The organism is Saccharopolyspora sp. NPDC049357, from assembly GCF_040677225.1.
Taxonomy (GTDB): domain Bacteria; phylum Actinomycetota; class Actinomycetes; order Mycobacteriales; family Pseudonocardiaceae; genus Saccharopolyspora.
This window is the reverse complement of record NZ_JBFAQJ010000016.1, coordinates 1-56,286: the sequence shown is the minus strand read 5'-3', so window position 1 is coordinate 56,286 and position 56,286 is coordinate 1. Positions and strand designations below refer to the sequence as shown.

The window sequence follows — 56,286 nt, the reverse complement described above, 5'->3', positions numbered from 1 at the left end:
CGACGCGATCGACATCGGTTCCGCGGCGGACTCCCCGACCGTGTCGGCCATCGCCGGAGGCTCGCGGATCAAGGCGGTCGCCGCCTGGAACAACGGCGGCAAGGGCACGTTCATCCTGGTGCCGAAGGACAGCCCGATCCGCGACCTCGCCGACCTCAAGGGCAAGCGCATCTCCCCCAGCACCCGGGGCAGCGTCGCCCACTACCTGGTCCTGGGCGCCCTGCAGAAGGCCGGGCTCAGCCAATCCGACGCCACCCTCAACTACCTCGCCCCCACCGACGCGAGCTCGGCGTTCTCCACCGGGAGCATCGACGCCTGGGCCACGTGGGGCGTCTACGCGGCCCGCACCCGAGGCCAGCTGGGCGCACGCGTGCTCACCGACGGCGCGGGCATCAACAGCGGGCTGAGCGTCCTCAGCGCCACCGACGCGGCCGCGGGCGATCCCGCGAAGCGCGCGGCCATCGCCGACTTCGCCGACCGCGTGGACCGCAGCTACGAGTGGGCGAGGCAGAACCCGCAGGACTTCGACCGCTGGTACTCGAAGTTCGCCCGCCAACCCCTGGAGGTCGCCGCCCAGATCCGCCCGGAACAAACCGGCTACCGACGAATCCCCCTCGACGAGGCCTTCGCGGACCAACTCCAGACGACCTTCGACACCTGGACCCGAGCGGGAGTCCTCCAAGGCGAGAGGAACCTCCACGACTACGTGGACCCCACCGTCACCGCACCCTGATCCTCGGGTTTGCACGGCGATCCGCCGGCTCCTGCCCGATCAATCAGGTTGACTGGGTTTCCGCAGGTGGAGGCAGAAGCAGGCGCCTCCCCCGTCGTCGGGCTCGTACCAGGCGCTTCCGCCGTTGGCTTCCGCGAGGCTGCGGACGATCCACAGCCCGAGACCGGTTCCTTCGACGTCCCGCCCGGCGTTCGGCTCGCGGCTGAAGCGCTCGAAGAGGTGGGGCACGAACTCGGCCGGAACTCCCGGTCCGCTGTCGCGCACTCGGACCTCCACCCGGCCCGACTGCTCGGTGGCCCGAACCTCGATGGGTGGCCTTCCGTAGATGAAGGCGTTCTCCAGGTAGATGATGAGCATCTCGGCGAAGTCCTGGCGGTCCACGAACGCCACGAGATCCGGGCTGCACGAGACCTTCACGTCCTGGGCCTTGTCCCCGTAGTCGGCGATCCGTTCGAGGATGAGCGCGAGCACCGCGACGGGTCCGGGGAAGGAGCGGGACTCCTCCGCGTCGATCCGGGACGCGGTGAGCAGCTTGCGCAGGAGCGCCTGGAGGCCTTCCATGCGGTTGATCACCTGGTTGACCATCTCGACGCCGTGCTGGTCGCTGCTCGCGGAGAGGTGGTCCCGGAGGAGGTGCACGAGCAGCTTGATCTCGGCGACCGGTGTGCGGAGCTCGTGAGCGGCGACCGCGACGATCGTCGTCTGGCGTTCCAGGGCGCTTTCGAGGTCGTGCTCGACCTCCTTGCGGCGCGTGACGTCGCGCAGGGCCGCGACGTGGATGCGTTCGCCCTGCCAGGTCGTGGCTGTCACGCGCATCTCGGCCACCCGCGGTGGCCTGCCGGGTGCGAGCAGGTCGATCTCGCTGGTTTCCTGGGCGACCACCGGAAAGCCGAAGGGTGTTCCGACGAGCTCTCCCGCCGATCGGCCGAACATGACCTCGGCGGCCGGGTTGCACGAGCGGATGATCCCTCGGTGGTCGACCGCGACGATCCCGTCCGCCGAGGCCGTCACCAGGTGCTGGTCCCCACCCCTCTGGAACGGAGAGCCGGACGTCCGTCCTTCGGCTTCTCCGCTGGATCGAGGGTTCGACCGGTCGCTCATCCGATCACCGTTCCCCCGGCTAACGCGGCTCTGTCGGCCGTTGCGGCTGCTCGGGAACCAACGGCGTGGCGAACAGGGCGCGGGACACGCCGTGCAGGGGTTCGCCGATGTGCATGCCGAGACCGTCGATGTCCACCTGGCGGATGCGGTGGTCATGCGCTGTGCCCCGAGCCTGGACGACGGCGATGGCCCGCCGGACTTCGCCGCCGTGCTCGAAGTCGCGGAGCAGGATCGTGATGTCGGCGAGGCTGGCGATCTCCACGGCGAGGTCAGGGGTGAGCGACGGTGCGAGACGGGGGCCGGCCGCCGAGGTGAGCAGTGCGGTGATCTCGCGGGGCCGCAGCACGGCCCCCAGCGCGACGAGGAAGTCCAGCAGCGCCCGCGGGCTGGTGATCCGTTCGAGCGCGGAGAGCGTGTCGATCACCATGCGGCGGGGCGCGAACTCGGTGACGTTGCGCCGCAGCCGGATGAAGTGGTCCTCCATCGACGACTCCTCCGGGTACTCCGACACCACCCGCAGCAGCCCGGTCTCCTCCATCGCGTCCAGGTCCAGGCCCCAGCCCGCGGCGTTGCGCACGAGCTGCTCGCGGGTCTCGTCGAAGGTGTAGAAGAGGCATCGCTCCTGGGCGTCGAGCGCGGAGGCGGCGAAGTGCAGTCCGGCCAACGTCTTGCCCGCACCCGACGAGCCGCTGAGCAGAGCGATCGCGTCCCGGTAGAAGCCGCCACCGCACATCTCGTCCAGCTCGGCGTTGCCCGAGGACACGCGGGTCCGCGAGGCACGCGCCGGCTTCCCGAGGAACGCCAGGGGCATGACGACGATCCCCTCTTCCGGGTCGATGGCGAACAGCCACTCGCCGGTGCGGTGGGCGGCGCCGCGGAACTTGACGATCTCGATGGTCCGGCGGCGCTGTTCGTGGCTCAGGACGTTGCGGAGGATGATCACGTTGTTGAGCACGAACTCCTCGACGCCCAACCGCGACACGCCGTCGTGCTCCGCCGTTCGCTCAGCGGTCAGCACCGACGTGACGCCGATCCGCTCGAGAGCCGTAGCGATCCGGAACAACTCCTGGCGAATGTTTCCGGCATCGCTGAACCGGGTGAGGATCGCGCCGATCGAGTCGAGCGCGACGCGCGTCGCACCCGTGCGGCGGACCGCGTGTTCGATGCGGGCGACCAGCGCTGCGAAGTCGTAGTCGCCGACGGTGGCGGTCTCCTCGACGTCGTCCGAAGCGTCGACGAAGGTCCACCTCTCCTCGCGTTCCCACAGCTCGATGGGCTTGCCCATCGACCGGGCGTTGCGGCGGATGGCCGCGGCGGTCTCCTCGAACGTGACGAAGACCCCGGCCTGGTCGTGGGCGCGGATGCCGTGGGCGAGGAACTCGACGGCGAAGAGCGTCTTGCCGCTTCCGGTCGTCCCCGTCACCAGCGTGGACCGCCGGGCGGGCAGTCCGCCCAACGCGACCTGGTCGAAGCCGCTGATGCCGGTCGGAAGTCGTTCGATCGCATCGCTGCTGCTCACCGAGTCACCCTCCTTCCGAGAACAGCGCATCGGCATCGGGCAGGCCGAGGGCGGCCGTGATGCGGCGATGGTCCGAGAGGTCCCCGATCACCCGTCGCTGCGGCAACGGCGCGAGCCTGACCACCGTCGGCGTGGCCAGGATGCGCTGCTCCCCGGCCAGGTCGGGACGCTCGGCGACGTCGACGACCTCGATCTCGTAGCGGCCGGGAACCCGGTGTTCGCACACGGCACGCAGGTTGGTCTTCGCGGCCTGGGAGCGCTCCGTCTGCCCGACCACGAACAACCTGAACGTAAATTCAGCCACCTGAACACGCGCTCCCGCCCACAACGGAGCCGAACGGATGTGCGACCGCGCCTCGCGCCGCCGACCGGAACCCCATCGTCCCCCAACCCACCGGACACCGCCCTCCGCGAACCCCCGATCAGGAGACGCTGCCCCGAGGCCCACCAGGACGAAGGTCTGACGCTGCCCTGGCAACCCGACGTCCCCGGCGACGAGAACACCCTCACCGACCTCGGCTCCCGCCTCGCCAACGCCCTGAACTGACCTATCCGGTCAGAAGATCGACCAGCCGGTCAGGGTGGTGAAGTGGTCGAGGGCCGCCACGCCGGCCACCGAGTTGCCGCGCGCGTCCAGCCCCGGGCTCCAGACCGCGACCGCGCAGCGCCCCGGCACGATCGCGAGGATCCCGCCGCCGACACCGCTCTTGCCGGGAATCCCCACGCGGTAGGCGAAATCGCCTGCGGCGTCGTAGGTCCCGCAGGTGAGCATGATCGCGTTGACCCGCTTGGCCTGCCTGCGTGTGAGCAGCTCCGAACCGTCCCGGCGCACGCCGTGCGCGGCGAGGAACCGCCCGGCCAGCGCCAGGTCGCGGCAGCTCATCTCGATCGAGCACTGCCGGACGTACTGGTCGAGCACCGTCGCCACCGGATTGCGCATGTTGCCGTAGGACGCCATGAAGTGGGTCAGCGCCAGGTTGCGGTCTGCGTGGGCGGCCTCCGAGGCCGACACCTCCCCGTCGACCCGCAGGTCCGGGTTTCCGCTCTCGGCGCGCAGGAACGCCAGCAGCTCGCCGCTGGCGTCGCCGACCTGCGAGATCAGCTCGTCGGTGACCGTCAGCGCACCCGCGTTGATGAACGGGTTCCGCGGGATGCCCCGTTCGTGCTCCAGCTGGATCAGGGAGTTGAAGGCGTTGCCGGAGGGCTCCCGGCCGACGCGGCGCCACAGCGCCTCATCGCTGCCTGCCAGCACGAGCGCGAGGGTGAAGACCTTCGAGATGCTCTGCACAGAGAACGGCATCCGCCAATCGCCGACCCCGCGAACGCTCCCCTCGATGTCCGCGATCGCGATGCCGAAATGCGCGGGATCGACCCTCGCGAGCGCCGGGATGTAGTCCGCGACCACCCCGCTCCCGCGCAGCGGTGCGACCTCATCGACGATCCGCCCGAGCAACTGGTTCAGCTCCACGAGCGACCATCATGTCACCGGCGCTCGACGAGCCGCAGCCCGCGATCACGTCACTCGGAAATGGCGCGTGGCCGGGTGAGCTGTTCAGGTCGAAGCAGGGTGTCGAGCTGGGCCGGTGACATCAGATCGTTTTCGAGGACGAGCTCGGTGATCGTGCGGTTGCTGTTCAGCGCCTGCTGGGCGATCGCGGTCGCGTTGGCGTAGCCGAGGTAGGGCGTCAGGGCCGTGACCAGGCCGATGGAACCGCGAACCGTCTCGTCCAGGTGGTCCCGATTCGCGGTGATCCCCGAGATGCAGCGCGTGCTGAGCACCCCGCAAGCGGAAGTGAGGTGGGTCAGCGATTTCAAGACGCTGTGAACGATGATCGGTTCGAACGCGTTGAGCTGGAGCTGACCGGCCTCAGCGGCCAGAGTGACGGTGACGTCGTTGCCGATGACCTCGAAAGCGACCTGGTTGACGACTTCCGGGATGACCGGGTTGACCTTGCCCGGCATGATGCTCGACCCGGCCTGAACAGCGGGCAGGTTGATCTCGTTGAGCCCGGCTCGCGGTCCGGAGGAGGTCAGTCGGAGGTCGTTGCAGGTCTTCGACAGCTTGACAGCGACCCGCTTGAGCACGCCGGAGAGCTGGACGAGCGCACCGGCGTCCTGGGTGGCTTCGACGAGGTTGTCAGCTGTGCGCACGGGAACTCCGCTGATCTCAGCCAGGTGCGCGCATGCGCGTGCGGCGTAGTCGGGGTGGGTGTTGATCCCGGTTCCGATGGCGGTGCCCCCGAGGTTGATCTCCAACAGAAGGTCGGTGGCCTCGCCGAGCCGTTCACGGTCCTCCCCGAGCATGATCGCGTACGAGGCGAACTCCTGGCCCAGCGTCATCGGTACGGCGTCTTGCAACTGCGTTCGGCCCATCTTGAGCACATCAGCGAACTCCGCGGACTTGTGACCGAATGCCTCAGCGAGCTCGCCCATGACCGCGCGGAGCTCCCGCAAGCCCGACACCAGCGCGAGCTTGATGGCCGTCGGGTAGACGTCGTTGGTGCTCTGCCCGAGGTTGACGTGCTCCAGGGGGTGGAGGTGCTCGTAATCGCCCCGTGGACGTCCCAGCAGTTCCAACGCGCGGTTGGCGACGACCTCGTTGGCGTTCATGTTGGTCGAAGTGCCAGCGCCCCCCTGGATCACGTCGACCACGAACTGGTCGTGCAGCGCGCCGGCGCGGATCTCGGCGCACGCTCGTACGATGGCTCCCGCCCGATCTCCGTCGAGCAGCCCGAGGTCGCGGTTCGCGCTGGCGGCAGCCGCCTTGACCGAGGCGAGCGCGTCGATCAGATCTGGGTACGACGAGATCGCCGTTCCGCTGATGGGGAAGTTGTCCACCGCCCGCGCGGTGTGCACCCCGTAATAGGCCTCTCCGGGAACTTCCCGATTGCCGATGAGATCGTGCTCGGTTCGCGATGCCATGACGCCTCCCGGAGATCTTCCCCGTCCATAGTGGACAAACTGGGGTGATGCGACGTGGATGCTGCCTCCCGGGGCCGAGGCGGTCAACGGGCGCGGAGCCACATCAACACTGCGCGCACAACGGTTTTCCCTGCTCCTGAAACGGAATGGTCAGAAACCTCAAATCTTCCTCAATTCCGGGAAAGCTCAACTCTTGCTCAACTCCGGTGACCGGCGGCACACGCGGTGCTTACCGTCTCGCTCCAATGCGAAAGCCCACGCCGTGTTTGAGAGCGCGGTGGAATCCGGAGGAGGTGCAGCTGTGAGCACGAGCAGCGAGGCGGCCCCGCAGCGCGTGGACCAGGCGAACAACGGCGCTAGACGTCGGTGGTGGCGGTTGCCGATGGGCGTGCAGGCTCTGCTCGCCATGGTCATCGGCGGCACCATCGGATTCGTCGCGCCTGACGTGGGCGAGCACATGAAGATCCTCGGCGACGTGTTCATCCGACTCGTCGAGATGATCGTGTTGCCGCTGGTGTTCCCCCTCATCGTGCTGGGCATCACGCAGATGGACTCGGTGAAGCACCTCGGCAGGCTGGCCTGGCGAACGATCCTGTACTTCGAGGTCATCACGACTGTGATCCTGCTCGTCGCCATCGGCCTCGCGAAGTTCTTCGACATCGGCACCGGCATGGCGATCTCCGGTGGCGACACCAGCAAGCTGCCCGGTGACGGCAAACCGGCGGAGGTTGACTTCGCGCAGCTCCTCCTGCACGCCGTGCCCGACAACGTGTTCAAGGCCTTCGCGGAAGGCAACCTGCTCGCCGTGCTGGTGTTCGCGGTGTTCTTCGGTGTCGGCCTGGCCGCGGTCGGCCAGAAGGCGGCGCCCGTTCGCTCGGTCCTCGATGCCGTCAGCGAGGTCATGTTCAAGGTCGTCGGGTTCGTCATCCGGCTGGCCCCGCTGGGCATCCTCGGCTTTCTCGCCTACGACGTCGCGCACTACGGACTGGCGGGAATGACAGGGCTGCTGGGCTTCCTCGGAGTCGTCTACTTGGGACTCGCGGTCGTTCTGCTGGTCCTGTTCCCGATCGTGGCCGCGCTGTTCCGGGTCAGATACGTTCCGCTGGTGCGCGCGGTAGGAGGCCTGGCCGGTATCGCCTTCGTGACCCGTTCCTCGGAGTCCGTGCTGGCTCCGCTTCTGCGCAAGTTGGAGGAGCACGGGGTTCGGCGCAGCACTTCGTCATTCGTCGTGCCGCTCGGATACTCGTTCAACACCGACGGTTCCACGCTGTACCAGGCCGTCGCCCTGGTCTTCCTCGCCAACGCCTACGGGATGGACCTCAGCGCGGGTGCTCTGCTGACCATGGTGCTGGTGCTGGTCGTGCTGTCGAAGGGCATGGCGGGGGTCGCCTCGGCTTCCATCGTCGTGCTGATGGCCGCCGGCAAGAGCCTCGGTCTACCGGTTGAGGGCATCGCGCTCCTGATGGGTGTGGACTTCCTCGCCGACATGGCCCGCACCGCGGTCAACGTCTTCGGCAACTCGCTGGCTGCAGCCGTGCTCGACAAGACGGGTTCCCGGGACGAGTCCGAGACCACCCCGGAGCCCACCCGATGACAGATCCGCTCCGGGCACGGAGGATAGGGCCGTGCACGCAGGCAGGCTGAGCAGACGCGGGCTGCTGTCGCTGGCTGCAGCGACGGCGGCCTGCTCTGCGTCGGACTCGCACGACGGTGCCCCCGGCACGGCTGTCGCGGTCGCCACCGGCGAGACCACGGGGTTCTTCCACGCGTACGGTCGCGAGCTGGCGGCTGTCCTGGCAGACGGGCTGCCCGGAGCGCGGGTCTCAACCGTGACCACCAGCGGAACCGTGGACAACTTGAGCCAGGCCGCTGGTATCCCCGGCACCTTCGGCCTGGCAGCGCTTGACGCAGCGGCCGCAGCTCAGCACGGTCAGTCGCCCTTCGCCCTGCGCCGACCGCCGCAGGCCGTGGGCAGGCTGTTCGACGACTACATCCACCTGGTCGTGGCGGGTGAGTCGTCCCTGCGCCGGATCTCGGACCTGGCCGGGCGCAAGGTGTCGGTGGGGCCATCGGGTTCCGGGAGCGCGCTGGTCGCCGGGCGGTTGCTGCAAGTCAGCGGGCTGCTCGGTCGAGTGTCCGTGGAACGGCTCGACTTCGGTGAGGCCCTCTCCGCCCTGGACCGCGGGACGTTGGACGCCCTGTTCTGGCAAGGCGGGCTCCCCACCGGCAGCCTCGTGCGACTGGCCCGGCGACGTCCCATCCGCCTGCTCCCGCTCGGCGACCTGCTGGGGTGGATGCGGGTGCGGCACGGCCCGTACTACCGCGCGGCGAGCATCCCGCGCGGCGTGTACGGCAACGGCACCCTGATCGACACCATCGCCGTGCCGGACCTGCTGGTGACCAGCACTTCGACTGAGCCGGAACTGGTCCACGCCGTGCTGGAGCTGATCTTCGAGGACCGGGAGCGCATCGAACGCGCGGTCCCCACCGCGGCACAGCTCGACCGCCGCGCCGCCATCGCCACCAGCCCCGTGCCCCTGCACGAAGGCGCTCTGCGCTATTACCGCGAGGTCAAGCGCTGATCAGGAGGCACGGGAACGAACACCGAGACCGCTAGCCCCCGTTCGCGGTTGCGCACCTCCAGGTGCCCTCCGAAGGAGGCGAGCAGCGCCTTCGAGATGCTCACGCCGAGCCCGGAGCCCTCGATGTTCTGGTGACGCGGGCTCCGCCAGAACCGGTTCCCGATCCTGGCGAACTCGTCTGCGGTCAGTCCCGGCCCCTCGTCGAGGACGGTGATGATCGCCTCGTCACCAGCTCTGCCGACATCCACAGTCACCTGCGCGCCGTCCGGGCTGAACTTGATCGCGTTGTCGACGATCGCGTCCAAAGCGCTGCTCAGCGCGGTCGAGTCGGCGAAGCCTCGCACCTCCGCACCAGTGCGTTCGAGCTCGATGGCGCGCTCGTCCGCGTTCGACCGCCACGAGGCGAACCGCTCATCGACCAGCTCTCCGAGCCAGATCTCCGTCGGCGGCGACACGGACTCCTCGGCCGTGGCCAGCGCCAACAGCTCATCGAGGATGCGGGCCAGCCGACGAGCCTCCGCCTGCGCGTCCGCCCACTCCCCGCGCAGCTCCGACGGCAGGTCCATCCCCAGCGCCTGGTGTCGCAGGAGAAGCGCGCTCAGCGGGTTGCGCAACTGGTGCGAGGCGTCCGAGACGAACGACCGCTGGCGCTGCCAGGCGGTCTGCACCGCGTCAGCCATGGAGTTGAACGACGCAGTCAGGCGGCGCAGCTCCGGGGGCCCTGCCGTGCCGGTGACCCGGGCGTCAAAGCGCCCCTGCGCGATCTCGTGCGTGGTCGCGTCCAGATCGCGCACCGGGCGCAGCACCCAGCGCGCGAGGCGGTCGGTCACCCATGCGCACACCGCGACCGCGAGGAGCACCCCGCCCGCGACCAGACCCCACCACCAGGCGACCTGCTGCCGCAGCGAGGTGGTGGGCGAGATCGTCACCGCCGCTCCCACGACGTCGCCTGCGCGCAACACCGGTACCGCCACGACGAGCGGGCGGTGGTCCCAGGGAGCCACCAGCGGTGGTGGCTCGCCGCGCCGTCCGGACAAGGCCGCGTGCACGGAAGGGTCCGCCATGAGCGCCTGGTGGGACGGTGCCGCACCGGCACGCACCGCGCCATCGCGGTCGAGCGTGATGGCGCTGATGCCGTAGACCTGCTGGTAACGCGCCAGCTCGGAGTTGAGCCACGGCAAGTCCGCGTCGGTCGTCGCCTGCTCAGCCAGACCGGCGAACCGCTCGGCATCGTTGAGCCGGTCGGCGAACACGCCTTCCGTCGCGCGGGCCGCGATCGACCACGCCAGCGGCACGCTGAGCGCGAGCAGCAAGCACACGACGAGTCCGAGCAGGAGGACGTTGATTCGGCCGCGCACGGCTCAGGGCCTCAGCCGGTAGCCGACTCCCCGAACGGTCTGCACCACGTCGGAGAGGCCGAGCTTGGTCCGCAACGATGCCACGTGCACCTCCAGCGTGCGCTGGCTGCCCTGCCAGTGCGTACCCCACACCTCGCTGAGAATCTGCTCTCGACTGAAGACGACGCCGGGCTGGCGCGCCAACATCGCCAGCAAGTCGAACTCCTTCCGAGTCAGCCGCACGGGCCGTCCGTCGGCGGTGACCTCGCGGGCATCGACGTCAACGCTGATGGGGCCCGCAGTCCTCGAGGTGGCCGCACCTCCGGCGCTCAGCTCGCTGCGTTGTGCGCTGCGTCTTGCCACCGCGTGGATTCGGGCGATCAACTCACCGACATCGTAGGGCTTGACCACGTAGTCGTCGGCGCCCAAGTTGAGCCCGTGGATCCGAGCACTTCGATCGGTGCGAGCGGTGACCACCAGGATCGGTCGGTCGAACCGCTGCCGCATCCGCCGGCACAGGTCGAAGCCGTCGACGTCGGGCAACCCGAGGTCGAGCAAGACGAGATCGGGTTCGCGCGCCAACGCCTCCAGCGCCTGCCGGCCGGTGCGGGCTCGTACGATCTCGAAGCCGTGCTTCACGAGCACCGCCATCAGCGCGTGCGCGACGTGGTCGTCATCCTCGACGATGAGAAGAAGCACCGGTCCATTATCACCCGCCCTCGCGCGCACCCCGCTCCGGTAGGTGACGCAGTTCCAAGCCGAGGCCGACCACGGCTCCGCGGTGCCCTCCGTGACGACGCTCCTCGTCAAAGCGTCGACCGAACCTGGGTTGTAGAACTTCGGGTGCAACGCCGTCATTCAGCAGCGGGAGCGAACGACCACGACGTCACCGTCGCAGTCCACAGGAGACCCCTCACCGACGCGTGAAAGGCCGCACCTCGACTGCGAACTCGCACCGGGTCCTGCCGCTAGTGCTAGGCGTGGTCGTTCGAGCGGTGCCGGCGCGGTCGGGTCGTTGCAGTGCGCGCCAGCCGCGGCGGGTCAGCCCTCGCGGCTTGAACACCGAGAGCCCGATCGCGACGAGCAGCACCACGGCGGCGGCTCCGGCGTCGGCGAGGACCTGCACCTGCAGGGCGCCGGATTCGGCTCGTTCGGCCAGGTGGCTCACCGGCCGCATGTGCACGAGCAGAACGGCGGTGGCCAGCGCGGTGATCACGAACTTCACCAGAACCCAGTAGTGCCGGAACAAGCCCCACTGCGTGCCCAACGCCTGCACGACACCCGTGATCAGCGAGAGGAGGCTCAACGGCACGATGACGAACCAGCCGGTCAGCTCCATCGCGAGGTACGCGGCTCGGGCCGGTTCGGGATCACCGCTCGCCAGCCCGGCGACGGCGAGCGCGAGGAACGCGGCGACCGCGCCGAACCAACCGACGGAGGACGCCACGTGCGCGGTCAGCGCGACCTTGCGGACTCCCGGCGACATCACGGCAGGTGACCGCCCATGCCGCCGCCCGCTAGGTGCACGACCACGAACAGCACCAGCAGGGCCAGAGCGATGACCGCGAATACCTTCACCCAGCGCGGCGTCGCGGGGCCGGAGTCGCCCGCGCCGGGGGTCTCGGGAGGCTGGGGTGCGGCTGCCATGTCGTGTCCTCGTCACTCGCTCGCTTCGACATTTTTTACGATACATGTTGTCCATGGCATGACGTGATGTCTGCGGAGTGACGGTGCGTATAGTTCGCAGGGTGCCCAGGTTGTGGAACGAGACGGTGGAAGAGCACCGGCGCGAGGTCGGTGACGCGATCCTGAACGCCACCTCCGAGCTGGTGGCCGAGCAGGGCCTGCACGCGGTGACGATGTCGCGGATCGCCACGAAGGCCGGGATCGGGAGGGCGACGCTCTACAAGTACTTCCCGGACATCGAGGCGATCCTCTTCGCGTGGCACGAGCGGCAGGTCTCCGACCACCTCCAGCACCTCGCCAAGATCGGCCACGGCGCCGGCACCCCGGCGGAACGGCTCGAAGCCGTGCTGCGGGAGTTCGCGCAGATCTCCCACCAGAGGCACGGCGCGGAGATCGCCACGCTGCTGCACCGCGGCGAGCACGTCGCCCAAGCCCAGCAGCACCTGACCGGATTCCTCGGACACCTGATCGCCGAAGGCGTGCGGAACGGGGAGTTCCGCGATGACGTGGCGCCCGACGAGCTGGCGAACTTCTGCCTGCACTCGCTCACGGCCGCGGCCGGGCTGAGCTCCCAGGACGCCTTGAGAAGGCTCGTCACGGTCACGCTGGCGGGACTGCGCCCCGACTGACCGGCCTCAGAAGAGCCTGGCCCTGCCGTTCAGCCACGCAGCCTGATCCTCACGGTGTCAGAGGATTTCCAACGGGGTCGCCCGGTCCGGCGCAGGGAACTGCGCGTCGAGCTCGGCGAGATCGTCCGCCGACAACCGGATCTCCAGGGCTGCGTGGTTCTCCTCGACGTGGCCGCGAGTCGCGGCCTTCGGAATCGCGCAGAAGCCCTCACCGGCCAGGACCCAGGCGATGGCGATCTGCGCGGGCGTGACCCCGTGGCGCTCCGCGACCCGCCCCAACACCGGATCCCCGAGCACCCGGCCCTGCTCGATCGGTGAGTACGCCATCACCGGCAACTTCCGCTCCCGGCACCACGGCAGCAGGTCGAACTCGATCCCCCGCCGCGTGAGGTTGTAGAGCACCTGGTTGACCGCGCAACCGCTGCCACCCTCCTGCGCCCACAGCTCTCGCATGTCGTCGGAGTCGAAGTTGCTGACCCCGAAATGACCGATCTTGCCGCTGTCGCGCAGATCCTCGAACGCTTCGAGCGTCTCGGACAACGGCGTTCCGCCACGCCAGTGCAGCAGGTAGAGATCGAGATGATCGGTCCCCAGCCGACGCAGGCTGCGCTCGCACGCCTCGATCGCGTCCCGCCGGCCGGCGTTGTGCGGAAACACCTTGCTGACCAGGAAAACCTCGTCCCGCCGACCGCCGATCGCCTCGCCGACCACTTCCTCGGCACCACCACTGCCGTACATCTCAGCGGTGTCGATCAGACCCATGCCGAGGTCGAGTCCGCGTCGCAGCGCCGCGGCCTCCGCCGCGCGGTCCGAACCGCGCTCGCCCATGCCCCAGGTGCCCTGCCCCAACACGGGCAGTTCGCCGCCGGAAGGTAGCCGCAGGTGTCGCATCGTTCGCACTCCGTTTCGCGTTGTCGACGAACAGGCCGTGCCGGGCGCGGACCCAGTCTAAGGACCCGTCGCCCGCCCACGCGGCACCAGTTCGGTCCGGAACGTCGGTCTCCTCGCGACCGCCCACTGCGCCGGTTCCCCAGCGGCGGGGACACCGAATCGCGAACCCATCGCGCGAGACCTCGCGACTAGCGCTCTGCGGCGGCTCATCGCTGTCACGATGACGGGACTGAGCCCGGGGTGAGGGATCTGCGTCAGCGCTGTGGAACGGCGTTCTCAGGGGCGGCGTCTGGTGGCGCGGAGCGCGCGTGCGCGAGTCGTCGCGTCAGCCATCCCGCACCGACCAAGGCGGCCACGGCGAGTCCGAGCCAGATCGCGGGCATCCAACCGGCACCGGCGGCCAGGGCGTTGCCCGCGGTGATGTAGACGATGTTGGCAGGAAGCGTTCCCACAGCAGTTCCGGCGAGGAAGTGCAACATGCGCACCCGGGTCACACCGGCGCCGTAGTTGACAACGCCGTAGGGAAGGATCGGAAGCAACCGGCAGATCACAGTTGCCGTGAAGCCTCGCCTCGCGAACGCGGAGTCCAGAGCGTTCAAGCGGCCCCTTCGGAGCAGAGGCGCCAGCGCATCGCGCCCGAGCAGGCGTGCGACGCCGAACGCCAACCCCGCTCCCAGCACGGTGCCGGTCACCACCACGAGCACGGCGACCGGCGGGGCGAACAAGATTCCGGCGATGGTGGACAGCGCGGGCCTGGGCGCGAACACGAGTGCAGCCACCCCGAAGAACAGCACGAAGAGCATCGGTGTCCACCAGGTACTCGCTTCTCGCCAGGTTCGGATGTCCAGCAGCGGCGCATCGGGCCCGAGCCACACTCCGGCAACGATGGCAACGGCGAGCCCGATGCCGAGGACGGCGAGCCGCAGGTACGGCGAGCCGGCAACGGATGCGGCCTTGCTGATCGAAGACATCACCACTGCTCGCACCCAGCGCTTGAAGCTCGAAGGGTCGACGTTCGTCGACGGCCGCCCACTGTAGCCGTTGGTGTCGCCGCCTGGCCCTTTCCGCCTGACGAGCGGCGCGGGTCGCCCTCCGCCTGCGTGTAGATACCCGCCCCCGGTATGGTCGGGCGCATGCACGTGCGGTCCCGGGTCGCCCGGTGGGGGCTGTTGGTCGCCCTCGCGTTGGGCGTGGTGCTCATGCATCACGCGCCGGGGCCGCATGTCTCCGAGAGCCCGCCGGCGCACACCCTCGCGATGAGCGCGGCGCCGATCACGGCCACGGCCGACGACGGGTGCGAGTGTCGCCATGCCGGTGAGCACAGCGGCGCCCCGTTCTCGTCCGGCCACGATGTGTTGCACCTTTGCCTGGCGATCCTGATCGGATTCGCCGCGTTCGTTCTCATGGCGTTCCGGCGCGGTCCGGGCCCGACCGCAGCCGGCCCGGCGCGCAGCTCGACTCCGCCAGGCATGCGCGGGCGCCCTCCGATTCCTGTTGCTCGACGTCTCGCCGTGCTGTGCGTGATGCGGTGCTGATCAACGGCGTTTTCAGCCTTTGACCACGCATTTGCTTTTCGCATCCACCAGCAAGACGTGAGGAATCTTCATGATGAAGCGCACGCGTGTGCTCACCGCCGCAGCGGTCGTCGCCACGGCGGCGGCTGTGACCGCCGGATGTTCCGGCGGTGACGACATGGCGAACATGCCGGGGCATGGAACACCACCCAGCGCCGGCCAGCAGCAGGCACCTGGGCAGGCAGCCCACAACCAGGCGGACGTGACCTTCACCCAGGGCATGATCCCGCACCACCAGCAGGCCATCGAGATGTCACGCATGGCGGCCGACCGCGCGCAGTCTCCGGAGGTCAAGAAGCTGGCTGAGCAGATCCAGGCCGCGCAGGGGCCGGAGATCGAGAAGTTGACCGGGTGGCTGCAGAGCTGGGGCGCCGGAGCACCCTCCGGGATGCCGGGAATGGATCACGGCGGCCATGGCGGATCCGGCGGCGGGATGATGTCGCCGGAGGAGATGAACCAGCTCGGGCAGTCCTCGGGTCCGGAGTTCGACCAGGCCTTCCTGTCGATGATGATCAAGCATCACGAAGGGGCGATCGAGATGGCCCGGACCGAGCTCAGCGCTGGCCAGTTCCCCGAGGCCAAGCAGATGGCTCAGCAGATCATCGATACCCAGCAGGCCGAGATCGACACCATGAAGCAGCTGCTTCCCCCGGGCTGACCTCGCCCGGCCTGGCTCGGGGGACGAGAACACGCTCTTCCCCCGAGCCAGGTGCGCGCACTCTGAACGGGCACCGGTCTCGCGATGTCCGAATTATCTGCCCGCAGAGACCCGCTCGGCGCCATTCATTCGATCCACCACGAATAACCGCCCGGCCTCGTCCGATTCGAGCTTGCTATGCACCGATTCCCCAGCGCGGACATCAACTCCCGAATCCATCGTGTGAGAGATGACATACGGCTTCGCGGCCTCTGGACGACGTCTCTAGTGTGGTGCCCGTGAAGGAGTTAACGGCACGGCAACACGGCTCGGGGAAGTGGCTCGCACTTCCCCTGCTCGTGCTGGGCTTTCTCCTCGTTCCCCTCGTGCTCCTGCCCGCACACGCGCTTCCCGGACACGCAGCGATGATGTCGCTGACCAATTCGGCGAGTTCGCACCACGGTGAAGCGTCGGGGCACACCCACGACCACGACACCCACGTTCCCGCGGTCTCGGATGCCGCCGCCACCAGCCACGACGGCGATCACGGCCACCAGGCCCCGTATTGCGACGCGGGGCCCGATTACAGCGCCGTCGCACCTACCAGGCAGCTGAACACCCCCGCTGAACTGGGGTTCCTCCTCCTGGCACTGGCGTTCGCCGCGACGGCGGTCGCAGCGCTGTTCGCTGAGCCTGCGTGGGCACGGCGTCTTCGGCATTGGTTCTCCCGGCCACCGTGGAGACCATCTGGAACTGCTTTCCTCCACTTCGCGTGCATCGCACGAACCTGATTCCCGAATCGGATTCCCGTCCAGCTGAATCGCAAGCGAACTCTTGCTGAACACGCACTTTCTCCGTGTTCTTCCTCGCCTGCCTGAATTCGTTTCGCTGAACGGGATGTCCTCTTAGCGCGGCGGTGACGCAACCCCGCTGCAGCCGGTTTTTCGGCTCCTGCGTCGTCGCATGCGCATCGGTTCATGCTTTCCGCTTCTTCTCATCGCGGTGGCGCACCGAAGTGCGCCCCGAAGACCTGGAGGTTCGAAGTGATCCACGATTCGGTGATCGGTTGTGTCGGCTCAACCCCGATGGTGCGACTCAGCCGGTGTTTCCCCGAACCCGATGTGGAAGTGCTCGCCAAGCTGGAGATGCTCAACCCCGGCGGCAGCATGAAGGACCGCCCCGCGCGGTTCATCATCGAACAAGGCCTGGCCAACGGAACCCTTCGACCAGGGATGCGGCTGGTGGAGAGCACCTCCGGCAACCTCGGCATCGCCCTGGCCATGGCAGCCGGTTTGCACGGCCTGTCCTTCACCGCCGTGGTCGACCCCAAGACCTCGCCGACGAACCTGCGCCTGCTGGAACTGTTCGGTGCCGAGGTCGAAATGGTGACCGAACCGGACGCGGCAGGCGGATTCCTGCACTCCCGCGTTCAACGCGCCCGTGAGCTGGTGGATTCACTCCCGAACGCCACGCAGATCAACCAGTACGCCAACGAGCTCAACTGGCACGCCTACCACGAAACCGCAGGCGCGGAGATCCTCGACGCCGTCGACGGCCCCATCGACTACCTGGTGGCAGCGGTGTCCACCACCGGCTCGATCCAGGGCATTGCCCGACGTCTGCGCAAGGACCACCCGAACCTCAAGGTCGTCGCCGTGGACGCCGTCGGCTCGGTCATCTTCGGGGCCCCCGCCGGACCGCGGCAGATCCCCGGCTTCGGGGCCAGCCGCGTCCCGGAGATCTACGACCCGGCCGAGATCGACGACGTCCTGAACGTCGCCGACGCCGAGTCCGCCGCCGGATGCCGACGGCTGCTGGCCACCGAGAAGGTCTTCGCCGGCGGATCTTCGGGTGCGGTGATCGCCGGGGTCGAGCACCTCATCTCCAGGCTGGAGGACCCGGCCCGGATCGTGACGGTGCTGCCCGACCGCGGCGAGCGCTACCTCGACCTGGTCTACGACGACGAATGGGTCGCCAACCTGCCCGACCCGTGGCAGGAACCCCAGGCGGTGGCACCGTGACCCGAACACTGCGGACCCAGTCCCCGGGTAGCGCACCAGAGGATCACGCGGATTCGGCTCGCGGTCGCGGGCAGAACTTGGTCCTGCTGTGGGCTGGGCAGTTCATCAACACCGCCGGGCTGATGATGCTGGTGCCGATCATGCCGTTCTACCTGGAGCAGATCGGCACCACCGGCGTCGCCGAGACCCAGACCTGGGCCGGGGTGGCCATCGCCGCCCCGGCCCTGGCCCTCACCGTCACCACCCCGCTGTGGGGACGGCTGGGCGACCGCATCGGCCGCAAGTGGATGGTGGTGCGCGCGCTGCTGGGATTGGCGGTGGCCATGGTCGTCATGACCACCGCCGGCACTCCCCTGCTCCTCGTGGTCGGTCGCCTGCTGCAGGGCACGCTCGGCGGTGTCGTGGAGGCAGCGGCGGCGTTCGCGGGCTCGACCGGTACCGACGAAAAACGCGGTTCAGCACTCGGCAAATCCTTCAGCGCCACCGCAGCAGGAGCATTGGTCGGACCCATCGCCGGTGGTCTCGTCGTCGGTTCCGACGGCCTGCACCAGCTCATGCTGGCCATCGCCGCCGCCGCGACCGCCCTCGCCATCGCGTGCGCCGTGGGTCTGCGCGAGCCCGATCGAGCTCCAGCCGGAGCGGCGCGCGAGCGCACAACCGGCCAACCCCGTCGCCGCGGGTCGGTCATGCGGGTTCCTGGCGCAACATTGCTGGCGCTCGCGGCGATCGGAACGTACTTCGGCGTCTACGGCCTCATCCCCATCTACGCCGAACACATCCAAGGCATCGTCACCGAGGCGCGCGCGGCGAGCGTGTGGGTCGGCGTCCTGCACTCGGTGATGTGGGGTGCGACCCTGCTCGGCTCGTTCTGGTGGGGCAAGCACAACGACCTCACCGGACGGCCGCTGCGCACCTTCGCGGTCACCGCCGCCGGGTGCGCGGCGTCCATCGCCGTCGTCTCCCTGCCGCTGGACCCCTTCGCGATGATCCCGTTCCGGCTGGTGCAGGGCTTCTGCTTCGCCGCCCTCGCCCAGTCGTTGTTCCTGCACTTCAGCAGGCACGCGCCCGGTGAGCACAAGAGCGCGTTCGTCAGCACCGCCAACAGCTACTTGCTCATCGGACAATCAGCCGGGCCGCTGCTGGCCGGTCCGCTGGTCGGGTTCCTCTCCGCTCCCACTGCCGTGCTGGTCATGGCGGTCGTCTGCGGGATCGGGGCATTGCTGGCGCTCAAGCCCTGCCTGGCAGAAAGACCTGACCACGACCTCGACGGAGACGCGGACGATGCGGATCTCGTCGAAATCGAAGCAACCGGGCCGATCCCTGCCGTCACCTCGCCGCACAACGGCGTGGCCGTCGTCCCGTTTCGCGGCTGGCGCATCAGTTCGCGCCATCTCGATTCCCTCGCTGCCCGCTACGCCACGCCGTGGAGCCCCAGTCCGGCTTCAGCCGCCGTACCCGGCACCCTGAGCGCCTGGCAGCGCAGCGGCGTGGTCCTGCAGGATCGGCAGCCCTCCTTCTACGCCTACGAGCAGAGCGGACCACGTGGAACCATCCGCGGAGTGCTTGCCGCGGTGCACCTGGACAGCGGGCTGCGCACGCACGAGGAGATCATCCCCGAGCGCGCCGCGGACCTCACCCGGCTCATGAACCGCGGCCAGATGGACCTCGACCCCGCCTTGCTCGGCTTCTCCGGTGATGGCCGCACCACCCGACATCTCGCAGGCATGGCGCGTCAGGAACCCGTCGCCGATCTCCTGGCCGACGACGGTCGGTTTCATCGGCTCTGGCGCATCACCGACCACGCGACGCAGGACGACATCATCGCTGAACTGGACGCGCGCACGGCCTTCATCGCCGACGGCCACCACCGCTACTCCGCTGCCCGCCAGTACCGCCGCTCGGCCTACGCCGACGGCCACGGGCCTGGCCCGTGGGACTACTTCCCGGGCCTGCTGGTCGACGTCACCGCAACCCCGTTGCGACTCGCGCCCGTCCACCGGGTGCTGCCCCACCTCGACCCGCACCACGCACTCCGGACCGCGTCGTCCCAGTTCCGGATCCACCCGCTGCACGGACCACCGACCCACTGGCTCGCCGCGCTGAAACGCCACTCCCGCACCGGCCCGGCCTTCATCCTCGCCACCCCGCGTGGCGGCTTCCTGCTCACCGAACCGCATCCCCGATTTCTCAACGCCGCCCTCGACGGCACCCCGCCTCCCCTGCACTCGACGCACGTCGCGGTCCTGGACACCGCCCTGATCAGCCACCTGTGGCGAATCCCCGAGCATCCCGGTCACATTGAGTTCGAACCGAACGCAACCACGGCCATCGAAACGGCCCGACGCACCGGAGGAGTCGCAGTCCTGACGAATCCGCCGACCCAGCACGACCTCAAAACCGCCGCCGCTGCAGGAATCCGCCTCCCCCGCAAATCGACCTCGTTCGGTCCGAAACCGCACCCCGGACTGGTGTTCCGGACCCTCGACGACCAGTGAGGCGCCCGCTCACGTCGGCACGACCCGGGCCCTGCGCTCGAAATGGCTCACACAATAAGAGGGTGGCCGGGACGACGATCCCGGCCACCTTCGACACTGACGCACCCGCGATGGAGATGCGGAACCGCCGCAGCCGCCCCGGGCGGTCAGCTCGTCCTGGCTGTGGCGAGTGCGGGTTCGCGTCTCGCACTTCCTGCCGCCGGGTTGCTCGTGATGGAGGTGCGGAATCTCCGCAGCCTGAGGCTGTTGGCGACCACGAAAGCGCTGGAGAAGCCCATCGCCGCGCCGGCGATCATCGGGTTGAGCAGTCCGAGCGCCGCCAGCGGCAGCGCGGCCACGTTGTAGGCGAACGCCCAGAACAGGTTGCCCTTGATCGTGGCCAGCGTGCGCCGCGAGAGCCGGATGGCGTCCACCGCCGCCCGCAGGTCACCGCGCACGAGGGTGAGGTCGGAGGCCTCGATGGCGACATCGGTGCCGGTGCCCATCGACAACCCGAGGTCGGCTTGAGCCAGGGCCGCGGCATCGTTGATGCCGTCGCCGACCATCGCCACCACTCGCCCTTCCCGTTGCAGGCGCGTGATGACCTCGACCTTGTCCTGCGGCAGGACTTCGGCGATGACCTCGTCGATGCCGACCTCACCGGCCACGGTGCGGGCAACCGTCTCGTTGTCGCCGGTGAGCAGCACCGGCCTCAACCCGAGCTCGCCGAGTTGCGAGATCGCCTCAGCCGAGCCGTGTTTGACGGTGTCGGCGATCTCGAGCACGGCGCGCGCGGCACCGTCCCAGGACACCGCGACCGCCGTTCGGCCCGCGCGCTCGGCGGATTCTCGCGCGGTGACGAGCTCGTCCGGCAGCGGCTGGCTCCACTGCTCGAGCAGTGCGGGCCGTCCGACCAGGACGGCGTGGCCGTCGACCACGGCCTGCACGCCCAAGCCCTCGGTGTTGCTGAAGTCCTCGACCGCGGGCAGCTCCCCCGCTCGTTCGCGAGCGCCGTGGGCGATGGCCTGCGCGATGGGGTGTTCGGAGGCGTGCTCGGCGGCACCGGCCAAGCGCAGCACCTCGTCCTCGTCGGCGCCCTCAACAAGGTGGACGCCGACGAGGGACATCCGCCCGGTGGTGACGGTGCCGGTCTTGTCCAGCACGACGGTGTCGACGCGCCGGGTGGACTCCAGCACCTCCGGCCCCTTGATCAGGATTCCCAGCTGCGCGCCGCGCCCGGTCCCGACCAGCAACGCGGTGGGGGTGGCCAGTCCGAGCGCGCAGGGGCAGGCGATGATCAGCACCGCGACCGCGGCGGTGAAGGCCGCCGCGACGCCCCCGTCGGCGCCGAGCCAGAACCCGAGCGTGGCGATGGCCAGTGCGATCACGATCGGTACGAACACCGCCGAGATCCGATCGGCCAGCCGCTGCACCTCGGCCTTGCCGTTCTGGGCGTCCTCCACCAGTTTCGCCATCTGCGCCAACTGCGTGTCGGCGCCGACGCGCACCGCGCGCACGACCAAACGACCTCCGGCGTTCACGGTCGCGCCGGTCACCGCGTCTCCCGCGGTGACCTCCACGGGCACCGATTCGCCGGTGAGCATGCTGGCGTCGACCGCCGAGCTGCCCTCCTCGACGACGCCGTCGGTGGCGATCTTCTCGCCGGGACGCACGACGAAGTGATCGCCGACGGCCAGCTGGTCGATCGGGATGCGCTGCTCGCGTCCGTCGCGGAGCACGGCGACGTCCTTCGCGCCGAGTTCCAGCAGCGCGCGCAGCGCCGCCCCGGCGCGACGCTTGGACCGCGCTTCGAAGTACCGCCCGGCCAGGATGAAGGTCGTCACGCCCGCGGCGACTTCGAGGTAGATGGTGCTGTCGCCGGCCATGCGCTGGACGGTCAGCTCGAAGGGGTGCGTCATGCCCGGTGTTCCGGCCGTGCCGAGAACCAGCGCGTACAGCGACCACAGGAACGCCGCCAGGGTGCCCATCGAGATCAGCGTGTCCATGGTGGCCGCTCCGTGGCGCAGGTTCGTCCACGCGGCGCGGTGGAAAGGCCACGCGCCCCACACGACGACGGGGGCCGCCAGCGCGAGCGAGATCCACTGCCAGTAGGTGAACTGCAACACCGGCACCATCGCCAGCACGATCACCGGAACGGACAACGCCGCCGACACGACCAGTCGATCGCGCAGGGTCCGCACCGGATCGTCCGGTTCTCGATCCTGCTCAGCGCTCGCATCGGAAGTCGGCAGGGTCGCCGTGTAGCCGGCGGCCTCGACCTGCTCCACGAGCTGCTGCGGGTCCAGGCCGGGCGGCAGGGACACCTTGGCCTTCTCGGTGGCGTAGTTGACGGTGGCGGTGACGCCGTCGAGCTTGCCGAGGCGCTTCTCGACCCGCGCGGCGCATGAAGCGCAGGTCATGCCGCCGATCGCGAGTTCGATCTCCCGGCCCGTCAGGCTCGGGGACTCACTGACCTTGCTCATCGAGGTTCTCCTGTTCACCCGTGGCTTCCGTGGCCGTCACCGGACGGCGGCTGCGGCTGGCGGCTGTCCGCGGGTCCCGTGTCGACCGTGAACTCCGCCGTGCGGACTCGGCCCTCGTGCTGGAAGTCGAAGAAGAGCCGGTAGGTGCCCGCAGAAGGAACCTCGGCCCGGAACATGATCTCCGGCCCCGCCGGAGTGCGGCCATCGCCCGGGGCTCCCTCGGGATGCACGTGGAGGTAGGCGAGATCGCCCGTGCGCAGCGCGACCAGGTGCCCGTAGGCGGCCAGGTAGGGCTGCAGGTCCGTGACGGGTCGCCCGTCCTCGCTCACCGACAGCGTGAGCGGAGACGATCGCCCGGCCGAGAGCTGCCCGTCCAACCTGACCTGGTAGCCGTCGACCTCCGCGATGCGGGATGGCGCATGCGCAACCGGCTCGAAGACCCCCGGCGCGGAGACGTCCAGACCCAGCGTCTGATCCGCACCGCCGGTCGGGACGAAATCGGCGAAGAGCCGATAGGTACCCCCGAGGGGTAGCCGCATCGGCACGTTCCAGGTGCCGTCCGGGCTCATCTCCGGGTGCAGGTGCTCGTAACCGGCCGTGTCACGGCGAACGACGATCAGGTGCATCCGCTTGTCGTGCTCGGCGTCGAACCGCGTCACCGGGTTCCCGCCGGGGCCGATGATGCGGAAGGAGAAGTTCTCGGTGCTGCCCGGCGTGATCGTCGTCGTGGTGGACGTGAGGGTGTAACCGTCCCTGGTCGACGCGAGTCCCGCCGGAAGGTGCTCCTGCGTGGCTCCCGCGACGGTGCCGCTGTGGCTGTCCCCACCACCGGCGTGCCCAACGCCGGAGTGCCCACCCTGCGCCGCGACGCCGGTGGTGAAGGGACCGACAGCGGTTCCGGCCGCCCACGCCCCGCCGAAGGCGAGGGCGAGCACCGCACCGTAGGCGGAGAGCTTCGCTGCTGTGTTCATTTTTCAACCCCTTGCGAGTCCGGGCCCTTCAGCGGGCCCTTGCGGGCCGAGGCCCTAGTGGGATGCCAGCTCGTAGCCGGCCTCTTCGACGGCTTCGCGCACGACCACCTCGCTGAGCGCCGCGTCGCTGGTCACCGTCACCGCACCGGTCGGCAGGTCGACCGCCACGTCCGACACACCGGTGATCTTGCTGATCTCCTCGGTCACCGACGCGGCGCAGTGGCCGCAGGTCATTCCGCTGACCGCGTACGTCGTTTCCGCCATGGCAATTCCTCTCCGGCCTGACTCGAATTCCTCGTCACGTTCACCCGAAAATACCCCTAGGGGGTATAGGTGGTCAACGGCTCGAACGCCAGGAACAACCGAGTCGGCTGCGCCGCGCGGCGCAGCCCAGTCGCTCGGTCAGCCGGTGGGCTCGGCTTGGTATCCGGCCTCAGCGATCGCTGCGATGACGTCGGCGGTGCTGGACCTGGAGAGGTCCAGTTCCACGACGCTGCGGCCGGTCTTGACCGAGGTCGTCGTGCTGTGCACGCCGGGCAGGTCTTCGAGCGCATCGTCGATGAGCAGGCTGCAGCTGCCGCAGTGCATGCCGGTGACGCGGAAGGTGACAGCGGTGGTCGCCATGCAGTTCTCCTCTGCTCGGTCAGGCGGCGGTGAGGGTGCCGGTGTACATGCCCATGCCGCAGGAGTACGCCACCGGCCCCGGCGGCAGCGCACCGAGCTCGACGACGGTCGCCCCTCGAACCGGAAGGATCTTGTCGACGTTGCGGTCGGGGATGATGAACGAGCGCACACAGCCCTGCGCGTTGTCGGACTCGATGACGAGCGTGGTCGGCACACCTGCGCGGACCTGGACGTTGGCCGGACTGTAGGCGCCGGTGGTCGCTGTGATCGCCACGGTCTGATGGCCGTTCTGGACGGTCACGGTGCCCGCCGGCGGCGGCTCCTCAGCGGTGGCCGCTTGGGTGAGCCGACTGGCCGCCAGCGGGGATCCTGCGAGTTCGAGGCCTCCGTTGAGGGTGTAGAGGCCGGTGATCACGACGACGATGCCGGTGAGCACGGCAAGCCGACCGCGCCAGGCGGTAGCGGCTTTGCGAGCGAGGTAGCCGAGCAGGGCGAACAGCGGGCTGGTGCCGATCACGAAGACCGCCATGATGGCCGCTCCGGTCAGTGGAGAGCCGGAGGCCAAGGCCAGCGCCTCGACCGAGAGCGTCACGCCGCACGGGATGAGCACGCTGACCACCCCGAGCAGCGTCGGTGCCAGCGCCGACCGGGAGCGCGAGCGGTCGCGCACGATCCGCATCCACGACAGGGGCGGTTCGATGACGATGTTGCGAAAGCCCGGCACACCGACCTGCGCGAGACCGAAGGCGATGATCACCGCGCCGGCGAGCAGCTGAATCCACGTGCGCAGGCCGACCGACAGCTGCGCCACGCTGCCCAACGCACCCAGCAGGGCGCCGAGGATCGCGTGCGAGAAGAGCTTGCCGATCAGAAAACCTCCGACCGGCGCTAGATCGTCAGCGAGGCGACCCAGCGCTCCTCGGACTTGGAGGCGGGTGCCACCGAGGGCTGATTCCCGCTCGGTGACGCGGCGTTGGCGGGAGATCATCCCGGCCAGCAGGCCGCCTTGCACGGCCGCGCAGGACACCCCACCGGCCAACAATCCGGTGAGCAGAACAGCGATCAGATCCATGAAGAAGACTCCTACGAACGAAGCAAGAGAAGAGGAACCGCGCGCACGGGCGCGCTCAGTGACCGCACGAATGCGAAACGTGCGGCCCTGTGGACGGTTTTCTTCTACGTTCGCAGGATGCAGAGCTGAATCAGGCTCGGCCGCAACGGTGCACGCGGCCGAGCGCGAGCATCTGTCCGCCGCAGAATGCGCGTGCCGAGCGGGATCAGCGAGCGGCGCAGCAGCACCAGCGTTCCGAGCATGGTGACCAACAGCGCCAAGCAGGTCATCAGCAGAGACCCGCCCGTGGACTCATCGTCATTGCTGGTGTGGGTCATGTCTGCCGCTGCGCTGGGCATGACGGCGCTCGGATCGTGGCTGCCCGAGCCGTAGGGATGTCCCAGACCTGCCATGGCGCCCATTGCCTCGTCGGCGCTCGCCGCGAGGTGCGCCGGGGGCATCATGCCGTCGGCGCACTGCGGGGCGTGCATGAGTGCGAATCCCGCTACCACCGTGAGTACTGCGACGAGCCGCGCGAGGGGACCTCGCGCGGCTCGTACCCAACGATTCGGGTTCGCCATCGCCACGCAGGCTACCGGGTTCGCCCACGAGACGTCCGGGGACGGGATGCACAGTCACCGCGCACCGGTCGGACGCCATGGAGGAGCGGTCCAGACCACAGTGGAACAGCGACACCGCATCAGACCGGTCGGCACGCGACGATTTCGATGGCGGGGCTGTTGAACCTCCGCGGACGCAGGGTGACTTCAAGGCGGTCGAAACCAACCTGCGCGGCAATTTTTCGCAGCTCCTCGGGTTCCACATCGAGGACGTGCCGATGAACGCTGATCACCAAACGTCCACCAGGGCGCAGAACGCGGAACAACTCGGCGAAACCCTCCGGGCGCTCCCACAACATCACGTTGTTGACAGAGATCACCGCATCCGCAGACGCATCAGCACACCCCGTCCGCTCGGCGGTGCCATCGCGGATCTTCACCACCCCTCGCGCGATCTCCTCTCCGCATCTCGACGCAGCCATCTCCCGCATCGCCGCTGAGGGGTCCACTCCCAACGCGCTCCCTCGCGGCGAGACCGCCGCAGCGGCGAGCCGCAGGCCCACACCGGGCCCGTGCCCGACCACCACGACCGCGTCGCCGGAAACCAGCCCGGCCTGATCGACAGCCCGGATTTCCTGCTCGGCGTTGGCCTTCGCCATGAGCGCGCCGCCCAGCCGGCCCACCAACCCCGACGGATGACCGAAACCTCGGTCGAACAGCCGCATCATCAGTTTCGCCATACGGGGAGAACACCACCTGCGGGCCTCAGGCGCATCAGGGTCGAACCCCGGAACACCCACCATCCTGGTGCGCTCACCGTCGGCGGGCTCGGCGCTGACGCTCGTCGGGCATGATGCGTGGCGCGCTGCCCCGCTTCGGCCCATGTGGACGCAGCGCTGAGCACGGCTGACCCTGCGTCCAGGGCGTGGCTCGGTGATCTGATGCGCGTTCCCGTTCGCACAGTTCAGCGGTCGCTGACAGCGCACGCACGAGCGGGCCGCCTGCTGGTCGCAGACGGCCCGCTTCGAAGGAACCTCTCGGCAAGCCCGGACCTCAGCGCGCCAAGCGCTCGAGGCGAGCGAGACCTTCCTTGTACTGGTTGAGGTCCGTGTTGGTGTTGATGCCGGCAACCTTGCCCTTGCTGGTGTACTGCCAGAAGTCCCAGTCACCGAAGCCGTTGGGCACGGAGGGGCTGTCGACATCATAGGAAGCCAGCCACAGCGCGTGATTTCCGAATGCGTCGGTACTGCCCATGCACTCCCGCCAGAACGACGGGTTGGCGTAGATGATCGCGTCCTTGCCGGTGCGTTCCTTGACCTTCTCGTTGAACGTCTTGGTCCACTGCTGCATCTGGTCGACGCTCAACCCGTAGCAACCGCCCGCCTTCGGGTCGACTTCCAGGTCCAGGACCGGCGGGAGCGTCTTGCCGTCGGCCTGGTAATCAGCCGTGTCCAAGAATCGCTCGGCCTGCTCCTCGGCCGAGGACGAACCGGGCCTGGCGAAGTGGTAGGCGCCGGCGATCAGGCCGGCTTCCTTGGCTCCGCGGTACTGCTCGCCGTAACGCGGATTCGTGAAGCTGGTGCCGTCCGTTGCCAGCACGAAGGTGAACTTCTTGCCGTCGGCTGCGACCTGGCTCCAGTCGATCTCGCCGTTGTGGTTGGACACGTCGATTCCCTCGACCGGCGGGCCCGGCGGTGCTTCCGGCTCAGCCTGAGCGTCGGGCGCCGGTGGAGCGGCTGCCGCGCGTTGTTCAGGGGCGACGGGTGGAGCTGCCGACGACTCCGGCGTGACCGGGGCGGCTTGCTGTTGCGGGACCGAGGCGGATGGGATCGGAGCCTGCAGCGCGGCATCTTCCACCTTCGGCTCCGATTGGCCGGGGCTGCCGCAGCCGATCATCAGGCCGATCACACCGACAGCAGCAACCGCCACACCGGCCTGCGTGGCACGCCTCCGCGATGCGGGGAGCTTTTCGCGGAGAACGGTCAGGAACGGCGCGCCCCTCTCCCGGAAGCGCCGCGCCACCGGTGCTTGCCCGCCGGAATGATCGTTGTCTTCGGGGTTTCCAGTTTCGTTCGTATGTTCGGGGATCACGAGACCACACTTCAGTACACAGCGTGATCTCGCCTCGCGGTTTCTACGTATTCAGGTACCTAGATTAGCCCAATTCGGGCGAATGGTCCGGACAACAGGTCGACATAGAGTAATGCGACTGAAGAGTAGCGCAACGATCATGATGGCCGCGCCCGGAACAACGAAGGTGGTGGCATGGCCACCGACAGGGCTGCGCACTCCAACCGCTCGCGGAGTCAGCCTGCCTCAGGCGGCACGCCGGCTAGCAGGCAGCCCTGCAATTGCAAAAGACAACCCCGGACCCGTCGCATTGAAATGCCGAACACAGATGGGCTGAACACGGCATGCCAAGATCGACTGCCGTCAAATTGCTCCCAAAAAGGCGAAAGCCCCAACCAATGAAAAACATCAGTCGGGGCTCCCACCTGGGAACAACATTGGTGCGCGATACTGGGATTGAACCAGTGACCTCTACCGTGTCAAGGTAGTGAGTTTCCCCTGGTCAACAGGGGTTTCGTACCCCACCGCAGGTCAGCGGTCCTTGTTCCTCCTCGTTCCGACGGGATGCGACGCGTTGTCGCGCGTTCCCGTCGCCAGAAAATCGCCATTTGATCTTGGCCAACGCGGAGGATAAGCACCTTGCCGCACCCTGTTTTCGGCTTACCTCATAGCCCTCATACGCGACGGTACGAGCCGCGTAGTGCCCTGGGAAGGCGCGACGGCCCGCGTCACGCGCACAGCCCAGCGGATCGGGGCAGGTGAACCCGAATGAGTGATCGCTTGCCTGCCCGCATCCGCGGCGATGTGTCGTTGCGCCTGCAATGCGCCTGCACACTGCTGGTCGCCATCGGGGCCGCCTACGTCTCATACCGCCACGGACACCAGTTCGCACTGCGATACGGCGCCGACGACACCACCGCAGCTCTCTGGCCACTGGTCGTCGACGGCCTCCTGCTGACCTCCACCATCGAACTCTGGAAAACCCACGACCACAGCGGCACAAGCCAGTGGAAAGCCTGGCTGTCATTCCTGCTCGGGATCGCGCTGTCGCTTTGCGCCAACATCGCGTCCGCACCCGATCTGAGCACCTTCGCCCTCGCCGTAGCCGCCTGCCCACCACTCGCACTCCTGCTGTCCGTCGAACTGCTCAACCAAGCCCTCAAACGCCACCACCAGTCCGCCACGGCGGCAGGACCCACCTCCGCTGAAACCCAACACACAGACATGCAACAAGATCAGGACGAACCGGTGGCAGCCACGAGCGAGGTGCCAGCACCGAGCATGGATACGAACAACATGCCTGGTCACAACGCCAGCGGGATGTTCGTGGGTGACCCGCTTCGCGACGAGGCATACCGGCTCGATGTCCAGCACCGACACCTGCACCAGCGGCCGATTTCAGCCGACAACCTCCGCCGACGGCTCGGCATCGGCTCACGCCGCGCCCGCGCACTCGCCCACCACCTCCGCCAGCACCACCAACCAGGCACCCCGCCAGCCACCCAGTAACCAGAGCCGCAACGCACGACCACGGGCGGAACAAGCCCGACAGTCCTCGACCGCATCAGGGCCGGATCGTGCGCTGCCGCCCTCCGAGCGACAGGGCACTGGGACATACGAGTGCAACTCGATCACCCGTCGGGAGTTCCACCATTCCCCGCCAACCCGGACCGGGCCAATCCTTGGTTGATTCATAGGGCCGCAAAGAGCGAGACGACTCATACAGCGGAAGGAACGCCTGATGGGGTATTCCAGATTGCGTCACAACAGGCAGGGCCACGCGCGCTACACCGCCTACTACTGGGACCTGCGCGGCCGGGCCCGCTCGGCGGGCAGTAGGCGGTGTCGTGGCCGATACCGACGGCGACGAACTTCCACGCAGGTTCCTGCGGCCATGAATTGACCCAGTACCCGATGCCGGTAACCCGCGTCGGCTCACGCCGCGCCCGCGCACTCGCCCACCACACCCGCCAACACCACCAACCGGGCACTCCCTCGGCCACCACCCAGTGATCAGGGCGACGGCGGAAGACGAAGCACGGAATAAGACCGGCAGTCCTCTTCCCTACCCACCAAATCGACCACCTCGTGAGTTCCCGAGCACCGGCCCGGTCACCAGCTGCACGGCAACGTCCGCGTCTGCCGCTGCCCAGCGTGGAACGTGAACAGTGCCTTGCCCGTGGGCACGCACCTTTGCGCATGCCACATTGGCAACCTGCGCCATGGTCATTCGGCGGGGTCTTTCAACGGTTTCGCCAGAACGACATCCTCGGTCTTTTGACCCCCCAGCCATGAGATGACGTCCGGGGCTAGATCGCCCACGCGGCCGTCCGCGTCGGGGATGCCCGTGAGCAGCACTGGGCCGATCTCGGGGCCGATGGTCATCGGATTGCACGACTGCAATATCAGTACGTCGGGCGCGAAGGTGCGGCGGTCCCGGTCTGTGGCACGCCACAGCAGCATCGGCACCGGATTGTTTCCCGCGTGCACCTCGACCGCGTGCACCTCGACCTCGCCGCCCACGGCCCGCTGAATGGCCGGAAGCCAGCCACTGCCTCCCGGCAGGTTCAATTGGATGATCGCGCCGTCAATGTCGATGACCACTGCTTGCATGGCGGCGCCCCTTTCAGGCCCGGCCGGTTGCACATTGGCAGTAGACCCCAGGCCAGCGCACTGTGAGCAGGTCGGAAGTCCTCACGTGGGGCGTGTAGCTCAAGCTGAGAGAGCACAGAGGGGCCGCGACCGGCCGCGGTGGCAGGGCGCCGTGGCTACCGGGTTTGAGTCCGGTCGTGCCCACGAAACGGGCGGTCGGTAGTACCGACGCGGGGCCCCTGGTTTGACGTGTTCCTTCCCCGGGCCGTCCGTTGCTCGTTCTCCCAACCCCGGCGCCAGGAATCCCGGGGAGAGAAGGAGGGATCCCCCGCTGCTTGGCACACAGGCCGTCCCATCACCCGGCGCCGATCCCCAACCACCCGTCGAGGAGACGGCTCGACTTAGCGGAATGCCACCAAAGGATCAGCGCTCACGGCCCAACGACACGTCCAGTCGCAAGACCGAGTCCCGGCAGCTGGCCACCGACGTGTCGAACAACCATCTCGATCACGCCGAGATGTGCAGAGACACCGGGCCAGGCCTGCAGCGCCGCGCGGATGAGGAACCGCCCCCGCATCGGACCGGTTCGTCTGCCGTATGCGGGGGCGATCTCCTTTTCAGCGCCCGGCTCGTGGGGGGCGTTCGGCCAGGGCGCCAAGCCACGGAGAGGGGGTGTGGCGCCGGTGACCCTAACCGACCAGACCACTGAGCAGTCGCCAGAATGCGGACACGATCACAGTTTTTCTCCAGTGAAAGCGTGACGTAGACACTCCGCACCGCAGAATACTCACGTGGCACGCACCCTCTGATCTGCGATGACGAGGCACGTGTGACAGGCGGGACGTTGGGGTCCCCACCCACCGCGACTCAAGGACTCGCGAACTGCCCGCTCAACTCGAACACACCGAGAAACAACCACAAGTGCACGCCGGTAAGAAAGCGCCGAGAACAGGACCCCTCCACTGTTCGACCATCCTGGTTCGGTACCTGGCGGGAAGGGCCGGCGGCCAACAGGCCCCCACCGCGGCGCACTCTCGCCGCGGCGAGGCGCCCCGCACCGTAACTACCGGGCGGGGCGTCTCGCTGCGTTTGTTCCACCGTCCCCGACCCACGCGCGGGGCACGGATAGGAACAACCACAGGGCCCACCCCCCATCGAGCCCTGCCGTGCCCCTGGACGGGACGAAACGTTCAGGGGCATACCGCGAGGATGGAACGTCACTTGGAAATCCTCGCCCAAAGCAACTTAGACCTGGTAGGCATTTGACACACATTTGCGTTACCCACCATCGTGGTGGTAGAGGCTTGCTGAGCGATCAATCCGTAACCGAGCTGCTCACCCGAGCGGCCTACAGACAACGCGGCCCGCACACCAAGCGAGTGCGCGGGGCGCGCGTTCGGGGCACACCTATCGCACTAGAACACGGGTTCCCTCGGGGCGGATACGCATGTGTTTGACGTAGTCGACGTGCCTCGTGAAACTGACTAACCTGGCGACGGCGGGTGTCATCCAGGGTGTTCGTGTCGGCTCTGTGCCCGCTGGTGCGGTATTCGCTCGACCAGCGTCGAGGAGATGACACCAAGCCGATGACCGTTCAGAGCCGGAGCAGTGGCGCAGATGCGCCGCTGCTGCTGGCCGAGGCCTTCGCCGCGATCGTCGCGGCCGGAGAGCCCGATGCCCCGCTGCAGGTGTGCCAGGTTGCGGTGGATGCGTTGCCGTTCGACGGCGCATCCATCACGACCATGACCGATTCCCATCACCAAGAACCCGTCTGCGCCACCAACGAGGCGGCCCGCCGCATCACCGAGCTGCAATTCGAGCTCGGGGAGGGACCGGACCTGGACGCGCACAAATCCGGACGACCCGTGCACGTTCTGGACCTCGCCGAGTTAGGCGAGCACCACTGGCCCCTGTTCGGCCACGCGGTCGGCGGCGAGCTGGCACGAACACTGCACGCCCTCCCCCTCAACACCGACGGGCCCAGCCTCGGGACGCTGTGCTTCCACAGCACCACGCTGGAACACCTCGCGGTCCAGGACGTGGCCAACGCACGGCGCGCCGCGGACATAGCCACCTGGGCGGTGCTCGGCGTCATCGCACAAGAGACACCACAACAAGAGAACGACTCGCTGCAGGATCGCCTCCAGCTCTGGGCGATCCTCCACCAAGCGATCGGACTCATCTCGGCCCAGATGCAGGTGAAAACCGAGACGGCACTGACGTGCCTGCGGGCGCATGCATTCGCGTGCGACCGGCCGCTCAGCGACGTGGCGCGCGACGTGGCCATGGGAACCCTGCGATTCAACGACTACGGCCGCTGACCAGTACAGAAGCAAGAAGTGGGAGCAGGCTTCAGCCTCCTCGCATGTAATCGACCTACAACGCCAACCACGCCACGACGAAGACATGCCGACCACACAAAGGCGCTCGTCAGGACCAACGAATCCAGCGCGCCGGAGCCGATGGACCATGTGGAAGCTCTCCACCGCAACGGGCGCCGGCCTGACCGAGGACGCCGTGCAGCATCAGTGGTGTTCCAAGGCCCCGACGCAGCATCCTTCGATTCCGATGCCGCCGACCACGTCATCCAGATAACCGCGCCGCATGTCGCCGGGCACGGAGAAGGCCCCCAAGCGTGGTGCTGCGGAGAGCCTGAACTAAGACTGCCGCGTTGATGGTGGTGCATGGTCCACGATCACCGCACCAGTCCTTCGAGAAAAATCAGCTACGAGCGCCTCATGCACCCGACGTGCCCGCTCCTCGGTCACGCAGTGTCGAACTGGCCTTGCGATCTCTCCGCCAGGCCCCGTAATCGTCGTCTCGAACTCGGCGACCGGAGTCGAGTCCACACTAACGCGCTCAGTGTGGAACACCCACTTCAGTGACCCGACCGTCAATTCGGTACGCCACATACACGCAGGGTATCGCCAGCCCGGGACGAACTTCCACGATCGACTGAAAACTACGCCCGGCCCTCTACTCATCGCTTCGTACTTCCCACGTCCACGCTGGGTCTGCTGGGGTCGGTCATAGTCGGAGCCTGGCTTTGCCGGCGATTAGCGATACCGAATACCGTCCAATTCCGGCATCGTCAAACGATCTTCGCTGGTCCCGATGTCAGCGAATCCTGACATCGGTCACCGCCGCCATACACCCACGGACAACGCGCCGCATGCCGCGTGCCACTCGCGGCCCTGGACGTGAAACACGATGTGCGGGTCGGTGATACCAGCCAGCGGTGCCAAACCACAGCACCAACGCGAGCCGGTGGTGCTGCGACCACCCTCCGCAGGGGCCTCGTTGTACTGACCGGAAACGATCACCGGAGTCCCTTCCGGCACGCGAGCGCGGAAAACTCGAAGGCGGCCGCAGCGCGTGTCTGCGAGCCTTGTGATCCACAGTGCGATCGACTCCGACGCCGCTGCCGTGGCAGAGGTGCGGCTGCGTTCGTTCACAGCGGCACCTCCGAGCGTGCTCCGATCGCATACCGAAGAACAGGTCCGGTCCTGGTTCCGGGAGGTGGTCGTGCCCCGCCAGGAGACGTGGGTGGCGACTGTCGAAGACTCGGTTGTCGGAATGATGGTGCTGGACGACGAAGACCTGGATCAGCTCTATCTCGATCCTTCCTGGCGTGGCCGAGGCATCGGCGACCGTCTCGTGCATGTGGCAAATGCGGAGTCGCCCGGCCGGGTTGGTGCTGTGGACGTTCCAGATCAACGACCCGGCACGTCGCTTCTACGAGCGGCACGGCTTCGTCGCCGCGGAGTGCACCGACGGCCACCGCAACGAAGAGCGTGAGCCAGACATCCGGTACGTGTGGCGTCCGGAGAAACAAGAGCCCTGAGCAAGCCGGAGCACTCACGAGCTTGCCCTCGGCGCATGGAAGGCCAGTGTGTTCACGCAGACCAGCGTCGGCCACGGCATCCCGCGCCGCGTCCGCGTGCGGTGGGTGGGCAGTCGGCTACGCGAAGCGGTGGGCGGATCGCTACCTACGACAGTTGAGGCATCCCAGGCTCGCCCGGAGCAACTGTTGGGCTCCCGCAAGACGTTTGGAAAGGCGAGCTGTTAACGAGACCGATGCAGGGGCCGCAGCGCCGCGTGGAGGAGAAACCACCCTGCTTGAGGCCGGCTCGTCGGCGGATGCGAGGCGGTCCCTTTTCTGCGCCCGGCTTGTGGGGCTGCCAATGCCACGGTGGGGCGCTGTGGCGCCGCGACCCTAACCGACCTGAGCGCGCAACAGTCATCCTCAACCGGACACGATCACTGTTATTTCCCGATGCACGCTTGACGCAGCCACCCCGCGACACAGACTATGCACATCGCACATGCCTTCTGACCTGCAGCAACGGGGCATGTGTGACGGGGGGACATCGGGGTCCTGCCGAGTCGGGGCGGGGCGGGCGGAGTCGGGGGCCGCCCGCCCCACCACTTCGGTTCCGCTACAGGCCGCAGGCGCCGCGGTCGAGTTGGAAGTACCTGGCGTTGGACCAGCGGCACAGCCAGATACCGACCATGACACCGGCGATCGTGGCCAGGGCCGGGAGGTATCCGCTGGCGACCTGGATGATCGGGATCGCCGGGCAGCCACCCGAGATCGCCCAGCCGGTGCCGAACAGCACGGCACCCGGGACAACGCCGCCGTGGATGCGCGTCGGCACGCGGCGGACACCCACCACGGTAAAGACGACCACGATGATCCCCACGGCTCCCGCGAAGGCGTACAGCATGCGCGGGTCCTGGAAGGTGAACATGCGGTTCAGCTCGGCGTAGTCACCGAACCCGATGCTGGTGACGATGAAACCCAGGGCGAGCCCGGTGATGATGTTGGCGACGAGAACAGCGCCTCGGGTGTTCATCAGATCACCTTCCACAGCAGGAACGACACGCCAACGGCGGTGCCGAAGAAGACAGTGGTCGCCACGAGGCTGACCGGCCGCAACCGGCCGCATCCGCTGAGCCCGTGACCCGAGCTGCAGCCGCCGGCCAGCCGAGTGCCGAAGCCAACGAGGATCCCCCCGGCGAACAGCACGCCGATCATGACATTGGGATCGGCGGTGACGAGTCGGCTGAAGCCCTCGCCCATGTCGTAGCGGACTTCGAAACGGCCCATGCTGATCGCCGCGAGCCATCCACCGATGAAGATCGAGAGCAGCAAGGCGGCCTGGGTGACCAGGGGTGCCGGGCGCACGCGCTCGGCCATCGGCTCGATGTCGTGCGCGTCGTCGCTCATCGTCACAGTCGGGGAGGACGGAGCGGGGTGTGTGCCGAACTCCGCGGCGGTCGCTGCGGCGAAGGCCTCCTCGAGAGCGCGTCCGTCGGCGAACTCGGCTTCCTGCTTTTCGAAGCGACGTTCGGCGCGCCAGTGCAGGACGCGGTCCCACGCTGAGGACACACCGAAGGACCGATCGGTGATCAGCGTGTAGTTGATGGTGACGAGGGCGAGTCCGATCGCTCCCGCCCACCAGGGCCAGTAGGTGGTCATGAAGGACCTCGCATCCATTCGGCGAGTCGGGTCCACCAGCGGCGCTTGGAGCTCCGCGCCCGAGTGGACCGTGCTTTACGCCCCTTAGTCGGTGGAGTGTCGGGGACTCGGTTGACGTGTGCCCGTGCTGACTGCTCGTGCCGCTGAACCGGCGCCTCGACCGGCCTGGCGGATTCCGGTATCGGCGTAGGTTCGAACCACGCCTCGGATCCGGGCGCCCCGGAAATGAGGGGTGCCGGCGGTGTCGGTTCGGCGGCAGCGGACCGTTCGGCGGCGTTTCGGATGTGCCTCGCATCAGCTCCGTTGGGCAGCAGTGAGATCGGCACGAGCTGGCCTCTGGATGCCAGCTTGTACCGCGTGCATTCGCGCCAACGCGCCTCGCTGTCGCAATAGGACTCTCGCCAGCCGCGCAAACTTGCGTTCAGCAACGGGAAGAGAGGGCATGTTTTGGCATGGGAGCAGCCCATTTCTCTCCGATCTGACCAGCGACGCCACCGGCCGGGTAGGCGGCGTGGCGCGATCATGTCGTTGTGTCGTTGCAGAACCCGGCGAGTGATCGCATGGCGTCGCGATGCGCAACGCACCGTGACGCCATCCGTCATCTCTGAGCGTTAATCCCGCACGCCGCCCAGCGCGTTACTTCCCGCCGCCCCCTCAGCAAGAGGCGAGATTCGATCAGAACAGCACTATGACCAGCCGTTTTCCCAATCTATTGCAAGCATCAACCAAAAGTGGTCCCACATAGTTGCTCGACCGTGATACGAGCGTACTCGAATCGATTCCAGGAAATGTGGAATGGGTCATATTTTTGATCGCGCCCTCTCGCACGCGGGTGACTCACTACGTGGATCTCGAAAAGTTCTTTACTGTGGCGTAAACAATCGCTCGCACACACTCATCCCCGCAGGTCAAATGACGCTACCGGCAGGAATTGCGCAGGTTACTCACCAGTTGCCAAAGAGGAAGCGGAGTAATCGAGTTCAATTCGCGATGTTTCTGGCGAGGACGGGCACCGGATGCGCTGCGTTTCCATCATCCGCGCCGCTCTGTAGCGGCGTGGTTACCAAACGCCCAAGTTGAGCAGAGGATCCTGCGCACCAGTGCGCTGCACTACAACCGGACGTCCACCGACTCATATGTTGACCACGATGCACGATCTCAGGTCGAGCGGTGACCCGTAACGCTTCGCCCGTATGGCCGATAGGGCAAGTGGATCTCATGCGCTGCATTACAAACAGTAGCGCTACGAGCCCCCCGTGCGGCCACACGGGTGATCGTTGTTTCCGAAGCTAAGGAGTGCTGGTGGCTCGCCACGATGACACGGCCTTGACCTATATCTACGGACGGTTTTCGTTCGCCCGGAAGATGATGACCGACCCGGCATGCAGTCGTGAGAGTCGCCGGGATTGGGCGATGCGTGCCGAAGAGCTGCGGCAGTGCCTTCGGCGGCTGGAACTGTGGCGTTCCGAGAAAGTCGGCGCTCGCTACGAAGACGACGACGTGACTGCGACCGAGATCCTGCCACCGAGGGAATCGGCGAATACGTAGGTGCTCAGGGAAATTCGAAAGAATCCGACAGGTCGAGGTCCAGGCCACTCAAGGTTACGCAATGCCGCTGTCGGCATGGCGTGTTGCGGGTTTCCACTACTGATGATCTCGACAGCCTCTGGAGCGCACCGCGTCGCCTGGGAGAACCCGATGGGCGTTGACCCGAAGTACCGCATAGGCGGACCAGCCGAGGGGAAGGGCAACCGGTCCACCTATGCGGAGCAATCGGATCCAGCATGCTGACGGGCATCAGAACCGAAACAACCGGAAATGAGACCTACTACTTTGGATGGAGGCCTTCCGACTTCGCAAGCATCAGCGGCGGAGCGCCTTGATGATGAGTTTGCCGCCGACGGCCCAGACGAGGGCGGCGAGGGCGTAGTTGAGGACGACACCGAGGAGTTCGTCATCGGGCGTGAAGACGTCGCCGAGGCCGAGTACGAAGACCTGCGCCATCGTGTAAATGAAGGAAACGAATCCATTTCCTTGGTTCGCGTCGAAGACCACGAACAGCACGTGCAGCGTGAAGATCGCGATGACCACGCCCACAACGACGCGGACGATGTGAGCGATGGTCTCGCTGCTGTCGTCTCGGCGCCGGTCGCGCGGCTCGTCGTAGTATCCGCCCTGGTGAGGCGGCTGCTGTGGGTACGGGCCCGGCGGCTGCTGATAAGGGCCTGGCTGCTGCGGGTGGGGGTAGCCCTGCTGGGGCGGCGGGCCGTAGCGCGGGTCGTAGTTCATGGCTGCGGATTGTGTCCGGCTTGACCCGGCTGATACAACCCAGCCCTCATACGGGTGACACGAGAGAAGGTTCACCAGATCTCGCGACAAAGCTGAATCTGAGTCGCTTTGTCGCCGTATGCAGCTAAAATATCGAATTGCCTAATGCAACTAAATTGCATATTGCGCGGATGGTTATCGCCGTGTGATGACTCTGTGTTCAGACCGTAGGTCACCCGTGTGGGCTAGGCCCTACTTTCGTCGGTGTCGCTCTGCGATGCTTCGCGCCGTGCCGTCGGGGGGCGGATACGTATCCGGCGATTGTTTCGGAAGGCGATATGACCTACGCACAGCGACAGCATCCCTACGGACCGCAGCAGAACTACCGTCCGCGCCGTCGTCCGGGCCGCAAGATCCTGGCGGTTCTCGCGGTCTTCTTGCTGGTTCTGGTGGGGTTCCTGGTCTACGTGGACTTCTCGCTCAAGCGCGAGGACGCCATCCCGGCTGACGGCGAACGGCCGGCCGATGGGCCGGGGACGAACTGGCTGCTGGTGGGCTCGGACTCGCGCGAGGGCCTGGACTCCGAGCGGCAGGCCGAGCTTGGCACCGGTGACACCGCGGGGCGCCGTACCGACACGATGATGTTGGTGCACGTGCCCGCCGCGGGTGGCAAGCCGACGATGGTCAGCCTGCCGCGCGATTCCTACGTGTCGATCCCGGGGCAGGGCAAGGACAAGCTCAACTCCGCCTTCGCCCACGGCGGGTCGCAGTTGCTGGTCAAGACGATCGAGGCCAACACCGGCCTGCGCGTGGACCACTACGCCGAGGTCGGCCTCGGCGGGTTCGCCGACATGACCGACGCGGTCGGTGGCGTGGACCTGTGCGTGAAGGAACCGATGCAGGACCCCAAGGCCAACCTGGACCTGCAGCCGGGCTGCCAGACCCTGACCGGACCGCAAGCGCTGGGCTACGTGCGCACCCGCGCCACCGCGCGCGGTGACCTCGACCGCGTGGAACGGCAGCGCGAATTCCTCAGCGCGCTGTCGGAAAAGGCATCCAGCCCCGAGGTGTTCCTCAACCCGCTGCGGCTGTTCCCGCTGATCCTCAACACCTCCAGCACGTTCCTGGTCAACCGCGACGACCACGTGTGGCACCTGGGCAGCCTCGCCTTCGCGATGAACGGCATCGCCTCCGGCGACGGCATCACCACGACCGTGCCTTTCGGTGGTTTCGGCGAGACCGACGGCGGCGGTTCGGTGGTCAAGTGGGACAAGCAGAAGTCCCAGACCCTCTTCGAGGCGCTGGCGTCCGACTCCCCGGTTCCGCCCGAGGTCATCACCACCGCCGAGTCCATGGGCGGCTGAACGAAGGGGGCCGGTATGCGGGAAACGCGACTGGGCGGCATCGGAGACGACGTGGAAGAGGCGTTGTGCAGCTACGAGGCCGCGCTTCAAGCCCACTCCGGCGGACGCCACGCCGACCCCGAAGACCGCTCCCCGTACCTGGAGCAGCTGCGGATACAGGTGATCACACGAGCCGAGGCGCTGCCGAGCATCTGCTGGCCACGACCCAGATGCGAGCACTGCCAAGGGCGGCGCGAGGTCTCCGCGGTGCAAGTCCTCACCCAAGCCGGGCAAGCACCGCAGTTCGTCACCCGCAAGCGGCTGTGCCCGCGGTGCAGGGGCGCGGGCCTGACCATCGACCCTGGTCTCCAGCTGCCGCACGAGCCCCGAGAGCCCGAGTGAGGTCGGTCATTAGGGACCATCTTCACTAATCCGACCGGGCTACGTAGGATCGGCCGGGCCGACGCCCGCTCGCGGATGGCGGTCACACCCATCTCAGCGCGGGCGTCGGCGCCAGCCTTCATGCCCCGAACCGGCTGCCGCAGGCGCAGTTCGGGCAAACTCAAGCACGAAGGACGACGAGTGAGCGAGATCGGCACGCTGCTGGCCAGCCGATACCGTCTTGAACGGCAGCTGGGCAGCGGCGGCATGGGCGTGGTGTGGCTGGCCACCGACGAACTCCTGCACCGCCCCGTCGCGGTCAAACAACTCCACGCCACACACGGCATGGACCCTCGAGCGACCGATGAGGCGCGGCAACGCGCGATGCGAGAGGGACGCCTGGCCGCCCGGCTGCAGCACCCCAACGCCATCTCAGTGCACGACGTCACCGAGCACGACGGGCTTCCCGTGCTCGTCATGGAATACCTGCCCTCGCGCAGCCTCGCCGACGTCCTGGCCGAACAACACCGCATGGCCCCGGAAACCGTCGCCACCATCGGCGCACAAGCCGTCCAAGCACTCGGTGCTGCGCACCAGGCCGGCATCGTGCACCGCGACATCAAACCCGGCAACGTGCTGCTCGGTGACGACGGCACCGCCAAGATCACCGATTTCGGGATCTCGCACGCCGCCGACGACATCGCGGTCACCAAAACCGGAATCCTCTCCGGCACGCCCGCCTACCTCGCACCCGAGATCGCCCGAGGCAACGACCCCAGCCCCGGATCGGACATCTACTCCCTCGGCGCCACCCTCTACACCGCCGTGGAAGGCGTGCCGCCCTTCGGAGAAGACGGCGAGAACTCCCTGGCCCTGCTGCACCGCGTCGCCGCAGGCACGACCCGGCCACCCGAACAAGCCGGACCGCTCACACCCGTGCTCGAGCGCACTCTCGACACCAACCCGAACCAACGCCCCACACCGGAGCAGCTGCACGCGGCACTGCACGCCGTGGCCTCCGGCCAGCCCCTTCCCGTCGATCTCACGGGTTCTCCAGAGGATCGCACTCAGGTAATCGGCCGAATCCCCACGCACACCACGAGCGTCGTGCCACCCACGGCGGCCGGCCACCACGGCACACGCCTGGACAACACACCCGTCAAAGAATGGAGCCAACACCCCAGTTCACAACGCACCACTCGCCGCCCGCTGCTCCTCTCTGGGCTCGCGGCCATCGCGATCCTTCTGATCATTCTGGGGATCACGCAGTTCTCCGCGGAAGACCCGACACCCTCGGCCGAACCGCGCACGGCCCAGCCCGCCGAACTCGAACGCGTCGTCTCCGACTACTACGCCCTGCTACCCCAGCACCCCACCAATGCCTGGACCCGCCTGGGCCCAGCACTGCAAACCCAAGGTCAGACGAACTACCAGAGCACGTGGGCCCAGGTCACCGACGTCGCCGTCTTCTCCGCCCCGGTCACCACCGGCAACAACACCGTGCACGTCGGCATCGAACTGACCAAATCAGACGGCCGCCACATCAAGGAGTTCCACCAACTAGGGCTACTCGTCGCCGATGATGGCTCCCCTCGGATCAACACCGACACCGTCCTGCACGCCGAAACCACCACGCCGCCTCCACCGCAGCCCCCGCCAGCAAGAACCAAGGAACAGGAAGGAAATGACGAAGAGGGCAAGAAGGGCGAAGAAGACAAAAAGGGTGACGACAGCTGACATCCAGCACCGCGTAATCGGACGATGAAGCTCCAATTGATCGTCTGCGGTGACGCCGACACTTTCCCGCTGTCTCACCTCAGCTCATTGACAGTGCGATCACCAGATGGGCTTTCTAAAGCGAGGAGGAGCCCGATGGTCGGGCAGTCCCGTAATGCCGCAGAACTGGACGTAAACCGTCCCAATCCGGGGCGCATCTACGACTGGTTCCTAGGTGGAAATTCCAATTGGGCGATCGATCGCGTTTTCGGGGAACGGCTGCTCGGCATGTGGCCGCAGATCGCGGGTGTGGCACGGCAGAACCGGGCATTCATGCAGCGAGCGGTCGTGGACGCCCTCGATTCGGGAATCCGCCAGTTCCTCGACCTTGGCTCGGGCATTCCGACCATGGGCAATGTGCACGAAATCCTGCAACTGCGCACCAGCGACCCTGTCCGCGTGGTCTACGTCGACAACGAACCAGTCGCGGCGGCCCACACTCGGGTCAACCTGCAAGGAACTGACTGGGCTGGGATCGTCCAGACCGACCTGTTGAACTGGCGCGAGGTCTTCGCCGACGACACTACGCAGCACCTGCTCGACCTGGACCAGCCCGTGTGCCTACTCGCAGTCTCGGTGCTGCAGTTCATCGGCCCCGAAAGCGACATTCCAGGAGTGCTGCGGCGCTACAGCGAGAAACTCGCCCCCGGCTCCCGGATCGCCATGACCCACTTCGCCTCCGATGTGCCCGACCCCGAGGCACGCATGGCCATGGAGCGGTTCAGGACCGAATGCGACGTCACACCGAACCCGCTGTGGCTGCGCGACCGCGCCACCATCACCGACTGGTTCGACGGCCTCGGCGACCAGTGGAGCCTGCTCTCCCCCGGCGTCACCCAGCTCCCCGACTGGCGTCCCGACCTGATCACCGACCCCAAATCCGCAGCGGAAGCAGAAAAGATGCGGCCCTATGTGTGGTGCGGCATCGCCACACGCAGCAACTGAGCGACCAATTGTCGCGCCCTCATGGATAGTGGAACAGGCGACCAGGCGGCGGTCGCTCATGCGCAGTCAACGACCGCGCATGCAAGGCGGGACACGTTCATTACCGACATCCCACCGAAGTTAGCGGACTCCAGCGCCCCTGCGTTCCCATCGGCCCCGGAGACTGAACGCCAGGCATCACCCGCCTTGATCAGTGATCCGGGCATGGCGAGCTTGAGCGAGCCGGTGAACCTGCCGGAAACTGATCGCCCTTGACGCCTTCGCTGCCGCCAACCCGACCGGGATCGCCACCAGCCCGAAGCTTGCCTGGAGGCGTAGCAGGGTTGTTGCTGGTCAGGGCCTCGCCACGAAATGAGGTACGTCAGGCACTGGACGACAGGCTCACACCCTTCTCCGCGAAGTGGCTTCAGCCTGCAGGGTCAACGCTGTCCACGAACGGGACCCTGCCCTTGTCAGCCCTGAGTGACTGACGACGAACACAACAGTTCGATAATCGGGGGCCGATCACGCCACCCAGATCAAATGGGCATGCCCGAACCGCAAGTAGGCAATCGGCGACCACAACCGGTCCTAGAAACGTTCAACCAGGAGGTCAAGCAAAAAGCAAAGGCTCCATGGGGCACACCAGGGCCGCGGGAGACCCATGGAGCACCAAGAAGTTTACGCCACTGCTTCATCAAGCCCTGGCCGTGCCTCCATCTAGCATCTAATGGACTTAACACGCCCGCTGTCGGTCACACAGTGACGAACTCGCTTCGCAGCATGGAAAAGAGGTTCGGCGATGGCCGTCTCGTACTCTTCTTCGCCGGTCACCGGGGCTTGGCACCTTTGCTTCTCCCCGCGCGCAGCGCACACAACGACGAAGAGCAGCACCTGCGCTTACAAGAGCCGAAACTAGCCCACCAACAGCGCCTGTGGCGACCCAGGTGGACGCCGGTGCACGTGTACCCAGTGGGCCAGCAGCGCAGTTTCGTGGCGTCCCCAGAAATCGCTCGGTTTGACACGAGTCATGGGTCTCCTCGGCCTGGGTGAGCGTGTTGGAGCCGAGCTCGCGGCCTCGAACGTACGGTGCGCAGCGCGGTCTCCCGAGCGGTCTCGGCCTCGACTCCGGCAAGCATGGATTCCAACAGGATCAGCGAGCAGGTCACGCTGGCGGGCTGCGATGATTACGCGGATGTCGACGTCCACGGGTTCGCAAGTCTTCGGCGTCCTACCGGCGTTGCGGATACCGCCGACCGGTTCGAACGTTTAAGACCACCTGCACCGCCGCACACGCGGCCTGAGATCACTCGGCCCCGAGTTTCAACATGTCCGGTCAGCCCTCAGCCAACCGGGGATCACGGCTCGATGTCGGGTCAGCATGACCCATAAGAACTCTGATACGCCTTCGCAAATCTACTCTTTGTGTCCGTGCGAATACTCAGTGACAACCATCAGTTCACGCAATCGTTTGCTGTCTCCACCCAACGAAACCTACTGCCCTGACCGGGACTTCCGGCCCATGTAGCCGCGTACGCCAGCGCTGTTCACTGACGACACAGCACGATACGACTTTTGTGGATCTTTCGAACCAGGACTCGAGCGATGAAGGGTGCGTCATGAACACACCACGGGACCAGGCAGCTCAGCACCGGAGAAGTACAGGCTGGATTATGATCATGGCATACGCCCGTAACCCATGCCCTTCAGCTGCACCCGGCATGTTCGACGACCCTGTTCTCCGGGAGGCATCCCGTAACGCGGTCTTCTGGCTCGGGCTCAACCTGGCCTTGGGCAAGAGCGGCGCTGAAGCCTACGAGGATGCCTACGTTTCCGCACTTCGCTCAGCGCAGGACGGTGTGCTGCTCTCCGCCGCGGAGCTGTGAAACGGGTTGAGGAATGGCGGCCAAGGCCCGCCAAGGCGGCATGTGTCGCTGCGACATCGGCGTCGCGTGCTGGCTTTATCAGAAGACCACCAGTTTCCGCCGCAGGTGGCGGGCAGCAATGTCCGGTCGCTCAGGGGCCGGGAGGTTCCGACGCCAATGCGTCCGCCGCGCTGCTCGAGAAACAGTTCAGGACGTCGATATACAGCGTCGGGCGGCTTGCTCCGAGTAGCCGCGGGATCGAGGCGAACCTGGAGCATGGTCGTGGCCCACGAGCAAGCGCACCTGCAGGACAGGCACCACCTCTACGTGGCATGGGGATCGGTCCTGGCGGCCAGACGAGCTGCGATCGACCTGAGCACCCCCGGCGATCTGCCCCTGATCGCCGGCGGTCGGGTCAGCGCTCAGCGTCCGCCGCTGGACTGGCGTGGAAGGTGAACCGTGCCGTGCCGATCCAGATCTCGTCCCCCTCGGCCAGTTCCACGCACTCCACCGGTCGCCTGTTGACGAAGGTGCCGTTGAGCGAACCACCGTCGATCAGGACGCAACGGCCGTTCTGCACCTCTAACTCGGCGTGGTAGCGGGACGCCGTCACATCGTCGACCACGATGTCGCAATCGCGGTGCCGCCCGATCACGGTCAAGGGCAGCGAGAGCGTGAACTCAGCACCCTTGTCCGGTCCGCGGCTGACGACCAGCCGCATGCCCTCCGCCGCGGGGCGCGGCGACGGGATCAGCGCCGCCAACTGCGCGGTGGCGGCAGGCCCGCGCCCGGTCACCACGTTCTGCAACGTCGCCTCGCCGGACAGCCCGGCGATCTCTGCGCTCTGCGCCATCAGCATTCTCCTCGCTGTTCTGCCGCGGTGTGGGAGCGGTCCTCACCCCGAGGCCCAGCACAAGCATGCAGGCCACAACCGCCCACCAACCGGGCCTTTCGTCCCTTCTCGTCTCCGCTCCTCGGTAAGTACCGTGCGTCGACACCAAGTCCTCACTCGCCGACGCAACAGGAATGCCGTTATCGGCAGCCACGGGCCTCCCAACAGCCCCGGAGACGCCCACGACGAAGGCACCGACGATCACATTCGCCCGGACGAAGCCGCAATCCGATTACGGTCCCGCCAACTGCGGCTTCGACGTTTCCGCCGAGCGAGGACCCCTTCCTTCACTCGGAAACCACCCAAGGAACGAGTCTCTCGTTGATGTCGGCCGGTAGGATCTCAGAACGTTTCAGGCGTTGCTGAATGCGTCGACGATCGTCCGGCGGTTCTTGTGCCGGCGCTCGTAATTGACTCGGACGATCAAGCAGGCCAGCCTCGCCATGGCGGCGCCCTGTTGACCCATTTGCTGGCGCATTGACGGGAGATACCGATTTCGGCGGCGACGTGGGCGATCGGGCGGGTCCGGCACCGCTGCACGAGCCGGCGGCGGCCCTCAACAGACAGCGGAGCATTACCATGGTGCATGGACGGGCCTTTCTGGCCGGCGGACGAGTTGGTCGCACTTCCCATCCTGCCGCCGAAAGACCCGTCCCCATCCTCAGGCCCCGCCAGCCGACACCAACGTCACGACCCGCAACAACTAGCTGCTGGACCGCCTCGAGGTCGAGCAGGAGTACTGGGCGCGCCAGGAAAAGGGCGGGACCACCGACGCCAACCGAGCCAGGCGCGAGGCGTTCAGCCGGATCCTTCGCGCGGTGTGCGACCCAGCCGAGCTGGCCACCCCGGTGGGCCACACCGCGGCGTGACTGGCCGGTGAGGGCTCCACCGACACCTCGTACTGGGACCAGATGCCCGGTCACCGGGTCACCGCCCGGCGCAGGCGCGGCCGATGATCATGACACGCCTTCACGTCATGGATCGGATCCTGTGTTCATCTGAGTACGGTTGGTCACCGTTCGGTGTTGCTCACGGTCACGGTGAGTGCGCCCGCGGCCTGCCAGCGAATGCGATGTTGGGAGTGACCGGCGGATGACCCGGCATGACTGGGCGCAGCTGCCCGATGGCCTGCGGGCTGTCATCGAGTCTCGGTGCGGGCAGGTCGTCTCGGCGGCGAGCCCGCCCACCGAAGGGAGCTCGGATCTGGCCGCGACCGTGACCACCCGGCGCGGACAAGTCTTGTTCTGCAAAGGCACGCGCCTCGGCGAGGAGTACGCCACCCGGCGGCATCGCCGCGAGGCCGAGCTCGCCCCCCTATTTGCCGCTGATCGCACCGGGCTTTCTGTTCTCCGTGGTCGCCCAGGGATGGCTGGTCAACGGGTTCGAACGCATCTATGGCAGGCACGCCGACCTGTCACCGGGCTCTGTCGACCTTGCCCGGGTTTCCGCGGCCATCAACGGCTTCACAGCCGAGGGCGAACACGCCCTGCCCCAGCCGCCCGAGGGCGTCGTACCCTCGCTGGCCGAGGAGTGGAGTCAGCTGGCGGCCTGGAAACGACTCGCTCACCAGCACAGCGACCTGGATCGGTGGGAGCGCTACCACCTTCACGAACTCATCGCCTGGGAGAGTCTCGCGCTACCGCTCATCGAGGGAACCGCGCTGTGCCACACCAGCCTGCACCCGCACAACATCCTGGTCGGTGAGACCACCGTGCGCCTCGTCGACTGGGCACGGTCCCGGCGGGCCGCACCCTTCGTGGACGTGGCCATTCTGATCATCGAGCTCATCGCCGCCGGACACACTCCTGAACAGGCCGAAGGGTGGGCTGCCGATCTGCGGAGCTGGCAGGAAGCCAGCACGAACGCGGTCACCGGGTGCGCGGTCATGCTGCTGGGAATCCGGCGATACCGGCACCACACCCATCCCCGTCCGCACCATGCGAGGCTGATCGACGCCGCCCGTGCCTGGGTCCGACACCGCATGAGCACCCATTAGCCTGGCCCTACGAGGGTTTTCGACACGGGCAACGCCCACCGGCCTGTCAACAACGACCGAAGAGACACCATGACCGTGACCGCTTCCGACACGTTCGCCAAGTTCATTGGCTCCGGCGCAGTGGGCTTGCCGTGGTACCGCATCGAGGAGCACCCGGCCGACAATATCGACGCCGACTCGTGGACGCTGGTGTTCTCCGAATGCGACTTCGGGGACTCGAACACCGCGATCTCTCAGTACGTGATCACCCATGCCGACCTGATGCGGGCCGTGCGCACACTCGCCGCCGCAGACGGCACCGGCCGCGACCACGACACTGTGGCGCACCAATGCCGAACACTGGTTGTCCACGGCCCCGAGACTGTGCACTTCGATCCCGAGGCGGCCGATCAGGTGATCCAGGTCGCCGCGTTCGGGAAAGTTCGCTACCGCTAAGCCGCGTGCAAGAAGAGCCGTGCCCGGAGCCGCGGCCCAAGCCCTCGACGGGGCGGTAGTGGCGCCGCGCTGTGCGCGGCCGCGGGCAGGCCGTCGGGCCTTGTCGGCGTCGTGATCTGGCTATTGGTTGGGGTCGTGTTGTGGTCGGGGGTCGCCGGAGGTGTGCAGGTCGACGCTTTCCATCGCGGCCCAGTAGCGGTGGGCGTCGGTGACGGCGGTAGCGAGCTGGTCGCTGAGACGGACCAGGTGTGTTCCGGCGACCCGGAGCTTGTCGGCGGGGTCATCGCTGATCTTGGCTCGTTGCAGTTCGTGTTCGTCGAAGTGCCCGACTTGGTTGGCCAGCACGGTGCTGAGGTGGCCGAGTTGGGCGAGGGTGCCCACGATCGCGGAGCCGAAGGCGTGGAGCTCCTGCAAGGAGGGGTGTGGGGTTCTGGCTTGCCGGCTCGCCGCCGCTGCCACCTCGTCGCGCGCCCGGTGCAGTGCTTCCAGAGGATGTTCCTGCTCTGACACGAGATTGCCTCCTCCACCGAGTAGTGGTCACTGCACCGCGCACTGTCGTCCACATCATCGCCCGGCCAGCCTGGCAGTGCGCTGTGGATGTGGATCGCCGTGGGGGCGCCGTTGTAACAATCAAGGCCACCCGTGCCCTGGCCCAGATCGAAGGCGGCGGGATCGTCCTGCCCATGGCAAGTTGGAATCGCGGCACACCGTGTTGTGGGACGAACCAAAAGCAGGCACCTGAGCGCCGGCCTCGACCGCTCGGCCAGCACGGAGCAAAACTGACCGAGCAGTCGAGAATGCCCACGATTGCAGAGCCCACGGCGTAATGCTCGTGCAAGCAGGGTTCACAGGTACGGGGGCCTGCCGGCTTACCGGTCCGCTACCGCCCTGGTGCGGCGCTTTCAAGGATGTTCCTTCTCGGACCGAGATGCGTCGTGTGCTGCGCCGAGCGCATGCGCATCATCTCCCAGCCACCGGCCAGACGCTGTAGCCGCCGACGATCAGCGCGGCGGGCGCGGTCTCGCCAGGCCGAGTCCGGAGGCCCGTCGCCCGCATTATGGTTCCGGGCATCTGGCCAGTCTTCAAGGTCGTGTGGACCGTGTGCCGATACCTGTGCAGACCGTTGAGAACACCGATCCGGGACGGTAAGACGATTCCTGACGATTCCTGGGACGATCTCGTGGCCGAGATTCGACACGCCGCAGGTAGTACGAGACCGACCGAGAAGTCATGGTCATCGATGAAGCTCATGACCGCCTCCGGGTCGGGTCGATCTCGCCCGCAAAATAAGCGCTTGCCGCCCGCAACACGTCGTTGACCCGCTTGAGTTCGGCATTCTCCCGGCGCAGACGGCGGTTCTCCTCGGTCATGTCTGTCGTCGGCCGGTCATGCCGCTCGTCCCGGTCGGCCTCGTCCTGGCGGATCCAGTTCCGCAACGCCTCCGGATGCACGTTCAGCAACAACGCAACCATCGACACAGCCATATCTTGCAACCCAGCCGACGAGCGGCCTTTTCACGCACGATCGTGCAGTACAGCCGGACGAGCACGCGGTTTCGGTACGTGTGCGCGGATCTATCCCCCGCTCCGGGCAGATGTCCTGGTGACACGATCACCCTGGGGGGTCGTGAGCGGTGGACGTCCCTGCCCATGCGGGGGGCATGTCACGGGCAGGGCCGCCCCCGGTCACGCATCCAGCACCTGCGCACTGACCTGCGTCAAGGCATGATCCGTCGCCGCGATCTCGGTGACCAGACCCCTAGTGAGGCGGATAGTCCTCCGCCGAGCCCGTCGGAGCGCCCGGGAGTCCAGTCTCGCCAGCGCAGCATGGCCCTTTCACCCGACCGGATGGTTTTACGGTTCCTGGCCTTCTCCCTGGGCCCGCGGGCCCAGGTGATCGCTCAATCGTGTCGGCTGGGGCCCCGCTAGCCTGGCCTGGCGAATCGGGGGATGCGGGGTGCATGTGGCTGCGGCTACGTGCACGGCACCGGGCCGGGATCAGGCGCGAACCCGCCCGGTGCCACACCCCTCCGGACACACCGCGGGTCTCGGGTTTCGTTGACCCGTCACGATCGCGACGATCGCAGCCTCCCGGTTGCCCGCACACTCCGCAGGCAACAGTCCAAACAGGCGCTAGCCCGGTTTACCGGTCGATGTCGACATCGGTGATCACCCCTGGCCGCACTGCGTGACGCATTCTGGCCCGGACCCACACCTTGGCGAACAAGACGTTGTCGGGATCGGTCCCGTCCGCGTAGCTGCCCTGATCGTCGAGGGCGAGGTGGTGACGCACCAGCATGATTAACTCGGCGTAGCGGCGTTCCAGGCCGGGTTGTCGTGTCATCGATGTCCCCCATGCGTTGCCGCCGCTTCTCGCACACTGATGGAGCGTGTACGTGTACGAATCCTCTCTTCCCTACCCGCCAAGGACCCAGACCAATCTGCAGATGCGGCAATTCCCGCGTTTTGGGAACAATCTCGTCCAAGTTCATCTCGTCGTAGCCCGGCCAGGGCTGCTCCTCGCACAGCTTGTCGATGCGCCCGATGACCGTCGTACGCGCCTGGTTACGCGTTTCGTAGCCCCGGACCATTCGCAGTTCGAACTGGGACAACCCCGGCAACTTCTGGACGACCTCGTCCGCCGTGAGTTTGTCGTAGTGTGAAATCGACAGGTCTTCCTGGCCGGTGAACGCCCCCACGACAGCCCCTTCGGCCTCGGCAGTCCCCGGGATGCGGGCTGCCTGGTCCGCCCACTCGCGGCCCGTGCGGCGCGCGGCCTGGTTCACCTCGCGGCCGCGGGTTTCGAGCCCTGCTGGGCGCCGCCCACGATGGCCTCCCCGCGTTCCGCGAGCTCGTCGAAAGTGAGCGTTTTCCACTTGGTCGGTGCGAGGCTTGGTGCTGGTGAGGTCGGGTGTAGAGAGAGAAGAAGCTCCTGGTAGGACGGGTGATTGCCTAGATCAACTCTGTCCGAACCAGGAGCTCCGAGGTGCTTTCTTACCCGTCGTCGATGTCGGTGTCCAGTCGCGCGCTGAATATGCTGGCCGACGCGTTACGCCAGGAACGACGAGCACGCCGAACCCGCTGGTGACGCCTCGAGGCGGGTCAGCAGGCGTTGTTGGTGTTGGCCTACCTGCGTAGAGGCGAGACCTACGCGGATCTCGCGGGCGGGTTCGGGATCGGGTTGGCGACGGTGTTCCGCTATATCCGTGAAGCCCTCGAGGTGCTCGCCGCGATGGCCTCACCTCTGGCGGAGGCGGTCGAGACGGCCCGACGGAAGGCGTTCGTGATCGTCGACGGGACCTTGCTGCGGACCGACCGGGTCGGCATGGTCAGTGGGCGCGATCGCCCGTTCTACTCCGGAAAACAGAAGAGACACGGACTCAACGTGCAAGTCCTTGCCGATCCGGCCGGAAGGCTCATGTGGGCCTCACCCGCGTTGCCGGGCGCGCGGCACGACATGGGCGCCGCCGTGAACACGGCCTGCTCGACGCGCTCGAACGCGCTGGGGTGCGGGTCATCGCCGATAGCGCCTACCGGGGCGCAGGTGTGAATGTCGAAGTACCGCACCGTCGTCCACCGCGCGACCCCGATACCGGCGAGCGTCGTCGCCGACTGTCGGCCAACGAAAAGGGCGTCAACACAGCGCACGCCCGCCTACGCGGTCCGGGCGAACGCGCGAACGCCCAGCTCGAGTCCTGGAAGATCCTCCGAAAGATCCGTTCCAGCCCACGGGCGGCGACCCGCCTCATCGACGCCGTCCGAAGCGTCATCAACACAGGCTGAGCCCAAGTGGAAAACGTTCAGTGACTGCCCCAACGGCTAATCGCTGCGAGCCGAGCCCGGACCAACGTCCGGGAGAGCACGGTGGGAGACCAATCCGAAGAAGCGCCGGCTGGGAGGACGAGCTCAAGGCGTGGCGAGGTGCGGGGACGAAGCCTCGCCACGCCTTGAGCTTGGCGGGGCCCCTGAAATCGGGGCGATCAGCCAAGCGATCAGCCGGCGGATTCCTTCTCGTGGTCCTTGCTGTCATCTTCTGCGGTCGCTTCGGCATCTCCGCCGTTCGCGCTGCCGCCGTTGCCGGCGCCGCATTCCGCCTCAGCGGGAGCAAGGACGCCGATAGCGGGGCAGACGTTGACGCCGAAGCCGCCGGCGCCGCCGTGACCACCGTTGCCGCCCTCGGAGGCAGCTGTGGTCACCGACGAGTCGTTGTCCTCCGACTCATCCGCGAACGCAGGAGAACCCACGACCATCAGCCCAGCAACGGCCAGCGCTGCACCCGTCAGCCGAGTAGAAACACGCATTCCTCGCACTCCGATCTCATCAGTCCAACATGACCGGCCAGTCCACTCCGCCGCGCATTTCCGAGCGCGGTTCGGGGGATGTTGATCAGCCGACGATCACCTTTGCACTGGGGAGCTCGGTTTTGCTAGCCCAACCACCCCATAAGGGTGGTTCGATCACCCAGCTGGTCATCGAGAACTCATGAGCTCCGAGGTTCTTGACAGCAATTCATATTTACTCGGACCGGGAGTGCGCCGCACGCTCGACCAAGATGAATTTTCTTCCGCGTTCTCCACGGTTCACCTCGGTCGAGCGCGATCCGGCACCACAGGCGACAACAGCAGCGAGGCGACCTTCGCAGTGGACACCCGCATTCTCGGCACGAGCGTCGACGTCTCGTGGAATGCCGACTCATTTCACCCCGCCGCACGACGCCCCTATCCGGCACTCAGAATGCAAACACGCTGCCAGTTGAGCGCTGAAGCTCGCACAGATTGATGTTCGACGATTGGTAGCTCACCTGGCGATCTTTCCAGAACCCCTGGACGGAAGCCGACACCGAGCGACGTTCCTTGGTGCAGGACTTACTCGAACTCGACTCTGCGTCCAGATCTTGGAAGCGTCCGTCTGCGGCCTTCAATTCATCGCAGGCCGCGAAGGCGCGCGGATGATCGCCGCCCGTCGGGTCGCACTCCAGGACCACACCACGAGATTGCTGATTCTCGGTGATGGTCAGGGTGAACCTGCTTTGCGAACTGTCGTCAGGCGCAGCGTGAGCCCCGACGGGAAGCAACACCACGGTGACCAGTGCGGCGACGCCACCCACGAGGCGAGCCAATCGAATTTGATTCATGAACATGCCATCCTTCCTGGTCGATCACGGATGAGAACTGCACTCATTCGTCATACCGCACTGGCCATTTCCTTCCTGCATGAAACTCCCACGACCACCTAACCGTGCGACGCAGCGCTCATTTATCGAACTGTCGCAACAGCACACAAGATCGGCTATTCGTCGCCTCGAGATCAGCACCACGTCTGATCGAAATGACGGGCCAGTGACTGCTCGTGACCAAAAATCTGATCCGATTCATTCAAGGTCGCCGACATATCCGGCCACGCACCTGATTGCAAATCACCCACGGCACGACCCGATTAACCCACACCAGCCCACTCCGATGGATCTTTTCGCGCATTATCCCGCCCATCACCACATGAGGTGAGCATGGATGTCTTGAGTTGCGTCATCGCACGCCTGTCGCGCTATGTTCTCAGTGGTCTGGCTGAAAGCAAGACCATTTCAGTCCCAAGGGAACCCGAACTGGATTTGCAATCCGATGTTGTTGCTCGGTGCTTCCCGCGGGACACTTTCCGCATGTTGATATAAGAAAGGTTCTTCTCATGCACAATGCGAAGCGGGTTGTTGCTGCGACGGTTCTGGGAGTTCCGCTGCTGCTCGGCGCTCCGGGCATGGCGATGGCCGGCGGTGACCAGCACGGGAAGCCGCCGGTGCCGACCGAGTGGCTCCAGGTGCAGAACCAGGAGAACGCCACCGAGCAGGCCAACTCGAACACCTCGCCGATCCACCAGTTCAGCGTGGGCAGTGGCGACCCGGCGGCGATGACCTGGAACAACCAGGCCAATGAGAACGCCACCGAGCAGAACCAGGACGCCGAGCAGGAACACGGGGACTGATCGGTTCCTCGCCCGGTCACCAGTAGGCGTTCAACCAGATGTGGGGTTGGCCCGGCGACTTTGTCGTCGGGCCAAGCCCTGCTTCTCAGGCCGATGTATCGAGATCCCAGCTGCTCCGCACACGAGCGAAGAGAAGACCGCCGAGTATCCGCGCGCTGTCAGGCACTGCTCAGTCCTCCGGCTGCGCGAAGCCCGCGTCCTGATCGGACACGCTGGAATTGTGCTGCTGGGCCCAGTTCAGCGCCGACTGGTCACCATCGCTGCCGATGCTGACCTGATTCACCGGTGACACGGTGATGTTCGTCTGAACGGTGCCACTCTGCTGGGCCTGCGCGTGAATCGACGAGGGATCGGGCGCGTGTGGCGCGGGCCCGTCGGCGGCGAACGCAGGGACGATCGCGCCGAACGAGGCCGACAGGGCAAGACCAACCAGCACGCACCCTCGCTGAATAGTGCGCATCAACCTACATCCAATCTGATCTGGAACTGACGGGTACGCGGTCAAGCCCCCCGGCTTGGCCGGACATTCAAGAAATGAGCGGACCGAGCACGCGAAGGCGAATTCACCTCCGTGCAGCGAAGATGAAGTTTCCTTCGCGTGCTCATGAATCACCGCGCGCTCGAGCGGAAGGCGCCAGCTGTCAGCTGTCGGCCTCCTTCTCGTGGTCCTTGCTGTCGTCTTCCGCCGTGGCCTCGGCGTCACCGCCGTTGGCGCTGCCACCGTTTCCCGCGTCACATTCCGCTTTACCTGGTGAAGCGATGCCGATCGCAGGGCAGGCGTTGACGCCGAGACCGCCGTTGCCGCCGTGCCCGGCGTTTCCGCCCTCGGCCGCGGCGGTCGTGATCGACGGGTCGTTGTCCTCCGAATCAGTCGCGAACGCAGGAGAACCCATCGAGATCAGACCGGCGGCCACTGCCGCGATACCCATCAGGCACGTAGAAGCACGCATGTTGCCACTCCTTCTTCTTTGACTCCAAAGGAAGCCCGACCGCAGTTCTCTGAAGAACTTTCGAAATCCGTTGGGGATTTCGTTGATCAGACGCGGGCACTCTTGCATCGTCTGTGCTGATCTCGCGTGCTCCGACACACCAAAGGAGTGGTTCAAGCCACTGAACGGTCGCATCTTCACTCGTTCAGCCCCCACGAAATGCGAAAGTGGTGCCGGTCTCACCAGAGGAGACCGGCACCACGAAAGAGATCTGCGCATCCAGCGGGCTGATCAACCGTGAGACGCCTTCTCCTCGTCCTTGCTGTCATCTTCCGCAGTGGCTTCAGCGTCGCCACCGTTGGCACTGCCACCGTTCGCAGCACTGCACTCGGCGCTGGCTTCACCGAGGATGCCGACCGCCGGGCACAGGTTGACGCCAAGGCCGCCGTTGCCGCCGTGGCCGCCATTCCCGCCCTGCGAGCCGGCGGTGGTGACCGAGGGGTCGTTGTTCTCGTCGCCGCCGGAGGCGAACGCAGTGGAACCGACTCCCAGCAGTGCGGCGGTGGCCATCGTCGCGGCCATCAGGCGCATGGTAGTGCGCATGTGAAACTCCCAACATATTCGCGTTCACTACGGTTGATTGTCCATCATCGCGCTCACGAAAGAACTTTCGGCGAGCGTCTGAGCGCCGACAACCACGTTCCAGCATCCGCACCGGTTTTGCCGCTCGTGGCCCGCGAAAGAGCGAACTCCCTCACCAATCGGGAGAACCGCGAATCCGGAACTGTTCTCACGTAACAGACGCAGCACCAGAGGCTTCCGCTCCTTCACCCTCGGATCTCGCCACCAGACCCAGCACCGCCGCCTCGGGACAATTTAGTGAACTCAGGCTGCGATGCGGCCTGATCGTGGTCCTCACCGCGCTGCCCGCTCGCTTGCTCTCAGTGCCCTACGCGGATGTCGACGCCCAACGGTCGGTGATCGTGAACCTCCTCGCCGGCACACTCATCGGAGCATGGGCAGGGGCCACCTGGACAACGAAGATGCGTTCGGCCACGCTCTACCGCGTGCTGGCGGCACTGCTCTTCCTGATCGCAGCGGCGCTGGCGTGGAGGTACCTCGGCGGGACCGGGTCGCTCAAGCTGTCACCGGCGAGCCGAACGGTCACGGGAATCGCCGCCGGTCTGGCGATCGGCGCCGTCGCACTGATAGGTGTAGCGGGCGGTGAGCTGCTGATCCCGGCGATCGTCCTGCTGTTCGCAGTCGACATCAAACCGCGGGAAGCCTCTCGCTGGCCGTCTCCCTCCCCACGATGCTGGTGGCCTTCGCCCGATACAGCCGTGACCAGAGCTTCCACGTGCTCCGCAGCAACGGGAGGTTCCTGGCCGCCATGTCAGCCGGATCGATCACCGGCACCGTCCTCGGCGGAGTGCTGCTCGGCGCCGTACCCGAAATCGTGCTGATCCCGCTGCTGATCGGCTTGCTGCTGCTGTCCTCGGTCACTGAACGTTTTCCGAGAAGCGGTCGCGTGGCCGGTGACCGTGTGGACGTCCCACAGCAGCC

55 protein-coding genes, 1 tRNA gene and 3 pseudogenes (1 of these 59 only partly in view) are annotated in these 56,286 nt (G+C 66.8%); 25 read left to right on the top strand and 34 right to left on the bottom strand.

Annotated elements, in window-relative coordinates; all coding sequences use genetic code 11:
- Nucleotides 1-733: the 3' portion of an ABC transporter substrate-binding protein gene (locus tag AB0J91_RS16000; protein WP_363869002.1), read on the top strand. It extends 236 nt beyond the left edge of the window; the window shows 733 of its 969 coding nt (coding positions 237-969); its start codon lies off the left edge, out of view; the stop codon is at nt 731-733.
- A gap of 39 nt (nt 734-772) precedes the next feature.
- Here the strand turns inward: AB0J91_RS16000 and AB0J91_RS15995 are convergent, their stop codons facing one another.
- The 3 genes from AB0J91_RS15995 to AB0J91_RS15985 form a co-directional block, all read right to left on the bottom strand.
- Complete coding sequence (locus tag AB0J91_RS15995; protein ID WP_363868999.1) at nt 773-1,744, bottom strand: PAS domain-containing sensor histidine kinase; 972 nt, start codon at nt 1,742-1,744, stop codon at nt 773-775.
- A gap of 109 nt (nt 1,745-1,853) precedes the next feature.
- Complete coding sequence (gene kaiC / locus AB0J91_RS15990) at nt 1,854-3,353, bottom strand: circadian clock protein KaiC (protein WP_363868996.1); 1,500 nt, start codon at nt 3,351-3,353, stop codon at nt 1,854-1,856.
- Between the two features lie 4 nt (nt 3,354-3,357).
- Nucleotides 3,358-3,657 carry a circadian clock KaiB family protein gene (locus AB0J91_RS15985; protein WP_363868993.1) on the bottom strand — a complete coding sequence of 100 codons (300 nt, stop codon included), beginning with the start codon at nt 3,655-3,657 and terminating at the stop codon, nt 3,358-3,360.
- Between the two features lie 39 nt (nt 3,658-3,696).
- Here AB0J91_RS15985 and AB0J91_RS15980 point away from each other — a divergent pair, with 39 nt between their 5' ends.
- Nucleotides 3,697-3,900 (top strand): hypothetical protein, encoded by a 204-nt coding sequence (locus tag AB0J91_RS15980; protein ID WP_363868990.1) that lies wholly within the window; start codon nt 3,697-3,699, stop codon nt 3,898-3,900.
- A gap of 9 nt (nt 3,901-3,909) precedes the next feature.
- Here AB0J91_RS15980 and AB0J91_RS15975 read toward each other — a convergent pair whose 3' ends face one another.
- Together AB0J91_RS15975 and AB0J91_RS15970 are read right to left on the bottom strand one after the other, a co-directional pair.
- A complete protein-coding gene (locus tag AB0J91_RS15975) occupies nt 3,910-4,821 on the bottom strand; it encodes a glutaminase (RefSeq protein WP_363868987.1) in 912 nt (303 codons plus the stop codon).
- Nucleotides 4,822-4,871: 50 nt separating this feature from the next.
- Nucleotides 4,872-6,275: an aspartate ammonia-lyase gene (locus tag AB0J91_RS15970; RefSeq protein WP_363868984.1), complete on the bottom strand. Its 1,404-nt coding sequence runs from the start codon at nt 6,273-6,275 to the stop codon at nt 4,872-4,874.
- Nucleotides 6,276-6,576: 301 nt separating this feature from the next.
- Here AB0J91_RS15970 and AB0J91_RS15965 point away from each other — a divergent pair, with 301 nt between their 5' ends.
- Nucleotides 6,577-7,869, top strand: coding sequence for a dicarboxylate/amino acid:cation symporter (locus AB0J91_RS15965; RefSeq protein WP_363868981.1), 1,293 nt, complete (start codon nt 6,577-6,579; stop codon nt 7,867-7,869).
- A 31-nt stretch (nt 7,870-7,900) separates the two neighbouring features.
- Nucleotides 7,901-8,857 (top strand): TAXI family TRAP transporter solute-binding subunit, encoded by a 957-nt coding sequence (locus AB0J91_RS15960; protein WP_363868978.1) that lies wholly within the window; start codon nt 7,901-7,903, stop codon nt 8,855-8,857.
- Here the strand turns inward: AB0J91_RS15960 and AB0J91_RS15955 are convergent.
- The 4 genes from AB0J91_RS15955 to AB0J91_RS15940 all read right to left on the bottom strand — a co-directional run bounded on the left by AB0J91_RS15955 (nt 8,836) and on the right by AB0J91_RS15940 (nt 11,841).
- Nucleotides 8,836-10,215: a HAMP domain-containing sensor histidine kinase gene (locus tag AB0J91_RS15955; RefSeq protein ID WP_363868975.1), complete on the bottom strand. Its 1,380-nt coding sequence runs from the start codon at nt 10,213-10,215 to the stop codon at nt 8,836-8,838. The two genes, AB0J91_RS15960 and AB0J91_RS15955, sit on opposite strands and share 22 nt — an antisense overlap.
- Before the next feature lie 3 nt (nt 10,216-10,218).
- Nucleotides 10,219-10,893 (bottom strand): response regulator transcription factor, encoded by a 675-nt coding sequence (locus tag AB0J91_RS15950; protein ID WP_363868972.1) that lies wholly within the window; start codon nt 10,891-10,893, stop codon nt 10,219-10,221.
- Between the two features lie 214 nt (nt 10,894-11,107).
- On the bottom strand, nt 11,108-11,680 hold the full coding sequence (locus AB0J91_RS15945) for a DUF2269 domain-containing protein (RefSeq protein WP_363868969.1): 573 nt from the start codon (nt 11,678-11,680) through the stop codon (nt 11,108-11,110).
- Nucleotides 11,680-11,841 (bottom strand): hypothetical protein, encoded by a 162-nt coding sequence (locus AB0J91_RS15940; RefSeq protein WP_363868965.1) that lies wholly within the window; start codon nt 11,839-11,841, stop codon nt 11,680-11,682. The genes AB0J91_RS15945 and AB0J91_RS15940 overlap by 1 nt, the downstream gene beginning before the upstream one ends.
- 101 nt (nt 11,842-11,942) lie before the next feature.
- On the opposite strand from AB0J91_RS15940, the gene AB0J91_RS15935 reads away from it, so the two are divergent.
- Nucleotides 11,943-12,509, top strand: a complete 567-nt coding sequence (locus AB0J91_RS15935) for a TetR/AcrR family transcriptional regulator (RefSeq protein ID WP_363868963.1) — start codon at nt 11,943-11,945, stop codon at nt 12,507-12,509.
- Nucleotides 12,510-12,566: 57 nt separating this feature from the next.
- Here AB0J91_RS15935 and AB0J91_RS15930 read toward each other — a convergent pair whose 3' ends face one another.
- Both AB0J91_RS15930 and AB0J91_RS15925 read right to left on the bottom strand, forming a co-directional pair.
- Nucleotides 12,567-13,400: an aldo/keto reductase gene (locus tag AB0J91_RS15930; RefSeq protein ID WP_363868960.1), complete on the bottom strand. Its 834-nt coding sequence runs from the start codon at nt 13,398-13,400 to the stop codon at nt 12,567-12,569.
- 254 nt (nt 13,401-13,654) lie between these two features.
- Complete coding sequence (locus AB0J91_RS15925) at nt 13,655-14,371, bottom strand: VTT domain-containing protein (protein WP_363868957.1); 717 nt, start codon at nt 14,369-14,371, stop codon at nt 13,655-13,657.
- Between the two features lie 162 nt (nt 14,372-14,533).
- Between AB0J91_RS15925 and AB0J91_RS15920 the strand changes: the two genes are divergently transcribed.
- The 4 genes from AB0J91_RS15920 to AB0J91_RS15905 all read left to right on the top strand — a co-directional run bounded on the left by AB0J91_RS15920 (nt 14,534) and on the right by AB0J91_RS15905 (nt 20,127).
- Entirely contained in the window at nt 14,534-14,935 is a 402-nt protein-coding gene (locus tag AB0J91_RS15920) for a DUF6153 family protein (RefSeq protein ID WP_363868954.1), read from the top strand.
- A 73-nt stretch (nt 14,936-15,008) separates the two neighbouring features.
- Nucleotides 15,009-15,632, top strand: a complete 624-nt coding sequence (locus AB0J91_RS15915) for a DUF305 domain-containing protein (RefSeq protein ID WP_363868951.1) — start codon at nt 15,009-15,011, stop codon at nt 15,630-15,632.
- Nucleotides 15,633-16,654: 1,022 nt separating this feature from the next.
- Nucleotides 16,655-17,632, top strand: coding sequence for a 2,3-diaminopropionate biosynthesis protein SbnA (gene sbnA, locus AB0J91_RS15910; RefSeq protein WP_363868948.1), 978 nt, complete (start codon nt 16,655-16,657; stop codon nt 17,630-17,632).
- Entirely contained in the window at nt 17,629-20,127 is a 2,499-nt protein-coding gene (locus AB0J91_RS15905) for an MFS transporter (protein WP_363868945.1), read from the top strand. Before sbnA ends, AB0J91_RS15905 begins: the two co-directional genes overlap by 4 nt.
- 146 nt (nt 20,128-20,273) lie before the next feature.
- On the opposite strand, the gene AB0J91_RS15900 is transcribed toward AB0J91_RS15905, so the two are convergent.
- The 8 genes from AB0J91_RS15900 to AB0J91_RS15865 form a co-directional block, all read right to left on the bottom strand.
- A complete protein-coding gene (locus tag AB0J91_RS15900) occupies nt 20,274-22,589 on the bottom strand; it encodes a heavy metal translocating P-type ATPase (protein WP_363868942.1) in 2,316 nt (771 codons plus the stop codon).
- 14 nt (nt 22,590-22,603) lie between these two features.
- Nucleotides 22,604-23,560 (bottom strand): hypothetical protein, encoded by a 957-nt coding sequence (locus AB0J91_RS15895; RefSeq protein ID WP_363868940.1) that lies wholly within the window; start codon nt 23,558-23,560, stop codon nt 22,604-22,606.
- Between the two features lie 54 nt (nt 23,561-23,614).
- Nucleotides 23,615-23,824, bottom strand: a complete 210-nt coding sequence (locus tag AB0J91_RS15890; protein ID WP_363868937.1) for a heavy-metal-associated domain-containing protein — start codon at nt 23,822-23,824, stop codon at nt 23,615-23,617.
- A gap of 138 nt (nt 23,825-23,962) precedes the next feature.
- Nucleotides 23,963-24,184 carry a heavy metal-associated domain-containing protein gene (locus AB0J91_RS15885; protein ID WP_363868934.1) on the bottom strand — a complete coding sequence of 74 codons (222 nt, stop codon included), beginning with the start codon at nt 24,182-24,184 and terminating at the stop codon, nt 23,963-23,965.
- Nucleotides 24,185-24,203: 19 nt separating this feature from the next.
- Nucleotides 24,204-25,256 carry a sulfite exporter TauE/SafE family protein gene (locus tag AB0J91_RS15880; protein ID WP_363868931.1) on the bottom strand — a complete coding sequence of 351 codons (1,053 nt, stop codon included), beginning with the start codon at nt 25,254-25,256 and terminating at the stop codon, nt 24,204-24,206.
- A 104-nt stretch (nt 25,257-25,360) separates the two neighbouring features.
- Nucleotides 25,361-25,726: a hypothetical protein gene (locus tag AB0J91_RS15875; protein WP_363868928.1), complete on the bottom strand. Its 366-nt coding sequence runs from the start codon at nt 25,724-25,726 to the stop codon at nt 25,361-25,363.
- A gap of 209 nt (nt 25,727-25,935) precedes the next feature.
- Complete coding sequence (locus tag AB0J91_RS15870) at nt 25,936-26,535, bottom strand: methyltransferase domain-containing protein (RefSeq protein WP_363868925.1); 600 nt, start codon at nt 26,533-26,535, stop codon at nt 25,936-25,938.
- Between the two features lie 313 nt (nt 26,536-26,848).
- Nucleotides 26,849-27,724 (bottom strand): GH25 family lysozyme, encoded by an 876-nt coding sequence (locus AB0J91_RS15865; protein ID WP_363868922.1) that lies wholly within the window; start codon nt 27,722-27,724, stop codon nt 26,849-26,851.
- Nucleotides 27,725-28,633: 909 nt separating this feature from the next.
- Here AB0J91_RS15865 and AB0J91_RS15860 point away from each other — a divergent pair.
- Nucleotides 28,634-29,374 carry a DUF2637 domain-containing protein gene (locus tag AB0J91_RS15860; RefSeq protein WP_363868919.1) on the top strand — a complete coding sequence of 247 codons (741 nt, stop codon included), beginning with the start codon at nt 28,634-28,636 and terminating at the stop codon, nt 29,372-29,374.
- 717 nt (nt 29,375-30,091) lie between these two features.
- Here AB0J91_RS15860 and AB0J91_RS15855 read toward each other — a convergent pair.
- The gene (locus AB0J91_RS15855; RefSeq protein ID WP_363868916.1) at nt 30,092-30,478 is read right to left on the bottom strand and encodes a hypothetical protein; all 387 of its coding nucleotides are present in this window, start codon (nt 30,476-30,478) and stop codon (nt 30,092-30,094) included.
- 88 nt (nt 30,479-30,566) lie between these two features.
- Between AB0J91_RS15855 and AB0J91_RS15850 the strand changes: the two genes are divergently transcribed.
- Together AB0J91_RS15850 and AB0J91_RS15845 are read left to right on the top strand one after the other, a co-directional pair.
- A tRNA-OTHER gene (locus AB0J91_RS15850) sits at nt 30,567-30,661 on the top strand.
- 1,382 nt (nt 30,662-32,043) lie between these two features.
- Entirely contained in the window at nt 32,044-32,778 is a 735-nt protein-coding gene (locus AB0J91_RS15845; RefSeq protein WP_363868913.1) for a GAF and ANTAR domain-containing protein, read from the top strand.
- 816 nt (nt 32,779-33,594) lie between these two features.
- On the opposite strand, the gene AB0J91_RS15840 is transcribed toward AB0J91_RS15845, so the two are convergent.
- On the bottom strand, nt 33,595-33,912 hold the full coding sequence (locus AB0J91_RS15840; protein WP_363869170.1) for a hypothetical protein: 318 nt from the start codon (nt 33,910-33,912) through the stop codon (nt 33,595-33,597).
- Between AB0J91_RS15840 and AB0J91_RS15835 the strand changes: the two are divergent.
- Both AB0J91_RS15835 and AB0J91_RS15830 read left to right on the top strand, forming a co-directional pair.
- A pseudogene (locus AB0J91_RS15835) lies at nt 33,833-34,075 on the top strand (GNAT family N-acetyltransferase); the annotation flags it as partial. The gene AB0J91_RS15840 and the pseudogene AB0J91_RS15835 overlap by 80 nt on opposite strands.
- 13 nt (nt 34,076-34,088) lie before the next feature.
- Nucleotides 34,089-34,301 carry a hypothetical protein gene (locus AB0J91_RS15830; protein WP_363869167.1) on the top strand — a complete coding sequence of 71 codons (213 nt, stop codon included), beginning with the start codon at nt 34,089-34,091 and terminating at the stop codon, nt 34,299-34,301.
- A gap of 595 nt (nt 34,302-34,896) precedes the next feature.
- Here the strand turns inward: AB0J91_RS15830 and AB0J91_RS15825 are convergent.
- On the bottom strand, nt 34,897-35,313 hold the full coding sequence (locus AB0J91_RS15825) for a YeeE/YedE thiosulfate transporter family protein (protein WP_363868910.1): 417 nt from the start codon (nt 35,311-35,313) through the stop codon (nt 34,897-34,899).
- The gene (locus AB0J91_RS15820; RefSeq protein WP_363868907.1) at nt 35,313-35,939 is read right to left on the bottom strand and encodes a YeeE/YedE thiosulfate transporter family protein; all 627 of its coding nucleotides are present in this window, start codon (nt 35,937-35,939) and stop codon (nt 35,313-35,315) included. The genes AB0J91_RS15825 and AB0J91_RS15820 overlap by 1 nt, the downstream gene beginning before the upstream one ends.
- A 1,302-nt stretch (nt 35,940-37,241) precedes the next feature.
- Between AB0J91_RS15820 and AB0J91_RS15815 the strand changes: the two genes are divergently transcribed.
- On the top strand, nt 37,242-37,487 hold the full coding sequence (locus tag AB0J91_RS15815) for a hypothetical protein (protein ID WP_363868904.1): 246 nt from the start codon (nt 37,242-37,244) through the stop codon (nt 37,485-37,487).
- Between the two features lie 315 nt (nt 37,488-37,802).
- On the opposite strand, the gene AB0J91_RS15810 is transcribed toward AB0J91_RS15815, so the two are convergent.
- On the bottom strand, nt 37,803-38,228 hold the full coding sequence (locus tag AB0J91_RS15810; RefSeq protein WP_363868901.1) for a hypothetical protein: 426 nt from the start codon (nt 38,226-38,228) through the stop codon (nt 37,803-37,805).
- A gap of 317 nt (nt 38,229-38,545) precedes the next feature.
- Between AB0J91_RS15810 and AB0J91_RS15805 the strand changes: the two genes are divergently transcribed.
- The 5 genes from AB0J91_RS15805 (at nt 38,546) to AB0J91_RS15785 (ending at nt 44,517) form a co-directional block, all read left to right on the top strand.
- Nucleotides 38,546-39,571, top strand: a complete 1,026-nt coding sequence (locus tag AB0J91_RS15805) for an LCP family protein (RefSeq protein ID WP_363868898.1) — start codon at nt 38,546-38,548, stop codon at nt 39,569-39,571.
- A 15-nt stretch (nt 39,572-39,586) separates the two neighbouring features.
- On the top strand, nt 39,587-39,952 hold the full coding sequence (locus AB0J91_RS15800) for a hypothetical protein (RefSeq protein ID WP_363868895.1): 366 nt from the start codon (nt 39,587-39,589) through the stop codon (nt 39,950-39,952).
- Between the two features lie 180 nt (nt 39,953-40,132).
- Nucleotides 40,133-41,668 carry a serine/threonine-protein kinase gene (locus tag AB0J91_RS15795; protein ID WP_363868892.1) on the top strand — a complete coding sequence of 512 codons (1,536 nt, stop codon included), beginning with the start codon at nt 40,133-40,135 and terminating at the stop codon, nt 41,666-41,668.
- Between the two features lie 135 nt (nt 41,669-41,803).
- Complete coding sequence (locus AB0J91_RS15790) at nt 41,804-42,652, top strand: SAM-dependent methyltransferase (RefSeq protein ID WP_363868889.1); 849 nt, start codon at nt 41,804-41,806, stop codon at nt 42,650-42,652.
- Nucleotides 42,653-44,352: 1,700 nt separating this feature from the next.
- A complete protein-coding gene (locus AB0J91_RS15785) occupies nt 44,353-44,517 on the top strand; it encodes a hypothetical protein (RefSeq protein ID WP_363868886.1) in 165 nt (54 codons plus the stop codon).
- Between the two features lie 394 nt (nt 44,518-44,911).
- Here the strand turns inward: AB0J91_RS15785 and AB0J91_RS15780 are convergent, their stop codons facing one another.
- Both AB0J91_RS15780 and AB0J91_RS15775 read right to left on the bottom strand, forming a co-directional pair.
- Complete coding sequence (locus AB0J91_RS15780; protein ID WP_363868883.1) at nt 44,912-45,349, bottom strand: FHA domain-containing protein; 438 nt, start codon at nt 45,347-45,349, stop codon at nt 44,912-44,914.
- A gap of 449 nt (nt 45,350-45,798) precedes the next feature.
- Nucleotides 45,799-45,976 (bottom strand): annotated as a pseudogene (locus AB0J91_RS15775) (leucine zipper domain-containing protein); the annotation flags it as partial.
- Between the two features lie 730 nt (nt 45,977-46,706).
- On the opposite strand from AB0J91_RS15775, the gene AB0J91_RS15770 reads away from it, so the two are divergent.
- Together AB0J91_RS15770 and AB0J91_RS15765 are read left to right on the top strand one after the other, a co-directional pair.
- Nucleotides 46,707-47,384 (top strand): phosphotransferase, encoded by a 678-nt coding sequence (locus tag AB0J91_RS15770; protein ID WP_363868880.1) that lies wholly within the window; start codon nt 46,707-46,709, stop codon nt 47,382-47,384.
- Nucleotides 47,385-47,453: 69 nt separating this feature from the next.
- The gene (locus AB0J91_RS15765; RefSeq protein WP_363868877.1) at nt 47,454-47,819 is read left to right on the top strand and encodes a hypothetical protein; all 366 of its coding nucleotides are present in this window, start codon (nt 47,454-47,456) and stop codon (nt 47,817-47,819) included.
- 120 nt (nt 47,820-47,939) lie between these two features.
- Here AB0J91_RS15765 and AB0J91_RS15760 read toward each other — a convergent pair whose 3' ends face one another.
- The 3 genes from AB0J91_RS15760 to AB0J91_RS15750 form a co-directional block, all read right to left on the bottom strand.
- Nucleotides 47,940-48,329 (bottom strand): hypothetical protein, encoded by a 390-nt coding sequence (locus AB0J91_RS15760; protein WP_363868874.1) that lies wholly within the window; start codon nt 48,327-48,329, stop codon nt 47,940-47,942.
- A 737-nt stretch (nt 48,330-49,066) separates the two neighbouring features.
- Nucleotides 49,067-49,297, bottom strand: coding sequence for a transposase (locus AB0J91_RS15755; RefSeq protein ID WP_363868871.1), 231 nt, complete (start codon nt 49,295-49,297; stop codon nt 49,067-49,069).
- 664 nt (nt 49,298-49,961) lie between these two features.
- Nucleotides 49,962-50,162 (bottom strand): hypothetical protein, encoded by a 201-nt coding sequence (locus AB0J91_RS15750; protein WP_363868868.1) that lies wholly within the window; start codon nt 50,160-50,162, stop codon nt 49,962-49,964.
- 774 nt (nt 50,163-50,936) lie between these two features.
- Here AB0J91_RS15750 and AB0J91_RS15745 point away from each other — a divergent pair.
- A pseudogene (locus tag AB0J91_RS15745) lies at nt 50,937-51,601 on the top strand (transposase family protein).
- Nucleotides 51,602-51,810: 209 nt separating this feature from the next.
- On the opposite strand, the gene AB0J91_RS15740 reads toward AB0J91_RS15745, so the two are convergent.
- Entirely contained in the window at nt 51,811-52,119 is a 309-nt protein-coding gene (locus AB0J91_RS15740; protein ID WP_363868865.1) for a hypothetical protein, read from the bottom strand.
- Between the two features lie 428 nt (nt 52,120-52,547).
- On the bottom strand, nt 52,548-52,958 hold the full coding sequence (locus AB0J91_RS15735; RefSeq protein WP_363868862.1) for an SSI family serine proteinase inhibitor: 411 nt from the start codon (nt 52,956-52,958) through the stop codon (nt 52,548-52,550).
- Nucleotides 52,959-53,500: 542 nt separating this feature from the next.
- Between AB0J91_RS15735 and AB0J91_RS15730 the strand changes: the two genes are divergently transcribed.
- Nucleotides 53,501-53,794, top strand: a complete 294-nt coding sequence (locus AB0J91_RS15730) for a hypothetical protein (protein ID WP_363868859.1) — start codon at nt 53,501-53,503, stop codon at nt 53,792-53,794.
- 169 nt (nt 53,795-53,963) lie between these two features.
- Here the strand turns inward: AB0J91_RS15730 and AB0J91_RS15725 are convergent, their stop codons facing one another.
- The 3 genes from AB0J91_RS15725 to AB0J91_RS15715 form a co-directional block, all read right to left on the bottom strand.
- Entirely contained in the window at nt 53,964-54,254 is a 291-nt protein-coding gene (locus tag AB0J91_RS15725; RefSeq protein WP_363868856.1) for a hypothetical protein, read from the bottom strand.
- A 181-nt stretch (nt 54,255-54,435) separates the two neighbouring features.
- The gene (locus AB0J91_RS15720) at nt 54,436-54,918 is read right to left on the bottom strand and encodes a hypothetical protein (protein ID WP_363868854.1); all 483 of its coding nucleotides are present in this window, start codon (nt 54,916-54,918) and stop codon (nt 54,436-54,438) included.
- 96 nt (nt 54,919-55,014) lie between these two features.
- On the bottom strand, nt 55,015-55,305 hold the full coding sequence (locus AB0J91_RS15715; RefSeq protein ID WP_363868851.1) for a hypothetical protein: 291 nt from the start codon (nt 55,303-55,305) through the stop codon (nt 55,015-55,017).
- Between the two features lie 730 nt (nt 55,306-56,035).
- Here AB0J91_RS15715 and AB0J91_RS15710 point away from each other — a divergent pair.
- A partial coding sequence (locus AB0J91_RS15710) for a hypothetical protein (RefSeq protein ID WP_363868848.1) occupies nt 56,036-56,286 on the top strand: 251 nt, incomplete at its 3' end.

What these genes read in the sequence shown, in the direction of transcription:
- AB0J91_RS15740 (WP_363868865.1), bottom strand. Translation starts at nt 52,119, where the DNA reads ATGCGTGTTTCTACTCGGCTGACGGGTGCAGCGCTGGCCGTTGCTGGG.
- AB0J91_RS15805 (WP_363868898.1), top strand. Translation starts at nt 38,546, where the DNA reads ATGACCTACGCACAGCGACAGCATCCCTACGGACCGCAGCAGAACTAC.
- AB0J91_RS15715 (WP_363868851.1), bottom strand. Translation starts at nt 55,305, where the DNA reads ATGGCCGCGACGATGGCCACCGCCGCACTGCTGGGAGTCGGTTCCACT.
- AB0J91_RS15785 (WP_363868886.1), top strand. Translation starts at nt 44,353, where the DNA reads ATGTTCGACGACCCTGTTCTCCGGGAGGCATCCCGTAACGCGGTCTTC.
- AB0J91_RS15930 (WP_363868960.1), bottom strand. Translation starts at nt 13,400, where the DNA reads ATGCGACACCTGCGGCTACCTTCCGGCGGCGAACTGCCCGTGTTGGGG.
- AB0J91_RS15725 (WP_363868856.1), bottom strand. Translation starts at nt 54,254, where the DNA reads ATGCGCACTATTCAGCGAGGGTGCGTGCTGGTTGGTCTTGCCCTGTCG.
- AB0J91_RS15870 (WP_363868925.1), bottom strand. Translation starts at nt 26,535, where the DNA reads ATGGCGAAACTGATGATGCGGCTGTTCGACCGAGGTTTCGGTCATCCG.
- AB0J91_RS15820 (WP_363868907.1), bottom strand. Translation starts at nt 35,939, where the DNA reads ATGACCACCTACTGGCCCTGGTGGGCGGGAGCGATCGGACTCGCCCTC.
- AB0J91_RS15875 (WP_363868928.1), bottom strand. Translation starts at nt 25,726, where the DNA reads ATGCACGCCCCGCAGTGCGCCGACGGCATGATGCCCCCGGCGCACCTC.
- AB0J91_RS15885 (WP_363868934.1), bottom strand. Translation starts at nt 24,184, where the DNA reads ATGGCGACCACCGCTGTCACCTTCCGCGTCACCGGCATGCACTGCGGC.
- AB0J91_RS15925 (WP_363868957.1), bottom strand. Translation starts at nt 14,371, where the DNA reads ATGTCTTCGATCAGCAAGGCCGCATCCGTTGCCGGCTCGCCGTACCTG.
- AB0J91_RS15920 (WP_363868954.1), top strand. Translation starts at nt 14,534, where the DNA reads ATGCACGTGCGGTCCCGGGTCGCCCGGTGGGGGCTGTTGGTCGCCCTC.
- AB0J91_RS15940 (WP_363868965.1), bottom strand. Translation starts at nt 11,841, where the DNA reads ATGGCAGCCGCACCCCAGCCTCCCGAGACCCCCGGCGCGGGCGACTCC.
- AB0J91_RS15860 (WP_363868919.1), top strand. Translation starts at nt 28,634, where the DNA reads ATGAGTGATCGCTTGCCTGCCCGCATCCGCGGCGATGTGTCGTTGCGC.
- AB0J91_RS15895 (WP_363868940.1), bottom strand. Translation starts at nt 23,560, where the DNA reads ATGAACACAGCAGCGAAGCTCTCCGCCTACGGTGCGGTGCTCGCCCTC.
- AB0J91_RS15970 (WP_363868984.1), bottom strand. Translation starts at nt 6,275, where the DNA reads ATGGCATCGCGAACCGAGCACGATCTCATCGGCAATCGGGAAGTTCCC.
- AB0J91_RS15810 (WP_363868901.1), bottom strand. Translation starts at nt 38,228, where the DNA reads ATGAACTACGACCCGCGCTACGGCCCGCCGCCCCAGCAGGGCTACCCC.
- AB0J91_RS15780 (WP_363868883.1), bottom strand. Translation starts at nt 45,349, where the DNA reads ATGGCGCAGAGCGCAGAGATCGCCGGGCTGTCCGGCGAGGCGACGTTG.
- AB0J91_RS15900 (WP_363868942.1), bottom strand. Translation starts at nt 22,589, where the DNA reads ATGAGCAAGGTCAGTGAGTCCCCGAGCCTGACGGGCCGGGAGATCGAA.
- AB0J91_RS15825 (WP_363868910.1), bottom strand. Translation starts at nt 35,313, where the DNA reads ATGAACACCCGAGGCGCTGTTCTCGTCGCCAACATCATCACCGGGCTC.
- AB0J91_RS15915 (WP_363868951.1), top strand. Translation starts at nt 15,009, where the DNA reads ATGAAGCGCACGCGTGTGCTCACCGCCGCAGCGGTCGTCGCCACGGCG.
- AB0J91_RS15730 (WP_363868859.1), top strand. Translation starts at nt 53,501, where the DNA reads ATGCACAATGCGAAGCGGGTTGTTGCTGCGACGGTTCTGGGAGTTCCG.
- AB0J91_RS15750 (WP_363868868.1), bottom strand. Translation starts at nt 50,162, where the DNA reads ATGACACGACAACCCGGCCTGGAACGCCGCTACGCCGAGTTAATCATG.
- AB0J91_RS15790 (WP_363868889.1), top strand. Translation starts at nt 41,804, where the DNA reads ATGGTCGGGCAGTCCCGTAATGCCGCAGAACTGGACGTAAACCGTCCC.
- AB0J91_RS15845 (WP_363868913.1), top strand. Translation starts at nt 32,044, where the DNA reads ATGACCGTTCAGAGCCGGAGCAGTGGCGCAGATGCGCCGCTGCTGCTG.
- AB0J91_RS15720 (WP_363868854.1), bottom strand. Translation starts at nt 54,918, where the DNA reads ATGCGACCGTTCAGTGGCTTGAACCACTCCTTTGGTGTGTCGGAGCAC.
- AB0J91_RS15890 (WP_363868937.1), bottom strand. Translation starts at nt 23,824, where the DNA reads ATGGCGGAAACGACGTACGCGGTCAGCGGAATGACCTGCGGCCACTGC.
- AB0J91_RS15765 (WP_363868877.1), top strand. Translation starts at nt 47,454, where the DNA reads ATGACCGTGACCGCTTCCGACACGTTCGCCAAGTTCATTGGCTCCGGC.
- AB0J91_RS15800 (WP_363868895.1), top strand. Translation starts at nt 39,587, where the DNA reads ATGCGGGAAACGCGACTGGGCGGCATCGGAGACGACGTGGAAGAGGCG.
- AB0J91_RS15855 (WP_363868916.1), bottom strand. Translation starts at nt 30,478, where the DNA reads ATGCAAGCAGTGGTCATCGACATTGACGGCGCGATCATCCAATTGAAC.
- AB0J91_RS15880 (WP_363868931.1), bottom strand. Translation starts at nt 25,256, where the DNA reads ATGGATCTGATCGCTGTTCTGCTCACCGGATTGTTGGCCGGTGGGGTG.
- AB0J91_RS15945 (WP_363868969.1), bottom strand. Translation starts at nt 11,680, where the DNA reads ATGTCGCCGGGAGTCCGCAAGGTCGCGCTGACCGCGCACGTGGCGTCC.
- AB0J91_RS15735 (WP_363868862.1), bottom strand. Translation starts at nt 52,958, where the DNA reads ATGTTCATGAATCAAATTCGATTGGCTCGCCTCGTGGGTGGCGTCGCC.